At 71.4% G+C, this 57,671-nt stretch carries 46 protein-coding genes and 3 pseudogenes (1 of these 49 running past the window's edge); 28 read left to right on the top strand and 21 right to left on the bottom strand.

Annotated elements, in window-relative coordinates; all coding sequences use genetic code 11:
• A protein-coding gene (locus ACFWBB_RS09395) for a carbohydrate binding domain-containing protein (protein ID WP_385268811.1) crosses the window boundary here: on the top strand, positions 1–730 show its 3' end. Its footprint begins 962 nt before the window's first position; 730 of the gene's 1,692 nt are visible here — the last part of the coding sequence; its start codon lies off the left edge, out of view; its stop codon occupies positions 728–730.
• A 325-nt stretch (positions 731–1,055) separates the two neighbouring features.
• Here ACFWBB_RS09395 and ACFWBB_RS09390 read toward each other — a convergent pair whose 3' ends face one another.
• The 4 genes from ACFWBB_RS09390 to ACFWBB_RS09375 form a co-directional block, all read right to left on the bottom strand.
• The gene (locus ACFWBB_RS09390; protein ID WP_385268809.1) at positions 1,056–2,306 is read right to left on the bottom strand and encodes an alpha-L-fucosidase; all 1,251 of its coding nucleotides are present in this window, start codon (positions 2,304–2,306) and stop codon (positions 1,056–1,058) included.
• A 222-nt stretch (positions 2,307–2,528) separates the two neighbouring features.
• Positions 2,529–5,600 (bottom strand): alpha-mannosidase, encoded by a 3,072-nt coding sequence (locus tag ACFWBB_RS09385; RefSeq protein ID WP_385268807.1) that lies wholly within the window; start codon positions 5,598–5,600, stop codon positions 2,529–2,531.
• Positions 5,601–5,711: 111 nt separating this feature from the next.
• Positions 5,712–7,049 (bottom strand): 6-phospho-beta-glucosidase, encoded by a 1,338-nt coding sequence (locus tag ACFWBB_RS09380; RefSeq protein WP_385268805.1) that lies wholly within the window; start codon positions 7,047–7,049, stop codon positions 5,712–5,714.
• On the bottom strand, positions 7,046–7,810 hold the full coding sequence (locus ACFWBB_RS09375; protein ID WP_385268803.1) for a DeoR/GlpR family DNA-binding transcription regulator: 765 nt from the start codon (positions 7,808–7,810) through the stop codon (positions 7,046–7,048). The genes ACFWBB_RS09380 and ACFWBB_RS09375 overlap by 4 nt, the downstream gene beginning before the upstream one ends.
• Positions 7,811–7,967: 157 nt before the next feature.
• Here ACFWBB_RS09375 and ACFWBB_RS09370 point away from each other — a divergent pair, with 157 nt between their 5' ends.
• The 7 genes from ACFWBB_RS09370 (at position 7,968) to ACFWBB_RS09340 (ending at position 18,720) form a co-directional block, all read left to right on the top strand.
• Positions 7,968–8,987 carry a carbohydrate kinase family protein gene (locus tag ACFWBB_RS09370; RefSeq protein ID WP_385268801.1) on the top strand — a complete coding sequence of 340 codons (1,020 nt, stop codon included), beginning with the start codon at positions 7,968–7,970 and terminating at the stop codon, positions 8,985–8,987.
• Positions 8,988–9,080: 93 nt separating this feature from the next.
• A complete protein-coding gene (locus ACFWBB_RS09365) occupies positions 9,081–10,367 on the top strand; it encodes an ABC transporter substrate-binding protein (RefSeq protein WP_385268799.1) in 1,287 nt (428 codons plus the stop codon).
• Positions 10,367–11,329 (top strand): carbohydrate ABC transporter permease, encoded by a 963-nt coding sequence (locus ACFWBB_RS09360; protein WP_385268797.1) that lies wholly within the window; start codon positions 10,367–10,369, stop codon positions 11,327–11,329. Before ACFWBB_RS09365 ends, ACFWBB_RS09360 begins: the two co-directional genes overlap by 1 nt.
• Positions 11,330–11,343: 14 nt before the next feature.
• On the top strand, positions 11,344–12,207 hold the full coding sequence (locus tag ACFWBB_RS09355; RefSeq protein WP_385268795.1) for a carbohydrate ABC transporter permease: 864 nt from the start codon (positions 11,344–11,346) through the stop codon (positions 12,205–12,207).
• The gene (locus tag ACFWBB_RS09350; protein ID WP_385268793.1) at positions 12,204–15,131 is read left to right on the top strand and encodes a glycoside hydrolase family 2 TIM barrel-domain containing protein; all 2,928 of its coding nucleotides are present in this window, start codon (positions 12,204–12,206) and stop codon (positions 15,129–15,131) included. The genes ACFWBB_RS09355 and ACFWBB_RS09350 overlap by 4 nt, the downstream gene beginning before the upstream one ends.
• A gap of 39 nt (positions 15,132–15,170) precedes the next feature.
• A complete protein-coding gene (locus tag ACFWBB_RS09345) occupies positions 15,171–17,018 on the top strand; it encodes a LamG-like jellyroll fold domain-containing protein (protein WP_385268791.1) in 1,848 nt (615 codons plus the stop codon).
• A 19-nt stretch (positions 17,019–17,037) separates the two neighbouring features.
• Positions 17,038–18,720: a histidinol-phosphatase gene (locus ACFWBB_RS09340; protein WP_385268789.1), complete on the top strand. Its 1,683-nt coding sequence runs from the start codon at positions 17,038–17,040 to the stop codon at positions 18,718–18,720.
• Positions 18,721–18,816: 96 nt separating this feature from the next.
• On the opposite strand, the gene ACFWBB_RS09335 is transcribed toward ACFWBB_RS09340, so the two are convergent.
• The 4 genes from ACFWBB_RS09335 to ACFWBB_RS09320 are packed head-to-tail and all read right to left on the bottom strand — an operon-like array spanning position 18,817 to position 22,656.
• Positions 18,817–19,272: a MaoC family dehydratase gene (locus ACFWBB_RS09335; RefSeq protein ID WP_385268787.1), complete on the bottom strand. Its 456-nt coding sequence runs from the start codon at positions 19,270–19,272 to the stop codon at positions 18,817–18,819.
• 25 nt (positions 19,273–19,297) lie between these two features.
• Positions 19,298–20,803 (bottom strand): long-chain fatty acid--CoA ligase, encoded by a 1,506-nt coding sequence (locus tag ACFWBB_RS09330; protein ID WP_385268785.1) that lies wholly within the window; start codon positions 20,801–20,803, stop codon positions 19,298–19,300.
• Between the two features lie 12 nt (positions 20,804–20,815).
• Positions 20,816–21,691 carry an amidohydrolase family protein gene (locus tag ACFWBB_RS09325; protein ID WP_385268865.1) on the bottom strand — a complete coding sequence of 292 codons (876 nt, stop codon included), beginning with the start codon at positions 21,689–21,691 and terminating at the stop codon, positions 20,816–20,818.
• A 47-nt stretch (positions 21,692–21,738) separates the two neighbouring features.
• On the bottom strand, positions 21,739–22,656 hold the full coding sequence (locus ACFWBB_RS09320; RefSeq protein WP_385268783.1) for an SDR family NAD(P)-dependent oxidoreductase: 918 nt from the start codon (positions 22,654–22,656) through the stop codon (positions 21,739–21,741).
• A 282-nt stretch (positions 22,657–22,938) separates the two neighbouring features.
• On the opposite strand from ACFWBB_RS09320, the gene ACFWBB_RS09315 reads away from it, so the two are divergent.
• The 4 genes from ACFWBB_RS09315 (at position 22,939) to ACFWBB_RS09300 (ending at position 27,734) form a co-directional block, all read left to right on the top strand.
• Entirely contained in the window at positions 22,939–23,364 is a 426-nt protein-coding gene (locus ACFWBB_RS09315) for a MarR family winged helix-turn-helix transcriptional regulator (protein WP_385268863.1), read from the top strand.
• A gap of 39 nt (positions 23,365–23,403) precedes the next feature.
• Entirely contained in the window at positions 23,404–24,162 is a 759-nt protein-coding gene (locus ACFWBB_RS09310; RefSeq protein WP_385268861.1) for an IclR family transcriptional regulator, read from the top strand.
• A 752-nt stretch (positions 24,163–24,914) separates the two neighbouring features.
• Positions 24,915–26,171, top strand: coding sequence for an Ig-like domain-containing protein (locus ACFWBB_RS09305; RefSeq protein WP_385268781.1), 1,257 nt, complete (start codon positions 24,915–24,917; stop codon positions 26,169–26,171).
• Between the two features lie 171 nt (positions 26,172–26,342).
• The gene (locus ACFWBB_RS09300; protein ID WP_385268779.1) at positions 26,343–27,734 is read left to right on the top strand and encodes a glycoside hydrolase family 16 protein; all 1,392 of its coding nucleotides are present in this window, start codon (positions 26,343–26,345) and stop codon (positions 27,732–27,734) included.
• Between the two features lie 506 nt (positions 27,735–28,240).
• Here the strand turns inward: ACFWBB_RS09300 and ACFWBB_RS09295 are convergent.
• Positions 28,241–29,143 carry a helix-turn-helix domain-containing protein gene (locus ACFWBB_RS09295; RefSeq protein WP_385268777.1) on the bottom strand — a complete coding sequence of 301 codons (903 nt, stop codon included), beginning with the start codon at positions 29,141–29,143 and terminating at the stop codon, positions 28,241–28,243.
• A gap of 168 nt (positions 29,144–29,311) precedes the next feature.
• Here ACFWBB_RS09295 and tkt point away from each other — a divergent pair, with 168 nt between their 5' ends.
• From tkt to ACFWBB_RS09250, 9 genes and pseudogenes are all read left to right on the top strand, one after another.
• Positions 29,312–31,387, top strand: a complete 2,076-nt coding sequence (gene tkt, locus ACFWBB_RS09290) for a transketolase (RefSeq protein WP_385268775.1) — start codon at positions 29,312–29,314, stop codon at positions 31,385–31,387.
• Positions 31,388–31,406: 19 nt separating this feature from the next.
• Positions 31,407–32,552 carry a transaldolase gene (gene tal, locus ACFWBB_RS09285; RefSeq protein ID WP_385268773.1) on the top strand — a complete coding sequence of 382 codons (1,146 nt, stop codon included), beginning with the start codon at positions 31,407–31,409 and terminating at the stop codon, positions 32,550–32,552.
• Positions 32,549–34,093: a glucose-6-phosphate dehydrogenase gene (zwf, locus tag ACFWBB_RS09280; RefSeq protein ID WP_385268771.1), complete on the top strand. Its 1,545-nt coding sequence runs from the start codon at positions 32,549–32,551 to the stop codon at positions 34,091–34,093. Before tal ends, zwf begins: the two co-directional genes overlap by 4 nt.
• On the top strand, positions 34,090–35,025 hold the full coding sequence (opcA, locus tag ACFWBB_RS09275; protein WP_385268769.1) for a glucose-6-phosphate dehydrogenase assembly protein OpcA: 936 nt from the start codon (positions 34,090–34,092) through the stop codon (positions 35,023–35,025). Before zwf ends, opcA begins: the two co-directional genes overlap by 4 nt.
• Complete coding sequence (gene pgi / locus ACFWBB_RS09270; RefSeq protein WP_385268767.1) at positions 35,018–36,658, top strand: glucose-6-phosphate isomerase; 1,641 nt, start codon at positions 35,018–35,020, stop codon at positions 36,656–36,658. Before opcA ends, pgi begins: the two co-directional genes overlap by 8 nt.
• A gap of 18 nt (positions 36,659–36,676) precedes the next feature.
• Positions 36,677–37,558, top strand: a complete 882-nt coding sequence (gene gnd / locus ACFWBB_RS09265) for a phosphogluconate dehydrogenase (NAD(+)-dependent, decarboxylating) (RefSeq protein ID WP_385268859.1) — start codon at positions 36,677–36,679, stop codon at positions 37,556–37,558.
• 8 nt (positions 37,559–37,566) lie between these two features.
• The gene (locus ACFWBB_RS09260; RefSeq protein ID WP_385268765.1) at positions 37,567–38,160 is read left to right on the top strand and encodes a histidine phosphatase family protein; all 594 of its coding nucleotides are present in this window, start codon (positions 37,567–37,569) and stop codon (positions 38,158–38,160) included.
• Between the two features lie 42 nt (positions 38,161–38,202).
• A complete protein-coding gene (locus ACFWBB_RS09255) occupies positions 38,203–39,660 on the top strand; it encodes a membrane-associated oxidoreductase (RefSeq protein WP_385268763.1) in 1,458 nt (485 codons plus the stop codon).
• 67 nt (positions 39,661–39,727) lie between these two features.
• Positions 39,728–40,018 (top strand): annotated as a pseudogene (locus tag ACFWBB_RS09250) (MFS transporter); the annotation flags it as partial.
• A gap of 318 nt (positions 40,019–40,336) precedes the next feature.
• On the opposite strand, the gene ACFWBB_RS09245 reads toward ACFWBB_RS09250, so the two are convergent.
• Complete coding sequence (locus ACFWBB_RS09245; protein ID WP_385268761.1) at positions 40,337–40,786, bottom strand: TIGR03618 family F420-dependent PPOX class oxidoreductase; 450 nt, start codon at positions 40,784–40,786, stop codon at positions 40,337–40,339.
• 96 nt (positions 40,787–40,882) lie between these two features.
• Between ACFWBB_RS09245 and ACFWBB_RS09240 the strand changes: the two genes are divergently transcribed.
• The 3 genes from ACFWBB_RS09240 to ACFWBB_RS09230 are packed head-to-tail and all read left to right on the top strand — an operon-like array spanning position 40,883 to position 44,186.
• Complete coding sequence (locus ACFWBB_RS09240) at positions 40,883–41,473, top strand: TetR/AcrR family transcriptional regulator (RefSeq protein ID WP_385268759.1); 591 nt, start codon at positions 40,883–40,885, stop codon at positions 41,471–41,473.
• A 59-nt stretch (positions 41,474–41,532) separates the two neighbouring features.
• Positions 41,533–42,897, top strand: a complete 1,365-nt coding sequence (locus ACFWBB_RS09235; RefSeq protein WP_385268857.1) for an MFS transporter — start codon at positions 41,533–41,535, stop codon at positions 42,895–42,897.
• A 59-nt stretch (positions 42,898–42,956) separates the two neighbouring features.
• Complete coding sequence (locus ACFWBB_RS09230) at positions 42,957–44,186, top strand: serine hydrolase domain-containing protein (RefSeq protein ID WP_385268757.1); 1,230 nt, start codon at positions 42,957–42,959, stop codon at positions 44,184–44,186.
• 7 nt (positions 44,187–44,193) lie between these two features.
• Here the strand turns inward: ACFWBB_RS09230 and ACFWBB_RS09225 are convergent, their stop codons facing one another.
• The 4 genes from ACFWBB_RS09225 to ribA form a co-directional block, all read right to left on the bottom strand.
• Complete coding sequence (locus ACFWBB_RS09225) at positions 44,194–45,387, bottom strand: saccharopine dehydrogenase family protein (RefSeq protein ID WP_385268755.1); 1,194 nt, start codon at positions 45,385–45,387, stop codon at positions 44,194–44,196.
• A complete protein-coding gene (locus ACFWBB_RS09220) occupies positions 45,380–46,441 on the bottom strand; it encodes a saccharopine dehydrogenase (protein ID WP_385268753.1) in 1,062 nt (353 codons plus the stop codon). The genes ACFWBB_RS09225 and ACFWBB_RS09220 overlap by 8 nt, the downstream gene beginning before the upstream one ends.
• The gene (locus ACFWBB_RS09215) at positions 46,438–47,583 is read right to left on the bottom strand and encodes an NAD(P)/FAD-dependent oxidoreductase (RefSeq protein WP_385268751.1); all 1,146 of its coding nucleotides are present in this window, start codon (positions 47,581–47,583) and stop codon (positions 46,438–46,440) included. The genes ACFWBB_RS09220 and ACFWBB_RS09215 overlap by 4 nt, the downstream gene beginning before the upstream one ends.
• Before the next feature lie 112 nt (positions 47,584–47,695).
• Entirely contained in the window at positions 47,696–48,355 is a 660-nt protein-coding gene (gene ribA / locus ACFWBB_RS09210; RefSeq protein WP_385268749.1) for a GTP cyclohydrolase II, read from the bottom strand.
• Between the two features lie 38 nt (positions 48,356–48,393).
• On the opposite strand from ribA, the pseudogene ACFWBB_RS09205 reads away from it, so the two are divergent.
• Positions 48,394–49,053, top strand: a pseudogene (locus ACFWBB_RS09205) (creatininase family protein); the annotation flags it as partial.
• Here the strand turns inward: ACFWBB_RS09205 and ACFWBB_RS09200 are convergent.
• The 5 genes from ACFWBB_RS09200 to ACFWBB_RS09180 form a co-directional block, all read right to left on the bottom strand.
• Complete coding sequence (locus ACFWBB_RS09200) at positions 49,026–50,438, bottom strand: YbhN family protein (RefSeq protein WP_385268747.1); 1,413 nt, start codon at positions 50,436–50,438, stop codon at positions 49,026–49,028. The pseudogene ACFWBB_RS09205 and the gene ACFWBB_RS09200 overlap by 28 nt on opposite strands.
• The gene (locus ACFWBB_RS09195) at positions 50,438–51,616 is read right to left on the bottom strand and encodes a trans-aconitate methyltransferase (protein ID WP_385268745.1); all 1,179 of its coding nucleotides are present in this window, start codon (positions 51,614–51,616) and stop codon (positions 50,438–50,440) included. The genes ACFWBB_RS09200 and ACFWBB_RS09195 overlap by 1 nt, the downstream gene beginning before the upstream one ends.
• A complete protein-coding gene (locus ACFWBB_RS09190) occupies positions 51,613–52,818 on the bottom strand; it encodes a glycosyltransferase family 4 protein (RefSeq protein ID WP_385268743.1) in 1,206 nt (401 codons plus the stop codon). Before ACFWBB_RS09190 ends, ACFWBB_RS09195 begins: the two co-directional genes overlap by 4 nt.
• A complete protein-coding gene (locus ACFWBB_RS09185; RefSeq protein WP_385268741.1) occupies positions 52,815–53,213 on the bottom strand; it encodes a 6-pyruvoyl tetrahydropterin synthase family protein in 399 nt (132 codons plus the stop codon). The genes ACFWBB_RS09190 and ACFWBB_RS09185 overlap by 4 nt, the downstream gene beginning before the upstream one ends.
• Before the next feature lie 111 nt (positions 53,214–53,324).
• The gene (locus ACFWBB_RS09180) at positions 53,325–54,314 is read right to left on the bottom strand and encodes a zinc-binding alcohol dehydrogenase (RefSeq protein WP_385268739.1); all 990 of its coding nucleotides are present in this window, start codon (positions 54,312–54,314) and stop codon (positions 53,325–53,327) included.
• A 108-nt stretch (positions 54,315–54,422) separates the two neighbouring features.
• Here ACFWBB_RS09180 and ACFWBB_RS09175 point away from each other — a divergent pair, with 108 nt between their 5' ends.
• Positions 54,423–55,178, top strand: coding sequence for a CDP-alcohol phosphatidyltransferase family protein (locus tag ACFWBB_RS09175; protein ID WP_385268737.1), 756 nt, complete (start codon positions 54,423–54,425; stop codon positions 55,176–55,178).
• 115 nt (positions 55,179–55,293) lie between these two features.
• Here the strand turns inward: ACFWBB_RS09175 and ACFWBB_RS09170 are convergent, their stop codons facing one another.
• Complete coding sequence (locus ACFWBB_RS09170; RefSeq protein ID WP_385268735.1) at positions 55,294–55,422, bottom strand: hypothetical protein; 129 nt, start codon at positions 55,420–55,422, stop codon at positions 55,294–55,296.
• A 321-nt stretch (positions 55,423–55,743) separates the two neighbouring features.
• Positions 55,744–56,187: pseudogene (locus tag ACFWBB_RS09165) on the bottom strand (hypothetical protein); the annotation flags it as partial.
• On the opposite strand from ACFWBB_RS09165, the gene ACFWBB_RS09160 reads away from it, so the two are divergent.
• Positions 56,137–56,358, top strand: coding sequence for a hypothetical protein (locus ACFWBB_RS09160; protein WP_385268871.1), 222 nt, complete (start codon positions 56,137–56,139; stop codon positions 56,356–56,358). The pseudogene ACFWBB_RS09165 and the gene ACFWBB_RS09160 overlap by 51 nt on opposite strands.
• A gap of 92 nt (positions 56,359–56,450) precedes the next feature.
• Complete coding sequence (locus ACFWBB_RS09155; protein ID WP_385268733.1) at positions 56,451–57,404, top strand: ArsA-related P-loop ATPase; 954 nt, start codon at positions 56,451–56,453, stop codon at positions 57,402–57,404.
• The last annotated feature ends 267 nt before the right edge of the window (positions 57,405–57,671 follow it).

The raw sequence follows: 57,671 nt of genomic DNA, 5'->3' as shown, positions 1-57,671 counted from the left end.
GCTGACCGGCGGGGTCGACCAGAGCGTCATCAACCAGGTCCGCTCGGCGGGCGGTGACATCGTGCCCTCGTTCGGCGGCTGGCAGGGCAGCAAGCTCGGCGCCAACTGCTCCTCGGCGAGCGCGCTCTCGGCCGCGATCCAGAAGGTGATCGACGCCTACTCCCTCAAGGCGATCGACATGGACATCGAGAACACGGACGAGTTCGAGAACGAGGCCGTACAGGCACGGATCCTCACCGCTCTGAAGACCGTGAAGGCCAACAACCCCGGCCTGAAGACCATCGTGACCTTCGGGACGTCCACCACCGGGCCGACCTACTACGGCAACCGTCTGATCGAGCAGGCCAAGTCGCTCGGCGCGGACATCGACGTCTTCACCGTCATGCCGTTCGACTTCGGCGGCGGTTCGGACATGTACGGCAACACCGTGAACGCCACGGAGGGGCTGAGGAACAAGCTGAAGTCCACCTTCGGCTGGGACGACGCCACCGCCTACGCCCACATCGGCATCTCCGGTATGAACGGTCTGTCCGACCAGCAGGAGAACACCACCCCGGCGATCTGGACGTCGATCCGGGACTGGGCCAACTCCCACCACATCGCCCGGCTCGCCTACTGGGCCGTCAACCGCGACCGGCCGTGCCCGGGCGGCGGCGTGGTCAGCAACTGCTCCGGCATCAGCCAGAACACCTGGCAGTTCACCTCGATCACGGCCGGCTTCACCGGCTGAGCATCGCGGACGTCGACGGAAGTCCCCCGGGCCCCGGTCCGGGGGACTTTTTCGACGGAGGGTGTATCAGGAACCGGGGAGACCGCTCTAAAGAGTGACGGGCCCCACGGGGGAGCGACAGGGGAAGCACCGGGGCCCAGGGGGAAGCACAGGGATCAACGGGGGAAGACCGGGAATCGACGGGGGATTCCCGGCGCAATGGGGGATCGGGTCGGTCGGCCGCTGTCACGGGGAGCGGCCGGCCGGCCCGAAACGCTGTGCCCCGCCGGTCGCACGGCCGGCTCGGCGGCCCCCGGCTCACGCGATCTCGGCCGGTCAGGGCCCCTCAGAAGCGCCCCGAGCCCCGGTACACCTCCAGTTCGCCGTCCAGTTCCACCGCGAGGACCGTGGCGTGCGGATCGAGGTCGGACCCGGCAGGCGGGTCGATCCACAGCACGCCGACCGCCTCGTGCAGGCCGCCCACGACACGGTGGGCGAGTTCCGTGCCGGTGCCGAGCACCGTGACCCCGCGGACCGGCGTGACCAGGCCCCGGACACCGATCCCGGAACGCGGGACGTCGAACAGGGTGAGGTAGAGGGTGCGGCGGTCGGCGGAGAGGGTGCTGGGACCGTAGTGGTGCCCGGCCGGGAGTCCGCGCACCGTCCCGTAGACGGCCGCCTCGTGCTTGCGGATCCACTCCCCCAGGCCCTCCAGACGCTCGACCTGCGGCTGCGGGACGGTGCCGTCCTCCATCGGACCGACGTCGAGCAACAGGTTGCCACCGCCGCCGATGGTCTCGGTGAAGTAGCGGACCAGCTGGGTGAGCGACTTGTGGTTGTGGTCGTGGTGCCGGTAGCCCCACGAGTCGTTGATGGTGAGGCACAACTCCCAGGGGCCCTCCGGAGGTTCGATGGGGGCGCCCTGTTCGGGGGTGGCGTAGTCGCCCTCGCTGAGCATGCGGGCGTTGAAGACGACGTCCGGTGAGTGGGAGCGGATCAGCGCGGCGAGTTCCTTGATGCGCCACTGCTCCTCGCTGCGGTCCCACTCGCCGTCGAACCACATCAGGTCGGGCCGGTACCGGGAGGCCAACTCGGCGATCTGGCCGTCCCGGTAGGCGATGAACCGCTCCCAGGCGACCAGGTCCTCGTCCTTCGCCGAACACTCGGAGTAGCGGTTGTCCTCCATCTCCGGCGGGCGGCCAGGCTTGCGGGTGGTGGCGTAGTCCGGGTGGTTCCAGTCGGAGTGCGAGTAGTACAGACCGACCTTGAGGCCCTTCTCCCGGAGGGCGTCGGCGTAGCCGGTGAGGTAGTCGCGGCCCAGGTGGAGGCCCCCGTACGCCGTGTCCCACAGGGCGACGCCGTCGTGGTGGCGGCTGGTGAGGACGGCATACCTGGCGCCGGCGCGGGCGAACAGGTCGGCCCAGGCCCGCGGATCGTAGTGGGCGCCGGTGAAGCGGTCGAGCTGGGACATGTACCGGTCGTGGGGCACGACGTCGTCGTAGAACGACCAGGATTCCTGGACGCCGTCGACGGCGTAGATCCCCCAGTGGACGAAGATCCCCAACTTGGCGTCGGTGAACCAGGGTTGCATGGGCACGACTGAACTCCTCGGCGGGACAGGGAACTTCAGGGGTGGGGCGGACGGGCTTCGCCGGCGCGCCCGCCCCGAGGGGACCGGTGCCGACGGCGCCGGAACTGCCCGGCCGCCCGGGCCGACCCCCTGGCCCACCGGCGCGTCCCCGACGATCCACCGCCGGTCGCGGCACCTCGCGCGGGGCGGACGGGCTCCGGGAGCGCGCCCGCCCCGAGATGCCCGGAGCTAACGGCCTGTGACGGCGCGCTCCAGACGGAGCGTCAGGATCTGGAAGGGCCGCAGTACGACGGCGACCCCGCCGTCCTCGCCGACGACCACGGGCTCGAGCGGCCGTTCCAGCAGGTCGGTGACCTGTGCGCGCGCGAGCGGGAAGCCCGTGCGCAGGGTGCCGGTGGCCCGGCCACCGCGGGACTCGTAGAGCCGGACGACGACATCGCCGGACTCGTCGTCGGCGAGCTTCACCGCCTCGACGGTGATGCCCTCGCCGTGCACCGAGACGACGGGGCCGGGTGCGGTGTCCGCCGCGTCGGTGACGCGCAGCGGGAGGTTGAGGGAGTAGCCCTCGGCGACCGCGTCCTCGATGCTCGCGCCGGGGAGCAGCGCGTAGGTGAAGCGGTGCCGGCCCTGGTCTGCCTCGGGGTCCGGGACGCGCGGGGCGCGGACCAGGCTGAGGCGGACGGTGGTGGTCGTGCCGCCGTCCTCGCGGACCGTGCGGGAGACGTCGTGGCCGTAGGTGGAGTCGTTGATGACCGCGACGCCGTAGCCGGGCTCGCCGATGTGCACCCAGCGGTGGCCGGAGACCTCGAACCGGGCCGCCTCCCAGCTGGTGTTGGTGTGGGTGGGGCGCTGGATGTGACCGAACTGGATCTCGGCGGAGGAGTGCGGGGCCCGGATGTCCACCGGGAAGGCCGCCTTGAGGATCTTCTCCGCCTCGTGCCAGTCGATGTCGGTCTCGAAGTCGACGCGGGGGCTGCCGGCGCGCAGGGTGATGGTCTGGGTGATCGTCGAGCCCTTGCCGAAGGAGCGGGTGACCCGGATCGCGCCGACGAGCGGGTCCTCCTCGACGACCGTCACGGCGTCCGGGTCCAGCAGGTCGGTGTACCGGTTCTGGTAGTGCTTGTCGATGTCCCAGGCGTCCCAGTAGTTGGGAAGGTCGGTGTGCAGGCGCAGCAGGTTGCCCGGGTCGGCGAGGACCTCGCGGTTCGCCCGCAGATCGAACACGGAGGACAGGGTGCCGTCCTCCGCGACCTGTACACGGACCAGTCCGTTGTCGAGGACCCGGCCGGAGACCGTCACCGGGTTCGCTGGCTCCGCGCCGGTCAGCGGGGCGCTGCCGCTCGCGGGCACCTCGACGTAGGCCGGTGCGCCCTCGGGGGTGCGGACCACCTCGGCGCGGCCGTACGGGCTGGTGTTGAACACCCGGGGCGAGTCACCCCGTTGCCCGCCGCCCAGCGCGGCGACCGCCTCGGCCGTCAGCACCTCCAGCTCCTCGGCGACCCGCGCGTACTCCGCCTCCGCCTCGCGGTGCACCCAGGCGATCGAGGAGCCCGGCAGGATGTCGTGGAACTGGTGCAGCAGCACCGTCTTCCAGAGCCGGTCGAGCTTCGCGTACGGGTAGGCGTAGCCCGGCGCGTGCAGTGCGGCCGTGGTCGCCCACAACTCGGCCTCGCGCAGCTTGTGTTCACTGCGCCGGTTGCCCTGCTTGGTGCGCGCCTGGGTGGTGTAGGTGGCCCGGTGCAGCTCCAGGTAGAGCTCGCCGACCCAGACGGGCGCGTCCGGGTATTCCGCGCGGGCCTTGGCGAAGAAGGTGTCGGGGTGTTCGATGACGACCTTCGGCGAGCCTTCCAGGTCGGCCAGCCGGCGCGCCCGTTCCATGATCTCGCGGGTGGGGCCGCCACCGCCGTCGCCCCAGCCGAAGGGGGCCAGGGAACGTGAACCGCCGCCCTTCTCCGAGTAGTTGCGCACGGCGCGGTCCATCTCCTCGCCGCTGAACCGCGCGTTGTAGGTGTCGACGGGCGGGAAGTGCGTGAAGATGCGGGTGCCGTCGATGCCCTCCCACCAGAAGGTGTGGTGGGGGAACTTGTTCGTCTGGTTCCAGGAGATCTTCTGGGTGAGGAACCACTCGTTGCCGGCGAGCTTGGCGAGCTGCGGGTAGGCGGCGTTGTAGCCGAAGGAGTCCGGCAGCCAGACACCCTTGGTCTCGATGCCGAAGTGCTCGATGAAGAACCGCTTGCCGTGCACCAGTTGGCGGGCGATCGCCTCGCCGCCGGGCAGGTTGCCGTCGGACTCGACCCACATGCCGCCGACCGGCGCCCACTGTCCGTTCTTCACCGACTCCTGGATGCGCGCCCACACCTGCGGGTAGTTGTCGCGCACCCACTCGTACTGCTGGGCCTGCGAGCAGGCGAAGATGAAGTCGTCGTACTCCTCGGCGAGCGAGGTGACGTTGGAGAAGGTGCGGGAGGTCTTGCGCTTCGTCTCGCGGATCGGCCACAGCCAGGCGGAGTCGATGTGCGCGTGACCGACGCCGGAGATGGTGTGGGCGCTGGCGTGGGCGGGGCTGGCCAGCACGGGCGCGAGGACCGCACGGACGGCCGCGGCGCTGCCGGAGACGTCGTCGAGGTCCAGGGCGTCCATGGCGCGGTCGAGGGCGTGCATGATCTCGTGGCGGCGCGGCTCGTGCTCGCCGAGGTGGACCATGAGTTCGCGCAGCACCTGGAGGTCGAGGTCGAGGTGCCAGACCTCCTCGTCGAGGACGGCGATGTCGGCCCGGCGGAATGTGTACAGGGGGCGGTCGCCCGCCGTCAGTACGTCGCCCAGCAGGGTCGGGCCCGCGAAGTCGTTCGCCAGGATGTCCGGGTTGGAGGCCGCCTCGACCAGGTAGTCGATGCTCTCCCCGCCGGTCGCCGGGTTACCGATCGGCACGTACTGGTTGAGCGGGTTGACCGCCTTCAGCGGCGTCCCGTCGGTGAGGTGGACGAGGGCCTCGGCCTGGTTGCCGGGCCAGTCGCCCACGAAGCCGAGGTCGATGACGGCCTCGACGCGCTTGCCGGCCCACTCGGCGGGCACCTGTCCGCGCATCCGGAACCAGGTTGTGCCCCAGGGCGGGCCCCACGGGGTGTCCATCGCGAAGGGCTCGTAGGCGGCGGCCGCGGCCTCCGTGAAGGGGACGGGCTCCCCCGGCGCCTGCCAGGACTCGACGTCGAAGGGTACGGCGGCGGCGTAGATCGCGGGCTTGATGCGCTGGTTGTGGGCGCGCTCGACGCGCTCCTCGATGCGGCGGCGTTCGTCATGCATGAGCTGTCTCCAGAGAGGGACCACGAGGGCGGGGGCGGCCGGGGCCGGTGGCTGGGCGCACCGGAGGGAACGGCGGGAAAACAGGTGGAGAAAGCGCTTTCCCTCCGGTGCTCACTTAAGGTACGCCAGCCCGGGATGGACGTCGGTGTAGCCCTCGACCAGCTTGCGGGCCACGTTCACCGAGTCGACCAGCGGATGCAGCGCGAACGCCTTCACGGCCGTGGTGCGGGAGCCGGACTCGGCGGCGGCCAGCACCTCGCGCTCCACGCCCTTCACCGCGCAGACCAGTCCGGTGGCGTGCTCGGGCAGCGGGGCCACGGACACCGGATGCGCGCCGTTGGCGTCGACCAGGCAGGGCACCTCGATGACGGCGTCGGCGTCCAGCACCGAGAGGGTGCCCTGGTTGCGGACGTTGAGGATCAGGGTCGTGCGCTCGTCCCCGGCGATGGCCCTCATCAGGGCGAGGGCCACCTTCTCGTAGCCGCCGGAGAGGTCGTCGGCGTCGCGTTCGCCGGCGCCGGCCGTCTCCCGGTTCTCGGCCATGTAGGTGGCCTCGCGTTCGGCGCGGGTGCGGTCCCAGGCGGTCAGGGCCGCGGCGTCGGGGCGCTTCATCTCCTCGTAGAAGCGGGCCTGCTGGTCGGCCAGGAAGGCGCCGCGGGTCTTCTCGACCTGCTGGTAGGCCCGTACGGCTTCCCGGTTGAAGTAGTAGTAGTGCAGATACTCGTTGGGGATCGCGCCGAGGGACTGGAGCCAGTCGACGCCGAACAGCTTGCCCTCCTCGAAGGAGCCGAGCAGGCCGGGGTCGGCGAGCAGCCTCGGAAGTTCGTCACGGCCGGCGACCCGCAGACCGCGCACCCAGCCGAGGTGGTTGAGACCGACGTAGTCGATCCACGCCTCCTTCGGGTCCGCGCCGAGCACGCGGGCGATACGGCGGCCGAGCCCGACCGGCGAGTCGCAGATGCCGATCACCCGGTCGCCGAGGTGGCGGGACATGGCCTCGGTGACCAGTCCCGCCGGGTTGGTGAAGTTGATGACCCAGGCGTCGGGGGCCAGGCGGGCCACCCGCCGGGCGATGTCGACGGCGACGGGGACCGTCCGCAGACCGTAGGCGATGCCTCCGGCGCCGACCGTCTCCTGGCCGAGGACACCCTCGGCCAGGGCCACCCGCTCGTCGTTCGCGCGGCCTTCGAGGCCGCCGACGCGGATCGCGGAGAAGATGAAGTCGGCGCCGCGCAGGGCCTCGTCGAGGTCGGTGGTGGCGGTCACCCGGGGGGCGTCGGGGACGACGGCCGCCTGCTCGTTCAGTACACGGGCGACCGCGTACAGCCGGCTGTCGTCAAGATCGTGCAGAACGACTTCCGTGACCCGGCCCTCGGCGCGGTCCGTCAGGAGCGCCCCGTACACGAGCGGCACCCGGAACCCGCCGCCGCCCAGAATCGTCAGTTTCACTCTCGCACCTTTCCTGCCACGACCACCTCGACGCCCGCCTCCTCGAAGGAGGACCGGGTCGCCGGATCGACCGGCGTGTCCGTCACCACCACGTCCAGGTCCTCGGGACCGCAGACCTTCGCCATGCCCGTACCCGGGAACTTCGCCGAGTCGGCGAGCAGGACGACCTTGTCACCGGCCTTGATCATGGCCCGTTTCACCGGCACCTCGACGACCGTCGTGTCCATCACCTGCCCGCCCGGACGCACTCCACTGGTGCCGAGGAAGACCCAGTCTGCGTGCAGCTGGCGCAGGTTGTCCTCGGTGAGGAAGCCGACCAGGGAGCGGTACTCGCGGCGCACCATGCCGCCGAGCAGCACCAGCTCGATGCCCTCGTCGTCGGCGAGCTCCTCGTAGACCACGAGGTTGCTGGTGATGACCGTCAGCCGCCGGCCGTGCAGCTGCCGGGCCAGGCGGTAGGCGGTGGTGCCGATGTCGAGGAGGACCGACTGACCGTCGGCGACCATGGCCGCGGCGTGCGCGGCTATGGCGTCCTTCTCCCCCACGCGCACCTCGGCGACCTCGGCGAAGGGCTGGTCGCCCTCCTCCGCGACGGCGCCGCCGTGTACCCGGGTGAGCAGGCCGTCCTCCTCGAGTTTCACCAGGTCACGCCTGATCGTGGCAGGGCTCACACCCAGCTGCTCGGAGAGATCGGTCACGGCCGCGGGGCCACCGGAGCGCAGGGCCCGCAGGATGAGTTGATGTCGTCGTTCTGCCAGCACGGCGTGAACACTACTCGTCATCTTCAATCAAATCTATGCCCACTTCTGCTGAGGTATTGACCAATGTCGCCGAGGGGCGCACGATTCCGGTCACCGAATTGAAGAGATTTGACGAGCTCTCCCGCATGGGACGGGCTCCCCGACGAGGAGGATGTGCGTGGACGACGACCGGCCCGAGGTGCTGCTCACCGGGCTGCTCTTCTACGACCTCGTCCTCACGGGGCTCGGCGGGCCGCCGACGCCGGGCGAGGAGATCTGGACGGCCGGCATGGGCTGCGGCCCCGGCGGCATCGCCAACCTCGCGGTGGCCGCGTCCCGCTTCGGCCTCAGGACCTCGCTCGCCACGGTCTTCGGCGACGATTTCTACGGCGCCCACTGCCACGAGATCCTGGCCGGCCAGGAGGGCGTCGACCTCGGTCCGTCCCGCGTGGCGGCCGGCTGGCACACGCCGGTGACCGTCGCCCTCGCGCACGGGGACGACCGCGCCCTCGTCACCCACGGCCAGGAGCCGCCGTACTCGCAGGACGTGCTGATGGGCGACCCGCCCGAGGCGCTCACGGCGCTCGTGCACCTCGAGGCCGAGCCGCGCGCCTGGCTCGCCAAGGCGGCCGCGAACGGCACGCAGATCTACGCCGACGTCGGCTGGGACCCCACCCGGCAGTGGTCCCCCGACCTGCTCGACCAGCTCGCCCTGTGCCACGCCTTCCTGCCCAACGAGACCGAGGCGATGGCGTACACCCGCACCGACAGCGCGGTCGCCGCGCTCGGCGCGCTCGCCGAGCTGGTGCCGGTGGCCGTGGTCACGCGGGGCGCCGACGGCGCGGTCGCGGTCGACCAGGCGACCGGCGAGTACGCGGAGGTGCCCGCCCTTGACATCGATGTCCTGGACGCGACGGGCGCCGGTGACGTGTTCGGCGCGAGCTTCGTCGCCGCCTCGCTCGGCGGCTGGCCGCTCGTGGAGCGGCTGCGGTTCGCCGTCCTCGCCGCCGGGCTCTCGGTGCGCCACCACGGCGGGGCACTGGCGGCCCCCGGCTGGTACGGCGTCGACCGCTGGTGGCGCGCGCTGCGCGACCCCGACCTCAAGAGGGCGTACGGCTTCCTCGCCGACCGCGTCCCGGCGGACGTGGGGCCGCCCGTGCGCCACGCCCCGGTCACCCCGCCCGCCCCCCGGCCCTGACCGCGTCCGGGCCACGAAGACAACCTCACGCATGCCCCTCGAATTGCACCCCGTCCGCGAAGACGCGAACAGATCCGAAAGGCGGTGGGAGCTGTGCGGCTCTCACGTAGAGGCCTGCTCCGTGCGGGCCTGGCCGGTTCGGCCGCCACGGCGCTCGGCGGCCTGGCGTCCGGCTGTGCCGTTCCGACCGGTTCCACCGGCCGGAACATGGTCCTGTGGTACTGGGACGGAGGCCTGGGCGACACGGTCGTCAAGAACGCCAGGGCCCGCTACGACAGCTCGGTCGACCTGCAGGCCATCAAGATCGGTGGCTACTACCGGTCGAAGCTGATCACCACGATGGCGGGCCGCGCCCACGTCCCCGACATCGCGGGCCTGAAGGGCGAGGACATGGCGTCCTATCTGCCCAACGCCGACCAGTTCGTGGACCTGCGCACGCTCGGCGCGGAGAAGTACAGGTCCGGGTACCTGCCCTGGAAGTGGGAGCAGGGCATGGCGGACGACGGCACGATGGTCGGCTTCCCGATCGACTGCGGGCCGGTGGCGCACTTCTACCAGTACGCCGTCTTCCGGAAGGCGGGCCTGCCCTACGAGCCCGCCGACGTGTCGAAGGAGCTCGACACCTGGGAGAAGTTCTTCGCGGCGGGCGAGCGGCTCCGGCAGCGGATTCCGGGGACCTCCCTGCTCACCGACGTCAACAGCGTCTTCGAGAACGTGGTCCAGCAGGGCAGCGCGCGGTACGTCGACAAGGACCGCCACTTCATCGGCGACCAGGAGCATGTGCGCAACGCCTGGGCGCTCGCCGTGGAGGCCAAGCAGCGCAAGATCGTGTCGAACCTGGTCAACGGCACCCCGGACCAGCTGTCGGCCGTCGAGGACGGCAAGCTGCCGAGTCAGCTGGGCGCCTCCTGGGCCACCAGCGACCTGAAGAACGGCGTTCCGAAGACCAAGGGCCGCTGGCGGGTGGCCGACATGCCCGTACGGCCCTCCAACAACGGCGGTTCCTTCCTGTCGGTCACCAAGGCGTGCCGGGAACCCGAGCGGGCGTTCCAGATCATCAGCTGGATGCTCGACGCGGGGAACCAGGCGCAGGGGTTCGTGGACGCGGGCCTCTTCCCCTCGACCCCCGCCTCGTACGACCTGAAGCAGGTGCGCGAGCCGGACGAGTTCTTCGGCGGTCAGGTCACGATGGACGTCTTCGGTCCGGCCGCGCAGAAGATCGTGGTCGCCTACAACAGCCCGTTCGACGTCGCGCTCGGGCAGCCCGTCAAGGACGAGATCAAGAACGTCGGCGTCCTCGGCAAGGACCCGAAGCAGGCCTGGAGTGACGCCATGAGCAAATGCCGGCGCATCGCGAAGCACCTGGGGGTGAGCTACTGATGGCCACCCTCCCCACGCTGGAGAAGCCCCCGGCGGTCGTGGCGGACGTCCCCGTCACCCGCCCCCGCCAGGGCTTCAGGAAGTACTGGCACCTCTACGCCGCGATCTCCCCCTTCTACCTGCTCTTCTTCTGCTTCGGCCTGATCCCCGTCGGCTTCTCGCTCTACCTCTCCTTCCACCGCTGGGACGGCCTCGGCTCGATGGAGTGGGCGGGGCTGTCCCAGTACCAATACCTGCTGAGCGATTCGGAGTTCTGGAGCTCGATCGGGACCACGATCGTCATCTGGGCGCTGGCCACCTTCCCCATGATCTTCCTGGCGATGGTGACGGCCGTGATGCTGAACTCGGCGGTCCGTTTCAAGAACCTCTACCGCGTCGCCTACTTCCTGCCGAACGTCACCTCCGTCGTGGCGATCGCGATCATCTTCGGCTCGGTCTTCTCCACCAACTTCGGCCTGGTGAACGCCTTCCTCCAGGCGATCGGTCTCGACCAGATCGCCTGGCTGAACACCCCGTGGGGCATCAAGATCGCCATCGCGACGCTGATGACCTGGCAGTGGACCGGTTACAACGCGATCATCTTCCTCGCCGGACTCCAGACCGTCCCGGGCGAGCTGTACGAGGCGGCGCGCATGGACGGTGCGGGGCCGGTGCAGACCTTCTTCCGGATCACCCTGCCGATGATGCGGCCGGTGCTGCTGTTCGTGCTCGTCGTGTCGACGGTCACCGGTCTGCAGAGCTTCTCCGAGCCCCAGGTACTGCTCCAGAACACCTCGAACGACTCGACGTTCTCGGGCGGTCCGGGCCACGCCGGCCGGACGATGGTCCTCTACTTCTTCCAGCAGACCTTCGACAACAACGACTTCGGCTACGGCGCCGCCGTGGCGTGGGGCATCTTCCTCGTCGTCGTCCTCTTCTCGATCATCAACTGGCGGCTGGTGCAGCGCCGGGGCGAAGACTAGGAGGCCCGCACACCATGGCATCCATCCAAGGAACCCGGCGTACCCAGAGGATCGACGGGACGGCCCGCAGGGGGATCGCGCTGCACGCCGGCCTCGTCGTCGGCGTCCTGCTCTCGGCCTTCCCGTTCTACTGGGCCGTGATCATGTCGACGCACACGTCGTCGGAGATCTTCTCCTACCCGCCCAAGCTGCTGCCGGGCACGCACTTCCTGGAGAACCTCCGCAGCCTCTTCGACAACATCGACTTCTTCGGGTCGATGGTCAACTCGCTGCTGGTGGCGGGATCGGTGACCTTCCTGGTCCTGTTCTTCGACTCGCTGGCCGCCTTCGTCTTCGCCAAGTTCGAGTTCCCGGGCAAGCGGCTGCTGTTCGTGCTGCTCATGTTCATCTTCATGGTCCCGGCGCAGCTCCAGGCCATCCCCCAGTTCGTCATCATGGCGAAGCTCGGCTGGATCGGCTCGATGACGGCGCTGATCGTGCCGGCGGCCGCCAACGCGTTCGGCATCTTCTGGATGCGCCAGTACATGAAGGGCGCGATCCACGACGAACTCCTCGACGCCTCCCGCATCGACGGCGCGAACTTCCCGCGCCAGTACTGGCACGTGGCCCTCCCGGTGGTCCGGCCCGGCCTGGCCTTCCTCGGCATCTTCACCTTCATGGGCCAGTGGAACGACTACGCCTGGCCCCTGATCGCTCTCACCAACCCGGACAACGTGACCCTCCAGGTCGCGTTGTCCCAGCTCAACGGCACTCACGGAACCACGGACTACGGAATGGTCATGACCGGCGCACTGCTCGCCCTCGTCCCCCTGCTCGTCGTGTTCGCGATCGGCGCCCGCCAGATGATCGGCGACCTCGCGAAGGGAGCGATCAAGTGACGGATCCGCTGCTGACGCTCCGCCCCTGGGAGGCACCCGAGGTGACCTCGTGGGGACGGCTGCCCATGAACGCCGTCGACCGGCGCTCCGGAGCACACTCCCTGGACGGCGACTGGCGGTTTCAGCTGCTGTCCGCTCCGGACGCGCCGGTCGGCGGTCCCTGGTCGACGGCGGCCGTGCCCGGCGTATGGACCATGCAGACCATCCAGGGCGCTGCCGACCTTCCGCAGTACCTGAACATCCGTATGCCGTACGCGCAGTTCCCGCCCCTGTCGCCCGCCGGCAATCCGACGGGTGTGTACGAGCGGGAGGTCGAAATCCCCGCCGAGTGGGCCGGGCGCCGCATCGTGCTCCAGGTCGGGGCCGCCGAGAGCGTGCTGCTGGTGCATGTGGACGGACGGCCTGTCGGCATCTCCAAGGACTCGCATCTGGCGGCCGAGTTCGACCTGTCGGGCGTCGTACGCCCGGGCGGCCGGTCCGTGCTGCGGCTGACGGTCGTCAAGTGGTCGGACTCCTCGCACATCGAGGACCAGGACCAGTGGTGGCACGGCGGGATCACCCGCTCGGTGCTGCTGTACGCCACCGACCCGCTTCGCCTGGCCGACGTGACCGTCCGGGCGGCGCGCGACGGTGGGCTGCGGGTCGACTGCCTGGTGCGGGACGCGGGCGGGGCGCTGCCCGAGGGGTGGTACGTCAGCGGGGAGCTGGACGGGCTGCCGCTGACGCGGGACGCCGAGTTCGACCTGGCCAACGCCGAGGAGGAGCGCGTCTCCGACTTCCTCGGCGAGGCACGCCTGCGCGCGCGGGTGCCCGGGGTGCGGACCTGGACGGCCGAGACGCCCGAGCTGTACGGCCTGACGGTCCGGCTGCACCGCGCCGACGGCACCGTCGCCGACACCTCCCGCCACCGGGTCGGATTCCGCGATGTGGAGATCGTCGGCCGGGATCTGCTGGTCAACGGCGAGCGGGTCTTCATCCGGGGGGTGAACCGGCACGACTTCCACCCGCTGACGGGGCGGACGGTGTCGTCCGAGGACATGCGCGCGGACCTGGTACTGCTGAAGCGTTTCGGCTTCAACGCGATCCGCACCGCGCACTATCCGAACGACCCGGGGCTGTACGACCTCGCCGACGAACTCGGTTTCTACGTCGTCGACGAGGCGGACATCGAGTCGCACGACCACGCCCACGAGATCGCCGACGACCCGCGCTACCTGAGCGCCTTCGTCGACCGGGTCTCGCGGATGGTGCTGCGGGACAAGAACCACCCGTCGGTGATCATCTGGTCGCTGGGCAACGAGTCCGACTACGGCGCCAACCACGACGCGGCCGCGGGCTGGGTGCGCCGGCACGACCCGACCCGGCCGGTGCAGTACGAGGGGGCCGCCAAGCGCGGCTGGGCCGATCCTGGAGTGGCCTCCGACATCGCCTGCCCGATGTACGCGCCCCTGGAGGACTGCGTGGCGCACGCGCTGTCCGGGGCGCAGACCAAGCCGCTCATCCAGTGCGAGTACTCGCACGCGATGGGCAACAGCAACGGCACGCTGGCGGACCACTGGGCCGCCATCGAGGCCACCCCGGGTCTTCAGGGCGGGTTCATCTGGGAGTTCTGGGACCACGGCATCCTTCAGCGTGTGAACGACGGAAGACCGGTCGGGCGTGGGGGCGCCGGACTCTATGACAACGGTGTCGCCGCGCCCGGATACCGCTGGGCCTACGGCGGCGACTTCGGCGAGAAGGACCACGACGGCGCGTTCATCGCGGACGGCGTCGTCTTCCCGGACCGCACCCCGAAGCCGGTGATGTACGAGCACCGCGAACTCGCCGCCCCGGTACGGCTCCAGGGCGTCGGCTCCGAGGGAGTCATCCTCTCCAACCACCAGCACTTCCGCGGCCTGGAGTGGCTCACGGCCGAGTGGGAGCTGTCGCTCGCGCACGGCGGGACGCTCACCGCCCCTGCCGAGCTGCCCGAGCTGCGCCCGGGCGGGACGGCCGTGCTGCCGCTGCCGTTCGTGCTGCCGGAGGACGGCGGCGAGGCGTGGCTGACGCTGCGGGTCACGACGGCACAGGATCTGCCGTGGGCCCCGCGGGGCACCGAGGTGTGCGCGCCGCAGGTGCGGTTGCGGGCGCCGGTGCCGGTCGAGGTCGCCGCGGGTTCCGGCCGTGTCGAGATCGACGCCGACGGACTCCTCGTCCACCCCCTGCTGAGCGCCGCGCCCGCGCTGTCGCTGTGGCGGGCACCCACCGACAACGACGAGCTGGGCGGTATGGCGCTGCGCTGGCGGACCTGGGGCCTGGACGCCCTCGTGCGCAAGCTGGTGTCGGTACACCAGGAGGGCGACGGGGTGAGCGTGCTCGCCGAGTACGCGGGCACCACCGGCGTCGTCCGCCACCGGCAGGTCTTCACACCGGTCGAGGGCGGCCTCCGGATCGACGAACAGGCCGAACTTCCGCCGGAGTTCGACGACGTGGCACGCGTCGGCTCGGTCTTCGAGACGGTGCCGGGACTGGACCGGCTGGAGTGGTTCGGACAGGGCCCCTGGGAGTCGTACCCCGACCGCTGCGCAGGCGCCCCGGTGGGCCATCACCGCGCCGGGGTCGACGAGTTGTTCACCCCGTATCTGCGTCCGCAGGAGAGCGGCGGCCGGCACGGTGTGCGGAGCTTCACGCTCTCGGCACCGGACGCCACGGGCCTCGCCGTCGCGCTGGACGAGCCGCGCCAGGTCTCCGTCACGCGCTACCGCGCCGAGGACCTGACCGCCGTCACCCACCACGACCAACTCGTCCCGCGCGCCGGCTGCGTGGTGCATCTCGACGCGGCACACCGCGGCCTCGGCACCGCGTCGTGCGGCCCCGACACCTTTCCCTCCTATCTCGTCGCACCGGGCGTCCATCGCTGGAGCTGGACCCTGCGCGTCCTCTGAACCCCCTTTCCCAGCAACGGACTTCCCTACGGAGCACACGTGTGTACTTCGCATGCCCACGAACAGGGCGAGGCCGCGCAGGCCGGTGCCGGAAGACGCGGTTTCCTCCGGGCCACCGCGCTGCTCGGTGCGGCCGCCACGGCCGGCCTCGCAACTCCGGCCACCGCCGGGGCGGCCTCCGCCGAGCGGCGCCCGGACCCCGACAGCCGCCGGTTCACGCTCGCCGTCATGCCCGACACGCAGTACCTCTTCGACGGCCCGAACATCGACAAGGCACCGGTCGAGGCGTCCCTGCGCTTTCTGCTCGATCGAGGCGATGAAGGCGGTGCCGAGAACCTCGTGTTCCTGTCCCACCTCGGCGACCTCACCCAGAACGGGGCGAGGGAGGAAGTCAGCGCGATCAGCGCGGCGTTCGGGCTGCTCGACCGGCGCGGGATCGGTTACAGCGTGCTGGCCGGCAACCACGACGTGAAGTCGTCGACGACCGACCAGCGCGGCGCGACCCCGTACCTGGACGCCTTCGGTCCCCAGCGCTTCCGGGGAAAGCCCACGTTCGGCGGGGCCTCCCCCGACGGCTACAACACCTTCCATCTGTTCCGGGCGGGCGGCCGGGAGTGGATGGTGCTGGCGCTGGACTGGCGGCTGTCGGACAAGGGGTACATCTGGGCCGCCGGTGTCCTCGCCCGGCACCCGAGGACACCGGTCGTCCTGACCACGCACGAACTGGTCGCCGAGGACGACTCCCTGTCGTCATACGGGCAGCAGCTGTGGGACCGGCTGATCGAGGACCACGACCAGATCTTCCTCACCCTCAACGGCCACTACTGGCCCGCCGGCCGGGCAACGCGGAAAAACGCGGCCGGACATGACGTCCACCTGCACCTGACGAACTATCAGAACCGGTACTTCGGCGGCGCCGCGATGATCCGCCTCTACCGATTCGACCTCGACCGGAACGTCATCGACGTGGAGACGGTCTCCCCGTGGATCCTCGGCCGGGCCGCCAGGGGACTCAACGAGCTGGAGCGGCAGGAGATCGAACTGAGCGGCGACGCGGACCGGTTCACGGTCGGCATCGACTTCGCCGAGCGCTTCGCGGGCTTCGACCCGGTGCCCGCGCGCGCCGCCCGGCCCGTGGCGAAGGTGCTGGTGCGCGACACCGTCGCCTACTGGCGCTTCGACGGCCACGCCGACGGTACGGCGGTCGGCGGCACCGTCCGTGACCTGTCCGGGCGCGGCAACGACCTCAGCCTCGTCACGGTGGGCGGCGGCGCACTCACCTGGTCGGCCGACCACCACCCCGACCAACCCGGTCACGGCAGCCTGGAGTTCCAGGGATACAAGTCCCCGCTGAAGGGCGCCTACCTGCGTACGGTCGACGGCGCTCCGCTCAACTCGGCGACCTTCGAGGACGGTTACACCATCGAGGCGTTCTACCGCCTCCCCGCCGACTGGGATCCCTCGCACCACGCCTGGTCGGGCCTGGTCAGCCGGACCGGCACGGGCGGCGCCGCGGGCAGGTCCGGCGACGACCCGGACGAACCGCTCGCCACCCTCTCCCTCTCCAACGACCGGGAACCGCAGTGGGCGATGCGTCCGCTGAACCAGCAGGGCATCGCCACCAACTGGGGACAGGAGACCCCGCTGGAGACCTGGTGGCACGTCGCGGTCGTCAACGACGGCCGGCACACCACGCTGTATGTCGAGGGCTGTCCGGTGGTGCGCAACCCGAAGGCGGCGGCCGTCGGCGTCACCTCCGTCGGGCTGCCGTGGCTGCTCGGCGGTTACGAGTACGGCGGACAGATCGACCAGATCCTGCACGGCCGTCTCGGCGACGTCCGGATCGTCGCGCGGGCGCTGCCCGTCGCCTCCTTCATGAACCACTGAACCCCTCACGAGGATCACCGTGACCGAGCAGCAGCTGCCCGCCTGGGCCGATCCGTCCGTCTCACCCGCCGACCTCGACGCCCAGGGCGTGTCCAGGCGCGGACTCCTGCGCCGGGCCGGCCTGTTCGGCGCCGCGTTCGCCCTCGGCGGCGCGGCCACCCCGGCCGTCGCCGCCCCCGCCGTCGCCGCCACCGGCCGGGGCTACGGGGGCGAGGACCCACGCCTCGCCTACCTGGTGGGCGACCACCACGTCCACTCCGTCTACAGCCATGACGCGAAGTACACCTTCTCCCAGCAGGCCCGGGCCGCCGCCCGGTACGGCCTCGACTGGATGGTGTTCAACGAGCACTCCAACTTCGGGCACGCCCGGTACGGCGCCGCGCTGGAGCACAAGGAGATCCTCGGAGCCCGCGCCGCGAACCCGCGCCAGCTGATCTTCCAGGGCCTGGAGTGGTACATCCCGGCCGCGGAACACTGCACCGTGTTCGCCGCGCCCGGTCCGCACGAGGTCGACCTGCTGACGAGGTTCGAGCTCGCCTACGACGGCAAGCTGCTCGGCTACACCGAGGGAGCCGCCGGTGCGGCCGACACCGCCCGCAACGAGGCGCACGCCGTCGAGGCGATCAAGTGGCTGGCCGAGCAGCGCCGCACCGGCTACGTCGACGACGTCCTCGTCCTCGCCAACCATCCGCTGCGGCTCGGCATCGACTCCCCGCACGAGATGCGGGGCTGGCGCGACGCGGCCCCCGAGATCATGATCGGCATGGAGGGCGCGCCCGGCGCCCAGGGGGCGGCGCTCCCCGGCCGGCGCGGCGCCACGTCCATCCGCGGCGAGTACGAGAACAAGCCGTCGGCCCAGTCCTGGGCGGGCTACCCGGCGGACGCCTACCTCACGTACGGCGGCTTCGACTGGGCCACCGCGACGGTGGGCGGCCTGTGGGACTCGATGCTGGCCGAGGGCCGGCTGTTCTCGATCACCACCAACTCCGACAACCACCGGACCGTCTTCGACACCTGGAGGAACGGCGACTGGCCCGCCGGACAGAACTTCGACAACACCGGCCGGCTGCCCGACCCGGTGAACACCGACACCCCGCAGCCGGGCAGCGACTTCTGGCCCGGCCAGTTCAGCCGCACCCACGTCGGCGTGACCCGCTACGGCTACCGCGCGGTGATGACAGGTCTGCGCGAGGGACGGGTCTGGCTGGACCACGGGCATCTGCTCGACGGCCTGGAGGTCCGGCTGCGACGGGAGCACGGCAACGGACGGGGCGTCACGCTCGGCGGCCGGCTGCGGGTGCGCAAGGGCGAGAAGCTCACCCTGGACATCACCGTCACCAGCGCCTCCCGGCCCAACCCCCAGGGAATCCTGCCCGAGTTGGCGCATGTGGACGTGATCCGGGGCGCGGTGCGCGGTGCCGTCCCCGACCGCGACGCCTGGCGGGCCCCCGACACGAAGGTCGTCCACACGAAGGACGTGAGCGGCCGCAAGGGGACCTACACGCTGCGCGTCCCGGTCACCGTGGGCGACGAGTCCTGCTACCTCCGCCTGCGCGGCAGCGACGGCAACCGCAACGGCACGGGCTATCTGGGCGCCTCCGTGGACCCCCACGGCCCGATCCCCCACGAGCCGGGCAACGGCGACCCGTGGGCCGACACCTGGTTCTACGCCAACCCGATCTTCGTGGACGTCGTGAGCTGAGGCTCCCCCGAAAGGGGCGTGGGGAACTGCGCGACCGGCCACAACCGGTCCGCAGCTCCCCAGGACGTCAGCCCCTACAGCGCTACGAAGAGCACCTCACGCATAGAAACGCGACAGACTCTGCAGCACTGCCGCAGGCTTCGCGCCCCCCTCGATCTCGATGGCCCCGTCGACGGTGATCTGCACCCCGCCCGGCACCTCCTCGACCTCGGTCAGCTTCCCGGTCAGACGGATCCGCGAGCCGACCTTGACCGGCGAGGGGAACCGCACCTTGTTCAGCCCGTAGTTGACCTTCGTCGTGACGCCCTGGACGTCCAGTAGTTCGGTGAACAGCGGGATGAAGAGGGAGAGGGTGAGGTACCCGTGGGCGATGGGAGCGCCGAAGGGGCCTTCCTTCGCCCGCTCGGGGTCGACGTGGATCCACTGGTGGTCCCCGGTCGCGTCGGCGAACGTGTCGATGCGCTCCTGGGTCACCTCGATCCACTCGCTGGTGCCCAGATCGCTCCCGGCCAGCTTCTTCAGCTCGTCGAGACCGTTGACGGTGATGCTCATATGCCGTTCCTCACGGGAGAGTTGTTCAGGAGTCGGTGCCGAACCGGGAGCGCACCCGGGACTTCAGGAGCTTTCCGGAGGCGGTGCGCGGGAGTTCGTCCGCCACCACCAGCGACTTGGGGATCTTGTACTTGGCGAGCCGCCCGGCCAGCGAGGCCAGCACCTCGTCGGGGTCGAGCGAAACGCCCTCACGGGGCACGACGACCGCGCGCGGCACCTCGCCCCACTTGTCGTCGGACACGCCGATGACCGCGCACTCCACGATGTCGGGGTGGGCGAGGAGCAGGTCCTCGATCTCGGCGGGGTAGATGTTCTCCCCACCCGAGATGATCATGTCCTTGATGCGGTCGACGATGTGCACGTATCCGTCCTCGTCGACCCGGGCCGCGTCCCCGCTGCGGAACCAGCCGTCGGCGAAGGAGGCTGCCGTCTCCTCGGGCAGCCCCCAGTAGCCGGGCATGACGTGCGGCCCGCGGACGACGACCTCGCCGGTCTCGCCGACCTCGACGGGTGTGAGGTCGGGGCGCAGGACGCGTACGTCGCTGAAGAAGTGCGGGACGCCGGCCGAGCCCGCCTTGCTGACGGAGTGCTCGGCGTCCAGGAACAGCGTGCCGGGGGACGCCTCGGTCATGCCGTAGCCCTGGAGGAAGGTGAGTCCGCGTTCCTGGTAGGCGGCGATCAGCGGCGTCGACACCGGGGAGCCGCCGCAGGTCAGGATCCGCAGGCTGGACAGGTCCGCGTCCGCCCAGCGCGGATGCCGGGCCACCTGCTCGAACATCGTCGGCACCCCGAACATGAAGGTGATCCGGTGCTGTTCGATCAGGCCCAAGGTGGCCTCCGGGTCGAAGGCCTCGACCAGGACGCAGCAGCCGCCCTTGAGGAGCACCGGCAGGGTGAGCATGTTCAGGCCGGCCGTGTGGAACAACGGCGCGGAGACCAGGGCGCGTTCGTCGGCGGTCAGATCGGTGTCGACGAGGACGTTGACCGCGTTCCAGGTGAGGTTGCCGTGCGTGAGCATGGCGCCCTTGGGACGGCCGGTCGTGCCCGAGGTGTACATGATGATGCAGGTGTCGTCGGGGGTGACCGGTGTGTCGATCGGCTCGTCGGAGGCCCCGGCGAGCGCCTCCTCGTACTCGGCGCCGACCTCGACGTACGTGCGGACGTCCGTGTTCCCGGGCAGCCCGGCGACCAGGCCCGCGTGCGAGGGGCCGTAGACGAGCGCCTTGGCGCCGGAGTCGGCGAGCTGGTAGGCGATCTCGGGGCCGGCGAGGCGGGTGTTGAGGGGGACGAACACCGCGCCGAGGGTTCCGGCCGCGAACAGGGTCTCCAGGTAGGAGGGGTGGTTCGGGCCGAGGTAGGCGATGCGGTCGCCGCGTCGCACGCCCCGGGCGCGCAGGGCGTGCGCCAGGCGCGTGGTGCGTGTGTGCAGGGTGCGGTAGTCCGTCGACTGTTCACCGTGGACCAGGGCGGTGCGGTGCGGGGTCTTGCGGGCCCGGCGAGCGGGCCAGGACCCCAGTCCCTCGTTGCGCATCTTCCACGCCCCTTACGGTGTGGTCAGCCCGAGCAGACGGGCGGCGTTCTCCTTGAGGATCTTCGGCTTCACCTCGTCCTTGATCGTCAGCTTGTCGAAGTCGGCGAGCCAGCGGTCGGGGGTGAGGACGGGGAAGTCGGAGCCGAAGAGGACCTTGTCCTTCAGCAGTGTGTTCGCGTACTGCACGAGCTGCGGCGGGAAGTACTTCGGCGACCAGCCGGACAGGTCGATGTGCACGCCCGGCTTGTGCGTGGCGACGGCGAGAGCCTCGTCCTGCCAGGGGAAGGACGGATGCGCCAGGATGATCTTGAGGTGCGGGAAGTCGGCGGCCACGTCGTCCACGTGCAGCGGATTGGAGTACTTGAGCCTGATTCCGCCGCCGCCCGGGACTCCGGCGCCGATGCCCGTCTGACCGGTGTGGAACAGGGCGATGGTCCCGGTCTCCTCGATCACCTCGTAGAGGTCGTAGGCCACCGAGCGGTCGTTGGGGAAGAAGCCCTGGATGCTGGGGTGGAACTTGAAGCCCCTCACCCCGTACTCCTCGACCAGGCGCCGGGCCTGCTTCACGCCCGCCTTCCCCCGGAAGGGGTCGATGGAGGCGAACGGGATGAGGACGTCGGCGTTGGCGGCGGCGGCCTCGGCCACCTCCTCGTTCGGGACCGGCGCGGTGCCGGTCGCGGACTCGGCGTCCACCGTGAAGATCACGGCGGCCATCTTCCGCTCACGGTAGTAGCGGGCCGTCTCCTCCAGGGTGGGCTTCCGCTTGCCCTCGACCTTGAAGTAGGCGGAGGAGGCGTCGTGCAGGTCGTCGTCCAGCGAGGAGTGGCCCTTGGAGGACACCTCTGCGTGGGTGTGGACGTCGATCGCGACCAGTTCGTCGACGTTCATCGAGGGGGTCGTGGAGGGAGTGGCGGAGGGGGTCGTGGAGGGGCTCATCACGCCTCCGGGAACTTGGGGGCCGGGATGCCGACCGTCTGGAGCTCGGCACCGACCGAGGTGGGGAAGACGTCGGCCAGGGCCTCGGGCGTCCAGCCACCGTCGGCGTAGGCCGCGCGGATCTCCTGCGGATGCGACCAGAGTGCCACCTTGTCGCCGCCGATGCCGATGGCCTGGCCGGTGATGCCCCGGGCGGCCTCGGAGGCCAGGAAGGGCACCAGGGCCGCGCAGTCCTCGGGGGTGCCGAAGCCCTCGCCCTTGCGCAGGAAGTCCGGGAAGGGCTCGCCGTTCTTCAGCGCCTCGACGTACGGCGCGAAGGCGGGGATGGTCTCGGTCATCGCGGTCGCGGCGACCGGGACGATCGCGTTCACGGTGATGCCCGCGCGGCCCAGCTCCATCGACCAGGTGCGGGCGAAGGCGGCGATGCCGGCCTTGGCGGCCGCGTAGTTCGTCTGACCGAAGTTGCCCCGCTGGCCGGCCGGTGAGCCGACGAGGATCAGCGTGCCGCCCTCGCCCTGCTCGCGCATCCTCACGGCGGCGGCGCGGGCGCAGGTGAAGGTGCCCTTGAGGTGCGTGGCGATCACCGCGTCGAAGTCGTCGTCGGTCATCTTCCACAGCACCCTGTCGCGCAGGATGCCCGCGTTGGTGACCAGGATGTCGAGCCGGCCGAACTCCTCCACGGCACGGCTCACCAGCCGGTCGGCGGCCTCCGTCGTGCCGACCGGGACCACCTCGGCGACCGCCCTGCCGCCGGCCTCGACGAGGGACTTCACGGCCTGTTCGGCCACGGTCTCGTCGACGTCGTTGACGACCACGGACGCGCCGCGGGCGGCCAGGGCATGGGCGTAGGCGAGGCCGAGGCCCCGGCCGCTGCCGGTGACGACGGCGACCTTGCCGGTGAGATCGATGCTGGGCACGACGGTGTCCCTTCACATGGGGTGCTGAGTTCGGAGGTGCGGAGGTGCGGAGGTGCGGAGGTGCGGAGGTGCGGAGGTGCGGAGGTGCGACTACGAGATCGAAGCTAAGAGCAATAATTGTCGACGTCAATAGTTGTTGTCACCCGACAGGTACGTCATGCTGGAATCTGCTGCAATCTGTACGACGCACCACCCCGGAAGGGGACCGAACCCAGGGAGCCCGCCATCGCCCGCCAGGACAACGCAGTGAACGCCGCCCCGATCGACGTGGACGAGCCGTGGATGCGCGCGCTGCACGCGGACACGGGATATCTGCTGTACCGCCTGGGGCTGCGCTCGGGTCAGCTGTTCAACACGTTCCTCCAGGAGTCGGGGGTGCGGCTGCGGCACTACGCGGTGCTGCGCTTCCTCGCCACCTCCGAAGGCGCCCTCCAGCGCGAGCTGAGCGCACGGCTCGGCTACGACCCCAGCGCGATCGTCGGCCTCGTCGACGATCTGGAGAAGCTGGGCTTCGCCGAGCGCCGCCCGTCCCCGGACGACCGCCGCAGCCGGATCGTCGTTCTCACCGAGGACGGCCGCGCGTTCCTGCGCGGCACCGACGAGGCGGGCCTGCGGGTGACGAACGAGCTGCTGGACCCCCTCGACCCGGCCGAACGGGACGCGCTGCACACGCTGCTGCGGCGGATCGCCGAGGACGGACTCGGCTGATGCCGTGAGGAGGACCCGATGGACCAGGGCGCCCTCGGCATGACCGCCCGCTCCGCGCCAGGCCGGCTGCTGGCCGTGCTCGCCGCGTTCGACCACACGCACCCCGCACTGTCCCTGACCGACATCAGCCGCCGCGCCGGGCTGACGCTCACCACCGCGCACCGGCTGGTGAGCGCCCTGACCGACTGGGGCGCCCTCGAGCGGGACCCGTCCGGCGTGTACCACGTGGGGCTGCGGCTGTGGGAGGTCGCGGCGCTGGCCCCGCGCGGTCTGGCGCTGCGGCAGGTCGCGCTGCCGTACCTGGAGGACCTGTACGAAGCCACGCACGAGAACGTGCAGTTGGCGGTGCGGGACGGTTCCGAGGTCGTCTACACCGAGTGGCTGTCGGGACGTTCGGCGGTCGGCGTGCACATCCGGGTCGGCGCTCGCTGGCCGCTGCACGTCACCGGCGTGGGGCTCGCGCTGCTGGCGCACGGCGACACCGTGCTGCAAGAGGCCTACTGTGCTCGACCGTTGGTTTCCTACACCGCCCACACCATCACCGATCCGGTGCGGTTGCGCCGGGTCCTGGCCGAAGTCCGGCGAGCGGGCGTGGCGGTGAGCAGCCGTCAGGTCACCGACGACGCCCTGTCGGTTGCCGCTCCGGTGCGTGGTCCCGGCGGTGCGGTGGTGGCCGCCGTGTCGGTCGTCGTCCCGCACGCCGACGCGCAGGTCCCGGTGCTGGCACCGGCGGTACGTCTCGCGGCCCGCGGAATCTCCCGGGCTCTGGGCTGGCAGCCGGCGAGCCGCCCCGGCTGAGCAACGCCGCCCGGCACCGACCCTGGAGGCCCCACAGCCGGGGGCCGACCCGGGCAGGCCCCACAACCGGAGCGTCACCGAGCCCACGACCCGTGGGGCCGACCCAGGTGAGCGCCGCAGCCGGAGGCCGGCCGGGGCACACCCCCGGCCCGAGGGCCGACCCGAGTGAGTCGCGCAGCCCGGGCCGACCGGCGTGTGCCGAAGCCGACCAGGGTGAGCACCGTAGCCCGCCTGGCCGGCCAGGGTGAGCACCACAAGCCACGGGACTGGCCCCGGTGAGCCTCGCGGCCCCGGACCGGTCAGGGGGGTGAGCCCCCAGCTCGGCGAGATGCTCGACGACCGTGTGCCGCGTCCGCACGCAGCCCCGGGACCGATCAGGGTGAGCCCCCGCGTCGCGGGCCGGGGCGGGCAGGCGGTCGGGGTCGTGGGCGCGGGGCCGCAAGGGCGGTAGGTGTCGTGGGCCGGTGGCGGCCGGCACAGCGCGCGAACGGGGCGCAACACGGTGCAGTGAGCCACCCGCCGGGTGGCGGCCGGCGCAGCACGCAAGCGGGACGCCGCACAACGAAGACAGCCACCCCACCCGATGACGGCCGACGCAGCCCGCGAACGGGTCCCCGCACAACGAAGACAGCCACCCCACCGCAGGTCGTCCTCACTGGAATCTCAGGTTGCGACCCGGAAATTCAAAGGATCGCCCCATCTGGGAGGCGCAGGATGCACGCGCAAAGGTGGACAACTCAGGAAGGCGTGCCGTGGGCGTGTCGCACATATCGAACCGGTCCGAGAAGCGGTCGGAGGGATGGTCCCGGCGCGGGATCCTGGGCGTGCTGGGCGCCGTCCCGGCCGTCGCGCTGACCGGGTGCAGTTCCGGGTCGGCGGACGCCTCGGAGAACACGGCGGCGACCGGGGCGCCGGGTTCCGCGTCCACGAAGGCCTCGCCCGCCGCCGAACAGCCGGTGATCTCGGTCACCCCCGCCGACGGCACCAAGAAGGCCGCCTTCACCAGTCCCGTCGAGGTCACCGTGACAAACGGCACTCTCACCTCCGTGAGGGTGACGGGCAACGACGGTTCGACGCTGGCCGGCTCCCTCGACCGGGCCGGGACCAGGTGGACGTCCACGGCCAACCCCTACTCCGGCACCAAGTACACGGTCACCGCCCAGGCAGCGGGCGCCGACGCACAGACGGCCACCTTCACCACCAGGTCCCCGGGTGAGACCTTCGTCGGCTACTTCACGCCCGAGGCGGACTCCACCTCCGGCGTGGGCATGCCGGTCTCGATCAACTTCTCGCACGCCGTGTCGGACCGGGCCGCCGTGCAGAAGGCGATCACGGTGACCGCCGAGCCGGCCGTGGAGATCGTCGGACACTGGTTCAGCGACACCCGTCTGGACTTCCGGCCGCAGACGTACTGGGCGGCCGGGACGACGATCACCCTCGGTCTGCGGTTGAAGGACGTCGAGGGAACGGATGGTGTCTACGGCGTGCAGTCGAAGGAGGTCACCTTCCACATCGGCCGCGAACAGATCAGCACCGTGGATCTGAAGAGCAAGGAGATGGTGGTCGAGCGGGGTGGGGCGACCCTGGCCACCTACCCGGTCTCCGGCGGCGACTCCGACCACACCACCTGGTCCGGGATCATGGTGATCAGCGAGCGGTTCAAGCAGACCCGGATGGAGTCCTCCACGGTCGGCCTCGGCGACGAGTACGACATCTCCGACGTGCCGCACGCCCAGCGTCTGACCACCTCCGGCACCTTCATCCACGGCAACTACTGGGCCTCGACCTCGGTGTTCGGCAGTCGGAACACCAGCCACGGCTGCGTCGGCCTGCACGACGCCAAGAGCGCGAACGACAGCTCCGTCGCGGGCTACGAGTTCTACGCGAGCTCGATGCTCGGCGACGTGGTGATCGTGAAGAACTCGGACGAGAGGACCGTCGACGCGGCCAACGGCCTCAACGGCTGGAACCTGTCCTGGGCGGACTGGCGGGCGGGCAGCGCGCTTTAGCACGTTTGCGTGGTTCAAGCCCTGAACTTCCTTGAAGAGGAAGGACTTTCCTTGCTTTAAGTCTTGACGGCCTCCGGGACGGAGAGCACATTGGGCCCACTTTGAGAGCGCTCTCAAAGGCTTTCGAAGCCACCCGCGCCCATCACTCCGTACCCGAGAGGCATCCCTCCCATGAGCGCAACCTCCGGCATACCCAGACGGCGACGCGCGCTCGTCGCCGTGCTCAGCACACTCGGCCTGGCGGCCGCCGCCGCGGCAGCCGTCACGCTGCCCGCGAACGCCTCCGCGCCCACGCCCCCGACCGGCTGGTCGCAGGTCTTCCTCGACGACTTCACCGGCGCCGCCGGCACCGGGGTGAACAGCACCGACTGGCAGTACAGCACCGGGACTTCGTACCCGGGCGGACCTGCCAACTGGGGCACCGGCGAGGTCGAGACGATGACCAACAGCACCAGCAACGTCTCACTCGACGGCAACGGCAACCTGCGCATCACCCCGCTGCGCGACTCCGCGGGCAACTGGACCTCGGGCCGCATCGAGACCAAGCGGACCGACTTCCAGCCCCCGTCCGGCGGCAAGCTGCGGGTGGAGGCACGGATCCAGATGCCGAACGTGACCGGCACCGCCGCCGAGGGCTACTGGCCCGCGTTCTGGGCGCTCGGCGCGCCCTACCGCGGCAACTACCAGAACTGGCCGGGCGTCGGCGAGCTGGACGTCATGGAGAACGTCCAGGGCCTGAACAAGGTGTGGGCCACGATGCACTGCGGCACCAACCCGGGCGGCCCGTGCAACGAGACCACCGGCATCGGCAACTCCGTCGCGTGTCCGAACACGACCTGCCAGTCCGGCTTCCACACCTACGCGATGGAGTGGGACCGCTCGGTGAGCCCCGAGGCGATCCGCTTCTACGTCGACGGCGTCAACTACCACACCGTCACCGCGAACCAGGTCGACGCGACGACCTGGACCAACGCCACGAACCACGGCTACTTCGTCATCCTGAACGTCGCGATGGGCGGCGCCTTCCCGGACGCCCTCGGCGGCGGTCTGGACGGCGCCACCGAGCCGGGCCACCCGATGGTGGTGGACTACGTGCAGGTGCTCCAGGCCGCGGGCGGTGGGAGCGGTACCACGCCTCCGCCGTCCGGCAGCCGTGACGCCTACGGCACGATCCAGGCCGAGTCCTACGACAGCCAGTCCGGCACCGCAACCGAGACGACGACCGACACGGGCGGCGGCCAGGACATCGGCTCCCTCGCGAACGGCGACTGGGCGCTGTACAAGGGCGTCACCTTCGGTTCCACGGCGGCGACCCAGTTCGGCGCGCGGGTCGCCAGCGGTGCGGCGGGCGGGGTCAGCGGACTGGTCGAGGTACGCCTCGACAGCCGTACCGCCACGCCCGTCGGCAGCTTCGCGGTGGCCAGCACCGGCGGCTGGCAGAGCTGGCGGACGATCCCGGCGAACATCAGCTCCGTCACCGGCACCCACGACGTCTACCTGACCTTCACCAGCGGCCAGCCGGCGGACTTCGTGAACGTCAACTGGCTCACCTTCGGCCACTGATCGACGGCCGCGCACGCTGGGCGGTTGACCTTCACGTACACGTCAGCCCCTGGCGTCGCCGCCATGACGCACTCCGCCACGGGCACGGAGGTCCGTCTCCGCGCCCGGCCCGACGGACCTCCGGCCCCCAGCGACCTGCTCCCCCTGCTCCCCCTGCTCCCCCTGCTCGTCGAACGCCTCACCCTGCGTGGCTTCACCACGAGCAGGCCGCGTAGCGGCGCCGTCCGTGACACGGCGCCGCCGCGGTCAGCGGTTGGTCTGCTCCGGTGGCGCGAGGCCGCCCGTGAGGTGCGTGCGCGCCGCCCTGCGGAAAGCGGACACCAGGCGGCCGCGGTCGTCGGCGCGGGCCGCCAGGACGACCTGGCGCCGACCTGGACGAAGGCCACTACTTCACCCAGGGCGCTCAGGGCGCCGAAAACGCCCGGGACACCCGGGACGCCGTCCAAACCTGACACCCGCACCACCCGGGCCCGACACCCCCGTGGCCCAAGCGCACCCCGGTCGCCTCAGCGCATTTCCGCGCGGAAGGCCACCGGGGTGTTTCCCGTGTGCAGTTGGAAGAACTTGGAGAAGTTCGCCGGGTCGGGGAAGCCGACCGCCGCCCCGACCCGGCCGATCGGCAGGTCCGTGTGGGCCAGGAGCCGTTTCGCCTCCAGGACGACCCGCTTGTCGATGAAGCCCTTGGGTGTCTCGCCGGTGGCCGCGCGGACCGCGCGCACGAGCGTGCGGCGGGAGTAACCGAGGGCGTCGGCGTAGGCGCTGACGCTGTGGTTGGTGGCGAAGTCCCGCTCCACGGCGTCCCGGAAGAGCGTGAACGTGGTGTCGGCCTGGCGGCGCGCCGCCTCCGCGCTGCTCGCCGCGAGGTGCGCAAGGCGCAGCAGGAACACGCTCAGGGAGTGGCGCAGCACCGCCGTGTGCAGGCTCAGGGGCAGGGTGCCGTCGGCGCCGCCGTCGTCGTACTCGCCGCGCAGATGGGTCAGAGCCGCGCGCAGGCCCGCGAGCTGCGGCCCGTCCGGACGCAGCAGCGGGGTCAGGTCGTAGCGGTACAGGCCGGTGGCCTCGACGGTGGCGCGCGGCAGAAAGCCGGGCTGCATGGTCAGGACCGTTCCGCGGTACTCGCTCGACTTCGAGAAGCGGTGGACCTGGCCCGGGCGGATCCACAGCACGTCGCCGGCCGCCGCCTCGTGCTCGGCGAAGTCGATCATGTGGCGGACGGGGCCGTCGTCGAAGAGCATCACCACGTGGAAGTCGATGCGGTGGACGCGGTCCAGCGGGGCATCAGTGTGCCAGGTGCGGTCGGCGCCCATGGGGCCCACCTGCATGCCGACGCCGCCGACGCTGTGTTCGACGGGGAAAGGAAAGGTCCTGATGCCCTCACCGGCGCCGTCTTGGGTACTTGTGTCCACCATGTCCTTCTCGTACCGCCCAGTTGCCGCCCCGTGGCGCTCATGTGTCGCCCGCGGGTGTCCCACTTTCACCACAGGCTGACACAGGGAGACCTTCCCCCGTAAAAGTCAGACTTTTAGGTTTGAACACACCAGAGCAGCTGACCCGCTCCCATCGAGGATTTCTTGAAGATGAGCACGCAGACACCGAACAACTTCGAGTGGACCGAAATTGACCGGCGTGCCGTCGACACCGCCCGCCTGCTCGCGGCGGATGCCGTGCAGCAGGTGGGCAACGGCCACCCCGGAACCGCCATGAGCCTGGCGCCGGTCGCGTACACGATCTTTCAGAAGGTGATGCGACACGATCCGGCGGACCCCGAGTGGACGGGTCGCGACCGCTTCGTCCTGTCCCCCGGGCACACCTCGCTGACCCTCTACACCCAGCTCTTCCTCTCCGGCTACGAGTTGGAGCTGGAGGACTTGAAGAGCTTCCGTACGCACGGCTCGAAGACGCCCGGCCATCCCGAGTACGGGCACACGGCCGGCGTCGAGACCACCACCGGACCGCTCGGCCAGGGCCTGGCGAACGCCGTCGGCATGGCGATGGCCGCCCGCTACGAGCGCGGTCTGTTCGACCCTGAGGCCCCGGTCGACGGGTCGCCGTTCGACCACACCGTCTGGGCGATCGTCTCCGACGGCGACCTGGAGGAGGGCGTCTCCGCCGAGGCCTCCTCCCTGGCCGGCCACCAGAGGCTCGGCAACCTCGTCCTCGTCTACGACGACAACCACATCTCCATCGAGGGCGACACCGCCACCGCGTTCTCCGAGGACGTGCTGAAGCGGTACGAGGCCTACGGCTGGCACACGCAGCGCGTCGAGCCGACCGGGGACGGCGACGTCGACGTCCCCGCCCTGTACACGGCCCTGAAGGCGGCCCAGGCCGAGACCGGGCGCCCCTCGATCATCTCCCTGCGCACGATCATCGCCTGGCCCGCGCCCAACGCCCGCAACACCGAGGCCTCCCACGGCTCGGCCCTCGGCGCGGCCGAGGTCGCCGCCACCAAGCGCCTCCTCGGTTTCGACCCGGAGCGGACCTTCGAGGTCGGCGACGAGGTCCTCGCCCACACCCGTGGCGCCCTCGACCGGGGCGCGGAGGCCCACGCGGCCTGGGACAAGCAGCTGGACAAGTGGCGCGGCGCCCACCCCGAGCGCGCCCGGCTCTTCGACCGGGTCCTGGCCGGCCAGCTGCCCGACGGCTGGGAGGACTCCCTGCCGGTGTTCGAGCCCGGCAAGCCGGTCGCCACGCGCGCCGCCTCGGGCAAGGTGCTCCAGTCGCTCGGCGCGGTCCTGCCCGAGCTGTGGGGCGGCTCCGCCGACCTGGCCGGCTCGAACAACACCACCATCGACAAGGCCTCCTCCTTCCTCCCCGAGGGCAACCCGCTGCCCGGGGCCGGTCCTTACGGCCGTACGGTCCACTTCGGTATCCGCGAGTTCTCGATGGCCGCCGAGATGAACGGCATCGCGCTGCACGGCAACACCCGTATCTACGGCGGCACGTTCCTGGTGTTCTCCGACTACATGCGCAACGCCGTCCGGATGTCGGCGCTGATGCAGCTGCCGGTGACGTACGTGTGGACCCACGACTCCGTCGGTCTCGGCGAGGACGGCCCCACCCACCAGCCGGTGGAGCACCTGGCCTCGCTGCGTGCCATCCCCGGACTGAACGTCGTCCGCCCGGCCGACGCCAACGAGACGGCGATCGCCTGGGCCGAGATCCTGAGGCGGCACGCCACCCGGCCCGCCCCGCACGGTCTGGCCCTCACCCGGCAGGGCGTCCCGACGTACGCGCCGAACCCGGACGCGGCGAAGGGCGGTTACGTCCTGGCGGAGTCCTCGACCGGGGCCCCGGACGTCGTCCTGATCGCCACCGGCTCCGAGGTGCGGCTCGCCGTCGCCGCGCGCGAGGCGCTCGAGGCCGAGGGGATCGGCGCCCGGGTGGTGTCGATGCCGTCCGTGGAGTGGTTCGAGGAGCAGCCGCGCGAGTACCGCGACCGCGTCCTTCCGCCGTCGGTGCGGGCCCGGGTCGCGGTCGAGGCGGGCATCGGCCTCACCTGGTACCGGTTCGTGGGGGACGCCGGACGCATCGTCTCCCTCGAGCACTTCGGCGCCTCCGCCGACGCCGGGACCCTGTTCGCCGAGTACGGCTTCACCGCCGAGAACGTCGCCGCCGCGGCCAGGGAATCCCTTGCCGCAGCGCGTGGTTGATCCGACCGCCAGAAAGAAGATGATCGAAGTGACCGAAGCAACCGCTACCGCGGGAGCGCTGGACCGCCTGTCCGAGGAGGGCGTCTCCATCTGGCTGGACGACCTGTCGCGCGAGCGGATCGCCTCCGGCAACCTCGCCGAACTCGTCCGGACGAAGAACGTCGTCGGCGTCACCACCAATCCGTCCATCTTCCAGGCCGCGATCGGCTCCGGCGAGGGCTACGAGGAGCAGCTCGCCGATCTGGCGGTGCGGGGCGTCACGGTCGACGAGGCCGTGCGGATGCTGACGACGGCCGACGTACGGGCCGCGGCCGACATCCTGGATTCGGTATACGCGGCGACCGGCGGTCGCGACGGCCGGGTCTCCATCGAGGTCGATCCCCGGCTGGCCCACGACACCGCCGCCACGATCGCCGAGGCCAAGCAGCTCGCCTGGCTGGTCGACCGTCCCAATGTCATGATCAAGATCCCGGCGACGAAGGCCGGCCTCCCGGCGATCACCGAGGTCATCGGCCTCGGCATCAGCGTCAACGTCACGCTGATCTTCTCGCTGGAGCGCTACCGCGAGGTGGTCGACGCCTATCTGGCCGGTCTGGAGAAGGCCGCCGCCAAGGGCCTGGACCTCTCCGCCATCGACTCGGTGGCCTCCTTCTTCGTCTCCCGCGTCGACGCCGAGATCGACAAGCGGCTGACCCTCCTCGGCACCGACACGGCCCGCGCCCTGAAGGGCCGGGCGGCGCTCGCCAACGCGCGGCTGGCCTACCAGGCGTACGAGGAGATCTTCTCGGGCGACCGCTGGACCGCGCTCGGCGGGGCCCGGGCGAACCGGCAGCGTCCGCTGTGGGCATCCACCGGTGTGAAGGATCCTGCATACAAGGACACGCTGTACGTGGACGAACTGGTGGCTCCGGGCACGGTCAACACCATGCCCGAGGCCACGCTGAACGCCACCGCCGACCACGGTGACATCACCGGCGACACGGTCACCGGCGGCTACGCCCGGGCCCGTGCCGACCTCGCCGCCGTGGAGTCGCTCGGCATCTCCTACGACGAGGTGGTCACCCGTTTGGAGGAGGAGGGCGTCGCCAAGTTCGCGGTGGCGTGGCAGGACCTTCTGGACGCGGTCACGAAGTCGCTGATGAGCAAGGGAGTTGACGCGGAATGAGCACCAGCAGTCTCGGCGCGGCCTGGGAGAACCCCCTGCGGGACCCCCGCGACCGGCGCCTGCCCCGCATCGCGGGCCCCTCCGGCCTCGTCATCTTCGGCGTGACCGGCGACCTGTCCCGCAAGAAGCTGATGCCGGCGGTCTACGACCTCGCCAACCGCGGTCTGCTCCCGCCGGGCTTCTCACTCGTCGGCTTCGCCCGCCGCGACTGGGAGGACCAGGACTTCGCGCAGGTCGTCCACGACGCCGTGCGCGAGCACTCCCGGACCCCGTTCCGCGAGGAGGTCTGGCAGCAGCTCGCCGAGGGCATGCGGTTCGTGCCGGGCGACTTCGACGACGACGCGGCGTTCAAGCAGCTCAAGAACGCCGTCGAGGAGCTGGACTCCTCCCGCGGCACGGGCGGCAACTTCGCCTTCTACCTCTCCGTACCGCCGAAGTTCTTCCCCAAGGTGGTCGAGCAGCTCAAGAAGCACGGGCTGGCGAGGGGACCGGAGGGGTCCTGGCGGCGAGGGGTCATCGAGAAGCCGTTCGGGCACGACCTGGACAGCGCGCGGGAACTGAACGCGGTCCTGCACGACGTGTTCGAGCCCGACCAGGTCTTCCGCATCGACCACTACCTCGGCAAGGAGACCGTCCAGAACATCCTGGCGCTCCGCTTCGCCAACACCATGTTCGAGCCGATCTGGAACCGGTCCTTCGTGGACCACGTGCAGATCACCATGGCCGAGGACATCGGCATCGGCGGCCGGGCCGGATACTACGACGGCATCGGCGCCGCCCGTGACGTCATCCAGAACCACCTGCTCCAGCTCATGGCCCTCACCGCCATGGAGGAGCCCGCCGCCTTCGACGCCGACGCCCTGCTCACCGAGAAGCTCAAGGTGCTCAGGGCCGTGAAGGTGCCCGAGGAGCTGGGGAAGCACACCGTGCGGGGCCAGTACACGAGCGCCTGGCAGGGCGGCGAGAAGGTGCTCGGCTACCTGGACGAGGACGGCATCGACCCTGCCTCCACGACGGACACGTACGCCGCCGTGAAGCTGAACGTCGACAACCGCCGCTGGGCGGGCGTCCCGTTCTACCTGCGCACCGGCAAGCGCCTCGGCCGGCGGGTCACCGAGATCGCGGTGGTCTTCCAGCGCGCTCCGCACTCCCCCTTCGACTCCACGGCAACCGAGGAGCTCGGCGCGAACGCGATCGTCATCCGCGTCCAGCCGGACGAGGGCATCACGGTCCGCTTCGGCTCCAAGGTCCCCGGCACCTCCATGGAGATCCGGGACGTCACGATGGACTTCGCCTACGGCGAGTCCTTCACGGAGTCCTCGCCCGAGGCGTACGAGCGGCTCATCCTGGATGTGCTGCTCGGGGACGCCAACCTGTTCCCGCGCCACCAGGAAGTGGAAGAGTCCTGGAAGATCCTCGACCTGATCGAGGAGTACTGGGCACGGCACGGCAGGCCCGCGCAGTACGCCTCGGGCACCTGGGGACCCGAGGAAGCCGACGAAATGCTCGCACGAGACGGACGGAGCTGGCGCAGGCCATGAAGATCGACCTGACCGACACCACGGCAAGCAAGATCAACAAAGCGTTGGTGCGGGGTCGCCGCGCCATCGGCACACCGGCCGTGGGCATGGTCCTGACGATGGTCATCGTCACGGACGAGGAGAACGCCTACGACTCGCTCAAGGCGGCCGAGGAGGCCTCGCACGAGCACCCCTCGCGCACCCTGGTCGTCATCAAGCGGCACGCCCGCAGCCCGCGCGACCGCACCAACTCCCGCCTCGACGCCGAGGTGCGGGTGGGTGCCGACGCGGGCACCGGCGAGACGGTCGTCCTGCGGACGTACGGCGAGGTGTCCGACCACGCCGACTCCGTCGTCCTGCCGCTGCTGCTGCCGGACGCCCCGGTCGTCGTGTGGTGGCCGGTGAACGCGCCGGAGAACCCCGCCAAGGACCCGCTGGGCGCCCTCGCGCAGCGCAGGATCACCGACATGTACGCCGTCGAGCGGCCGCTGACGGCCCTGGCATCGCGGGTGAAGTCGTACGCGCCCGGCGACACCGACCTCGCCTGGACCCGGCTCACCCCGTGGCGCTCGATGCTCGCGGCGGCCCTGGACCAGGCCCAGGTGCCGATCACCACGGCGGCCGTCGAGAGCGAGGCCGACAACCCCAGCGCCGAGCTGCTCGCGCGCTGGCTGGAGGCGCGGCTGAACGTCACGGTCGACCGGGTCGTCACGGCGGGACCGGTCGTCACGGCCGTCCGCCTCGGCACCGCGAACGGCGAGATCCTCATCGACCGCCCCGAGGGCCCGCTCGCCACGCTCACGCTGCCCGGCCAGCCCTCGCGCACTCTCGCGCTGAAGGTCCGTGCCACCTCCGAACTCATCGCCGAGGAGCTCAGGCGCCTCGACGCGGACGAGATGTACGCCGTCGCCCTGCGGGGCGAGGGCACCAAGGAGATCCCCTCCCATGTCTGACACCCCCCGGCTCGACCAGCGGCCCGAGTGGACCGCCCTGAAGGACCACCGCGCCCGGTGGACGGCACACCTGCGGGAGCTGTTCGCGGCGGACCCGGGGCGCGCGGAGCGGTACGTGGTGCGCGTGGGCGACCTGCGCATCGACTACTCCAAGAACCTGGTCACCGACGAGACCCTCGCCCTGCTGCGCGAACTCGCCGCCGCCACCGACGTGTTCGGGCTGCGCGACGCCATGTTCCGCGGCGAGAGGATCAACGTCACCGAGGACCGCGCGGTCCTGCACACCGCGCTGCGGGCCCCCGCGGACGCGGTCGTGCAGGTCGACGGCGAGAACGTCGTCCCCGAGGTCCACGCGGTCCTCGGCAGGATGAGCGGCTTCGCCGAGCGGGTGCGCTCCGGTGAGTGGACCGGCCACACGGGCCGCCGTATCCGCAATGTCGTCAACATCGGCATCGGCGGGTCCGACCTGGGGCCGGCGATGGCGTACGAGGCGCTTCGGGCCTACACGGACCGCTCGCTGACCTTGCGGTTCGTCTCCAACGTCGACGGCGCCGATCTCCATGAAGCGGTCCACGACCTGGATCCCGCCGAGACGCTGTTCATCGTCGCCTCGAAGACCTTCACCACGATCGAGACGATCACCAACGCCACCTCGGCCCGCACCTGGCTCCTGAAGGGGCTGGACGGCGACTCGAAGGCGGTCGCCAAGCACTTCGTCGCGCTGTCCACGAACGCCGAGAAGGTGGCCGACTTCGGCATCGACACGGCCAACATGTTCGAGTTCTGGGACTGGGTCGGTGGCCGCTACTCCTTCGACTCGGCGATCGGCCTTTCGCTGATGATCGCCATCGGCCCGGAGCGGTTCCGGGAGCTGCTCGACGGGTTCAGGACCGTCGACGACCACTTCCGCACCGCGCCCGCCGAGTCCAACGCCCCGCTTCTGCTTGGCCTGTTGGGCATCTGGTACGGCAACTTCTTCGACGCGCAGTCGCACGCCGTACTGCCCTACAGCCACTACCTCTCGAAGTTCACCGCCTACCTCCAGCAGCTCGACATGGAGTCCAACGGCAAGTCGGTGGACCGCGCCGGCCGGCCCGTGCAGTGGCAGACCGGACCGGTGGTGTGGGGCACTCCGGGCACCAACGGGCAGCATGCCTACTACCAGTTGATCCACCAGGGCACGAAGCTGATCCCGGCCGACCTGATCGGCTTCGCCCGTCCGCTCGACGGGCTGAGCGGTGAACTCAAGGCGCAGCACGACCTGTTGATGGCCAACCTGTTCGCGCAGGGGCAGGCCCTCGCCTTCGGCAAGACCGCCGAGGAGGTCCGGTCGGAGGGCGTGCCCGAGGAGCAGGTGGCGCCCCGCACCTTCCAGGGCAACCGCCCCACCACCACGGTCCTCGCCCCCGAGCTGACCCCCTCGGTGCTGGGCCAGCTCATCGCCCTCTACGAGCACAAGGTGTTCGTGCAGGGCGCGGTCTGGGACATCGACTCCTTCGACCAGTGGGGCGTGGAGCTCGGCAAGGTGCTCGCCAAGCGTGTCGAACCCGCCCTCACCGAGGGTGCCGAGGTCCCCGGCCTCGACCCCTCCACCGCCGCTCTCGTCGCCGCCTACCGCGAACTCAGGAAGTAGAGAACCGACATGACATCGATGCAGCTGGGCCTGATCGGCCTCGGCAAGATGGGCGGCAACATGCGCGAGCGCATCCGCCGCGCCGGCCACACCGTCATCGGCTACGACCGCAACCCCGAGGTCTCCGACGTCAGCAGCCTCGCCGAACTCGTCGAGAAGCTCGAAGCGCCGCGCACCGTCTGGGTGATGGTCCCGGCCGGCGCAGCCACCCAGTCCGTCGTCGACGAACTCGGCGACCTGCTCCAGTCCGGCGACACGGTCGTCGACGGCGGCAACTCCCGCTGGACGGACGACGAGAAGCACGCCGAGGAGCTCGGCGCCAAGGGCATCGGCTTCGTCGACGCCGGTGTGTCCGGCGGTGTCTGGGGCCTCCAGAACGGCTACGCCCTGATGGTCGGCGGCGAGGCCGAGCACGTCGCCAAGGTGCAGCCGATCTTCGACGCGCTCAAGCCGGAGGGCCCGTACGGCTACGTCCACGCGGGCAAGGTCGGCGCCGGGCACTTCTCGAAGATGGTCCACAACGGCATCGAGTACGCCATGATGCAGGCGTACGCCGAGGGCTGGGAGCTCCTCGAGAAGGTGGACTCCGTGGAGAACGTGCGCGAGGTCTTCCGGTCCTGGCAGGAGGGGACCGTCATCCGGTCCTGGCTGCTCGACCTGGCCGTCAACGCCCTCGACGAGGACGTGCACCTCGACAAGCTGCGCGGCTACGCGGAGGACTCCGGCGAGGGCCGCTGGACGGTCGAGGCCGCCATCGACAACGCGGTGCCGCTGCCCGCCATCACGGCGTCCCTCTTCGCGCGGTTCGCGTCCCGTCAGGACGACTCGCCGCAGATGAAGATGATCTCGGCGCTGCGCAACCAGTTCGGCGGCCACGCCGTCGAGTCGGCGAAGAAGTAGGCCCGGCCGTGGGGGATCTGCTGCTGGTCCGCCACGGGGAGACGGAGTGGAGCGCGTCGGGACAGCACACCAGCTGGACCGACCTGCCCCTCACCGGACACGGTGAGGAACAGGCCAAGTCCCTCGCTCCGCTCCTCTCCGGCCGGCCCTTCTGCCTCGCCCTGACCAGCCCGCTGCACCGCGCGGTCCGCACCGCCGAACTGGCGGGCGTCACCGGGGCCGCGCCCGAACCCGACCTGCACGAGTGGGACTACGGCGGCTACGAGGGCGTCACCACCGTCGATATCCACCGCACCCGTCCCACCTGGGACCTGTGGACCGACGGTGTGCCGCCCGGTGCGGACGGTCGTCCCGGCGAGTCGCCCGAGGAGGTCGGCCGGCGTGCCGACCGGGTGCTGTCCCGGGTGGACGCGGCGCTCCAGGACCACGGCGGTGACGTCATTCTGGTCGCACACGGTCACTTCCTGCGTGTCCTGACGGCGCGTCGGCTCGGACTGCCGCCCGCCGAGGGGCGGTTGTTCCAGCTGGCGACGGGCACCGTCAGCCGTCTGTCGACCGAGCACGGGCGACCCGTGATAGCTGAATGGAACATACGGGCATAGCCGGTTGACACCGCTCGACGAGGCCCGCCAGAGTCGCGGCTGATGGAGATCAACGATCTGACACCGGCCGAACAACGACTCTGGCGGGCCTTCGCCACGGGGACGACCGTCGACTTCCGTGAACCCTCCGACGAGGCCGCGTCGCCCGACTGGGGTCCCGAACGGACCCTACGGGCGGTCGTGTTGCGAGCGTTGCTCCTCAACGGCCCCAGGCACCCCGGGGAGGTCGCGGCCCTCAAGCTCATGGGGGCAAGGATCACCGGGGAGTTGGACCTGCGGTACGCGGCGGTCGACAGCGTCGTCCGACTCAACCACTGCCACTTCGACACCGTTCCCCGGCTGGCCGGCGCCCACCTCAACTATCTGAACCTGCGTGACTGCGTGCTGCCCGGTCTGGCGGCGGCGCGCAGCCGGATCGACGGCAGTCTGCGACTCACGCGGTGCCGGATCGGCGGCCCGGTGCAGCTCGGCGGGGCGCAGATCTCCGGAGCGCTGTTCCTGGAGGGGGCGGAACTCGGCGGCGCGGATCCCGCGTCGGCCGTGCTCGCGCTCAACCAGGTCACCATCGACGACGACCTGTGCGCGCGAGGCCTGCGCGCCCACGGGGTGATCCGGCTCGACGGCGCCACCGTGGCCGGCTCGATCGACCTGGAGGACGCCGAACTGAGCAACCCCGGCGGCTTCGTCCTGGAGGCGGAGGCCCTCGACGTGGGCGCCAACCTGCTGGGCCGGCGGATGCGCGCCCGGGGCCGGATCGATCTGCGGGGCTCCCGCATCCCCGGCCGGGTGGATCTGCTGGGCACCACCCTGTCGAACCCGGGCGGCACCGCGCTGCGTGCCAGCAGCTGCGTCATAGGGGAGATCTGGTTGCGTGAGGGCACCCCGATCGAGGGCAGGCTCAATCTGCGGCGGGCCGCGGTGGGCCAGCTCCAGCTGGAGCCGGAGATGCTGCCCGACCAGGTGCGGCTGCTCGACCTCACCTACACCTTCCTCACCCCGCACGAGCCCGCCGAGCGACGGCTGCCGATGCTGGAGCGCGACGACGGCGCGTTCGACCCGCACGCCTACGAGCAGCTGACGGCCGCCTACCGCCGCATCGGCGACGACCGGGCGGCCCGGGTCGTGCAGCTGGCCAAGCAGCGTCGGCACCGCTCCACCCTGGCCTGGCACGGCCGTGTGTGGGGCCACCTCCAGGACGCGGCCGTCGGCTACGGGTTCCGTCCGCTGCGCGCGGCCGTCTGGCTGCTGTCCCTGCTGGCCATCGGCTCGATCGCGTACGCGGGGCACCATCCGCCCCCGCTCAAGACGGGCGAGGCGCCCCCCTTCGACCCGGTCTTCTACACCCTCGACCTGCTGCTGCCCGTGATCTCCTTCGGGCAGGAGAGCGCGTTCGCGCCGACCGGCTGGTACCAGACGCTGTCGTACGTCCTCATCGTGACCGGCTGGATCCTGGCCACGACGGTCGCCGCCGGCGTGACCCGTACGGTCAGTCGGCAGTAGGTCAGCGCAGGGCGCGCCGGGCGGCCAGGCGCACCGGCGCGTTGGCGGCCCCGTAGCCCTGGTAGCCGTGTGGCCCTCTTTCCACGGCGAGATGTTCTCCACCCGGGTCCGGCTGTCCGGCATGGCGATCGGAACCCAGATCGGCTTCGCGGTGGCCGGCTTCGCGGTCACCTTCGCCGCGCAGATCGCGGGCCCGGACGGCGACGGCTGGTCGTCGGTGGCACTCTTCACCGCGGCGCTCTGCGTCCCGCCCGTGATCGCCGCCCTGACGGCCCGCGAGACGGCGAAGATCCCCACGGAGTCGCTGGGCGAGCGTGGCGCGCAAAAGGCGGCCCAGCCGGAAACGGTCACTGTCTGAGCCGCCCCCCCCGTACTACAGGGTGAAGCCACCCGGAATCACGTGACCCCCGAGCCCCCGGACGCCTTCGTCGCTCCGAGGGTTCGGGAGTTCGGGGCTCGGGGGCTCGGGGGTTCGGGCCTGTCCGGCCCGTCCGGTCCGCCGGTCCGGGCGGTCGGTCCACCGGTCCGGGCGGTCGGTCGGTCCACCGGTCCGGGCGGTCGGTCGGTCCACCGGTCCGGGCTGTCGGTCCACCGGTCCGGATCGCCGAGGTCGCGCGGCGGCCACAACCACGGCAACCGCAGCACCCGCAGCACCCGCAGCACCCGCAGTGACGGGCTAGCCGTCGTTGGTTCCCCGGGGGATGCCGTACGCCCGCTCCACCCGCAGGCGCAGCACCAGTCGGCGGTCGCGGACCATCGCCGCGCGGAAGTCGTCCCAGTCGGGATGCTCACCCTGGACGTCGCGGTAGAGCCGCACGAGTTCCTCGACGGTGCTGTCGTAGGGGTCCTCAGCGACCGGCGCGAGGTCGGCGGTGGCCTCGGCGACCGTGTACGCGCGGTGGTCGGAGGCGGTGACGTGATACGACGCCCGGGGGTCGCGGCGCAGGTTGCGCGTCTTGGCGCGGTCGTCCGTGACGGAGATCCGGATGACGCCCTCGTCCGGGTAGTAGTGGTGGGCCACGTTCGACAGCTGGGGGCGCCCGTCGCGCTTGAGGGTGACCAGCACCCCGCCGCGTCCCTCGGAGAGCAGTGCGAGCAGCGCGTTCCGCGTCCTGTCCTGAGTCATACCGGACACAACCGGCGGCGTCCCCGGGCGCATTCCCCCACCCGGTCAGCCTCGTGTGAGTAGACACTGTCTACCGGCTGCTGGTAGACAGTGTCTATGAGTGATTCAGAGAAGCCGGACCCCGATCTGCGCACCCGTCTCGTCGACGTCGGCGTGGACCTGCTCGCACGGGAGGGCGCCGGAGCGCTCACACTGCGGGAGATCGCCCGCCGGGCCGGCGTCTCGCACGGCGCGCCCCGCCGCTACTTCCCCACGCACCTGGAGCTCCTGTCGGCCATCGCCCACCGCGGTTTCGTCCGGCTGGGTGCCCGGGTGACGACGACCCTCGGCGACCACACTGCCGACCCTCGCACTCAGCTGGGCGAACTGGCGCGCTCCTACCTGGAGTTCGCGGCGGACGACCCGGGAATGTACGACCTGATGTTCCGTCACGATCTGCTGGAGAGCGGTCATCTGGGACTGCGGGATACCAGCCTCCCTCTGTTCGGTGTCCTGGTGGACCTGGTCGGCCGGGCCCGGCCCGGATGTGACGCCCGGACGGTCGCGGGCGCGCTGTGGGCGAACCTGCACGGCATCGCCCAGCTCTGGCGCTGGGGAAGCCTCCGACTCGCCACGGAATCCGATGACTTCACGCCGCTCCTGCGCACGGCCCTGGACGCGCATCTCGGTCCGGAGACCGGCCGGTGAGACCTTCCTCCCGCTCCCTGCCCCTGCCTCTGACGCTGGCGAGCAGCGTGGCCGGTGCCATGGTGGTCGCCCTGGACGGCACCGTGCTCACCGTCACCCAGCCCACCCTGCGACGTGACCTGCACGCCACCTTCACCCAGGTCCAGTGGACCAGCACCGGGTATCTCGTCGCGGTGGCGGGCCTGTTGGTGTTCGCCGGGCGGCTCGGAGACCGCTACGGACACCGGCGCACCTTCGCCCTGGGCATGCTTGGCTTCGGCGTCGCGTCGGCGGGCATCGCGCTTGCACCGGACATCGGCTGGGTGATCGCGCTGAGGATCGCGCAAGGGGTGTTCGGCGCGCTGTTGCAGCCGGCCACACTGGGGATGCTGCGGGCCGCGTACCCGCCCGAGCGGCTGCGGACGCCGATCGCCGTGCGTACCGCGTGCATCGGGGTGGCCGCGGCGGCCGGGCCGGTGCTGGGCGGGGCGCTGACCACGCAGTTCGGCTGGCGGGCCGTGTTCCTCCTCAACATCGTGCCCGCGCTGCTGTTCGGCGTCCTCGCCCTCAGAACCCGGGAGCGTCCGCGTCCGCCCACCGGCGTCCCGCTCGACCTGCCCGGCGCCCTCCTGCTCGCCGTGGCCCTGGCCTGCCTGGTGCACTCGCTCGTCACCCTGCCCGGCGTGGCGTGGTCGGCGCCGGTCGCCCTCCTCGCCGGTGCCGCGTTCGTACGGCACGAACGCCGCACCCGATCCCCGCTGGTGCCGCCCGGCATCGTCGGCTCGCCGGCGGTGGGCGCGGCCCTCGGCGTACTCGTCACCGCGTCGGCCGCCCTCCACGGTGGACTGCTGGCCTGCGTCTACGTCCTCCAGGACGACCTGGGGCTGACCCCGCTGCGCAGCGCGCTGCTCAGTCTCCCGCTGGCCGTGCTGCTGGTGGCCGCCGCGCCCGCCTCCGCCGTCCTGCTGCGCCGGTCCGGCGCCCGCGTCACGGTCGCGGGAGCGATGACCGTCCTCGCCGCCGGGCTCCTCGCGCTCTCCGGGGCCTCGGGGCCGGTCGCGCTGTGCGCCGGGTTCGCGCTGGTGGGCGCCGGTTTCGGCACCGTGATGGTCGCGGCGACCCATGTCGTCGTACGGCAGGCTCCCGCGGAGTCGGCCGGGGTGGCGGGCGGGTTGCAGCAGACGGCCATGAATGTCGGGCCGCTGCTGGGCGTGGCCTCGGCGACGGTGCTCATGGGCCTCGGCGCGGCACGCTCGCCGCTCGTCCTGCTGGCGTTCGCGGTGGCTGCGGCGCTGCCGGTCTGCCGGGCGCTGCCGGGCCGGTCGCGTCCCGCCCCGCCCGCCCTCCCCACCGGCAGCGCGGCTGCCGGAAGCGACGCAACGCACACCGATCACGGCGTCGAAAGGGGTCCGCACACGCGTCCCCTACGCGACCATGAGGTCTGAGGTCGTCCGGGCGGGGTAAACCCGGACCGCACCTTGAACGATCGCACCGGAGGATAACGATGGCACTGCTGCGGCAAGAGGTCGACCCGAGCGAGGTCGGGCTGGACGCGAAGGCGCTGGACCGTCTCGACCAGCACGTCGCCCACTTCGTCGACGAGGGGCGCCTTCCCGGGTTCCTCCTGGCCGTCTCGCGCGGCGGCCGGGTCGCCCACCTCACCGCGCACGGGCGCCGCGACATCGCCGCCGGACTGCCCGTCGAGGCCGACACCCTCTACCGGATGTACTCGATGACCAAACCGGTCACCTCGGTCGCCGCGCTGATACTGGTGGAGGAGGGCCGGCTGGGCCTCGACGACCCCGTCGCCGACCACCTGCCGGCCTTCGCCGACCAGCGGGTGTACACGGGCGGCTCGGGTGCCGGCCTGACCACCCGCCCGGTCGGGCAGCCCCTGCTGGTGAGACACCTGATGACGCACACCGCGGGGCTGACCTTCGCCTTCTACCACTGCCACCCCGTCGACGCCCTGTACCGCGAGGCAGGTCTGGAGTCGGCGGTGCTGCCGGGCTCCGACCTGGCCGGGACGGTGGAGGCGTACGCGCGGCTGCCGCTCCAGTTCGAGCCGGGCACGCAGTGGAACTACTCGGTGGCCACGAACGTCCTGGGCCGGATCATCGAGGTCGTCTCCGGCCGGCCACTGGACGAGTTCCTCGCCGAGCGGATCTTCCGTCCGCTCGGCATGCCGGACGCCGGCTTCCAGGTCACGGACGAACAGGCCGGGCGGCTGGCGGAGCTGTACGGCGACGCCGACAGCGGGGGCATCGAGCGGATCCCGGGCCTGCCGCTGTTCGGCCGTCCCCGGTTCCTGTCGGGCAGCGGCGGCATGGTGGCGACCGCATACGACATGCACCGCTTCAGCGAGTTGCTGCGCCGCCGGGGCGAGCTCGACGGTGTCCGTCTGCTCGCGCCCGAGACCGTCGGCCTGATGACCCGCAACCACCTCCCCGGCGGCGCCGACCTGCGCTCCTTCGGCAGCCGCCCCGCCCACGACGAACCCGGCAACGACGGCGTGGGCTTCGGTCTCGGGGTCTCCGTGGTCACCGACCCGAGCCGCACCCAGGCGCCCTGCGGCCTGGGCACCTACGGCTGGAGCGGTGTCGCCACGACGACGTTCTGGGTCGACCCGAGCCACGATCTGACCGTCCAGTTCCTGACCCAGTTGAGGCCGAGGAAGTCGCTGAAGCTCTACCCCGAGCTCAAGCGGCTCGTCCACGAGGCGATCACCGACTGACGATCCGTCAACCCTTGGTCCGCAATCTGAACTCGAGTCCCTCGTCCGCGAGTTCACGCAGCCACTCCTCGGAGCGCGCCGCCGTCCCGGCCGCCCGGCTCAGCCCGGGCGACAGGGAGCCGTCCAGGATGTGCCGGACGCCCAGGGCGAGCGGCCGGGAGACACAGCGCGCCATCGCACTCTCCTTCTCGTCGCCCACCAGGTCCAGGAGGTAACTCCCGCACCACGAGGCGCCGTTGGCGACGACGTTCTCATCCGTGATGCCGCTGTCACCGTTGGGCACGTACACCTCCAGCGACACGGCGAGGACCACGCGGTCGCGGTCGGTGTCCGTGGTGGGGTGGGCGGCCGCCAACTCCCGTGCCAGCTCGGCGATCCCGGCGTCGTCGGCCGCCGTGAGCTGTTCGAAGACCGTGTCCCAGGCCCGCAGCCAGCCCTCCAGACGCAGGGTGCCGCGCACGAAGGTCAGCGGATTCCAGGCGGGCGGCAGCCCGTACTGCCCGATGAACGGGACGCTGTCGCGGTTGGGATAGACCTCGAAGGTCTCGCCGTCGAGGAGGTGCTCGCGCGTGGCCTCCCAGGGCCGGTCGGCCACGATCTCGGTGCCGTCCTCGACGTAACGGGCGGGCGAGCGAAGGGCGTTGAGGACGCCGAGGGGTGCCCAGCTGAAGCGGTACCTGAAGTCGTCGGGAACCGCCGGGACGCCTCCGCAGTACGAGGTGAGGCGGTACGAGGCCGCCGTGTCGTCGCCGATCGCCTTCAGGGCGCGGGCGACGAGGCTGTGCGCGAAGAGGTGGTCGACACCCGGGTCGAGGCCGGCCTCGGTGAGCACGACGATCCCTGCGCCGGTGGCCGCGGGCACCTGCTCCAGTACCGCGTCGGAGACATAGCTGGAACACGCGAAGTGGGCCCGCCGAGCCACGCAGGCCGCCAGCAGTGCCGCGTGCTCGGGCGCGGGCAGCATCGACACCACGACGTCCCCGGGGGCCAGTGCGTCCGTGAGCGCGTCGAGGGTGTACGCGCACGGCTCGGCACGTCCGGTCAGGCCCAGCCGGTCGAGGGCCCCGGCCGCCCGCTCCGCCGTGCGGTGCCACAGCCGTACGCCGTCGGTGTGTTCGCACAGCGCGGCCAGGCCGCTGCCCGTGGAGAGACCGGCGCCCACCCAGTGGACGGTGCCGTTCGGTGGAACCAGGTCAGCCACGGCCGGACTCCCCTTTCGTGAGCCCGAGTTCACGGGAGGCGAGGTGGAAGCGGTCCAGGCAGCGGCCCCACGGTCCGCCGACGCCGAAGTCCAGCAGCTGGGGAGTGAGGTCCGCCGAGAAGTCGACGCTGGACTCGCGCGGCAGCAGGGACGGCAGGTTGTCGATGGCGATCAGGTCGAGCGGGGGTTCCTTGCGCAGCCGGCGCACCGGGTCCGTCCACTCGGTGGTGCGGTCGTACACCGGAAGGACGTTGAGCGGCGAGCCGACGTCGCAGGTGACGTCGGAGAGGGTGCGCAGCCGGCGGGCCGGGTCGTCGAGGTCCTCCTCGCGGACGAACGGCGGCACCGGGGTGGTGGCGAGCACGCAGTTGACCAGCACGTCGTGCGCCAGCAGGGCGGCGCGGTCCAGGTCGAGGGTCTCGGCCAGGTCCCAGCGGGCGGGGTCCACGCCGGCCGTGGCGAACGCGGCCCGGGCGCCCCGGCCGCTGCGGCCCAGGGCGCCGACGACCAGGGCGGTGAACTCCGCGTCACCGGGGGCCGGACGCAGCGTCTCGTCCAGCTCGTCCCGGCCGGTGGGCAGCAGGGGGGCGGTCAGCCTGCCCCGGTGCTGGAGCACGGCCAGGGCCGCGCCGAGGTAGCCCGCCCAGAAGCCGAAGGCGGCGAGGCGGCGGCCGGCGTCGTCGACCAGGTACTCCAGGTCGAGGAGCACTCCTCCCCCGGCGGCGAACCGGCGCAACAGCGCAGGGGCGCCCGGCTGTTGTTTGTAGGCGTGACCGAAGAGAATGTGCCGGTTCGTCAACCGGGCCGGTTCGTCCGGGAGTTCCTTCAGGCCGAGGATGACAGCGTCCCGGGGCGCGGACAGCCAGGCGCCAGGGGGGACGATCCGGGCGCCGACCGCCTCGTACTCGCGCGTCGGGAAGACGCGCTGCGGGGAGTCCTCGACGGTCAGTTCCGCGCCGGCCTCGACGAGGCGGCGGGCGTCGTCGGGGACGACCGGGGTGCGCCGTTCGGTGCTGCGGGCCTCGTGTCGCAACCACAGGTGCAGTTCGGTCATACGCGGTTGACCTCCGGACGCGGGGCGTCGGCCGCGAAGCGGTCGGCGCTCAGGGGGGTGACGTCCACGAAGGGTACGCGGCCGAGGTAGAGGTCGCGGACGACCTCGCCGACGGCCGGCCCCTGGAGGAAACCATGGCCGGAGAAGCCGGTCGCATACAGAAAACGGGATACCGAAGGCGCCTCGCCGATCAGCGCGTTGTGGTCCGGGGTGACCTCGTACAGTCCCGCCCAGCCGCCCGTGCGGCGCAGGTCGAGGAGGGCGGGGGCGCGGCGCTCCATGGCGGCGGTGAGGCGGGGGATCCACCGCTCGTGGGTGTCGGTGGCGAAGCCCGGCCGTTCGTCGGGGTCGGACATGCCGACCAGCAGACCGGGTCCCTCGGTGTGGAAGTAGAGGCTGCTGGTGAAGTCGATGGTCATGGGGAGGCCCGGCGGCAGACCGGGGACCGGTTCGGTGACCGCGATCTGGCGGCGCAGCGGCTGCACCGGCAGCTCCACGCCGGCCATCGCGCCGACGCCCCTGGACCAGGCGCCGGCCGCGCAGATCACCGTGTCGGTGGTGACCCGGCCGAGGGTGGTCCGCACGGCGGTGATGGTGTCGCCCCGGCGTTCGATGCCCGTGACCGCGGTGTGCCGCAGGATGCGCGCCCCGCAGCGGCGGGCGGCGGCCGCGTACCCGTGGACGACGGCCTCCGGGGTGCAGTGGCCGTCGTCGGGCGAGAACGCGGCCGCGAGTAACCCGTCGGTGCGGATCAGCGGGGAGAGGCGCCGGGCCTCGGCCGGGTCGATCATCCGGCTGGGCACACCGAGCGCGTTCTGGAGCCGCACGCCCGCCTGGAAGGAGGCGACCTCCTCGGGCGTGGACAGGAGGAAGAGGTAACCGACGCGGTGCAGCCCGATGTCGTGTCCGATCTCCTCCCCGAACCGTCCGAACGCCTCCAGGCTGCGCGCCCCGAGCTGGATGTTCAGCTCGTCGGAGAACTGGGCGCGCACCCCGCCGGCGGCTTTCGAGGTCGAGCCCGCGGCGAGTTCGTCGCGCTCGACCAGCAGGACGTCGGGTACGCCGACGGCGGCGAGGTGGTAGGCGATGCTCGTGCCCATCACCCCGCCGCCGATGACGACGACCGAGGCATGTGTGTTCACCCGGGCGGCTCCTTCTCGCGGCGGCGGCCCCGGCTGGTATGCCGGGACCGGAGCTGTCGTACGCCATGGCCGCCACGATCCCTACCCGTCGCGACGGCGGTCCGAAGCGGCTTCAGGACCAGTGCGCCACCGCGTCCAGGTGGGGCAGCCGGTGGTCCAGGCGCTCCCGCTTGGTGCGCAGGTAGGTGATGTTGTTCTCGCACGGCTCGATCAGCAGCGGCACCTCTTCGGCGACCCTGATGCCGTTGTCCACGAGCGCCTCGCGCTTGCGCGGGTTGTTCGACATCAGGCGGACGGAGTCCACGCCCAGGTCGCGCAGGATGTCGGCGGCCACCTTGTAGTCGCGGGCGTCGACCGGGAAGCCGAGCGCCACGTTCGCCTCGACGGTGTCCAGGCCCTCCGCCTGCAACGCCATCGCCCGCAGCTTGCCCAGCAGCCCGATGCCCCGGCCCTCGTGGCCGCGCAGATAGACGACTATGCCGCTGCCCTCGGTGACGACCGCCCGCAGCGCGGACGCCAGCTGGTCGCCGCACTCGCAGTGCTGGGAGCCGAACGCGTCGCCGGTCAGGCACTCCGAGTGCAGCCGGGTCAGCACGTTCTCGGCGCCGATGTCCCCGTAGACCAGGGCGACTTGCTCGTCACCGCGGTCGTGGTCCATGTAACCGATCGCCTGGAATTTCCCGTACACGGTGGGCAGGGGGGCATTCACCACGCGTTCCACACCGGTGCGCTGGGGGGTCTTCGTGCCGAGTACGCCAATTTTTTCTGTCATGATCTGGTTCCTAAGCAGAGACGAAGGGCCGGGAAGAAATGAGTGGTTCGGAAATACGGTCGGCGGCGTACGGACTGGTGCCGACGGACACTACCGAAGACGTACGCACCCGGGGCGCCGGTGTCTCGGCACAGGTGGCGGTCCTGCCCGTCGGAAGCTTCGAACAGCACGGTCCGTACCTGCCGTTGGCCACGGACACACTGGTCGCCTGTGCCATCGCCCGGGAGATCGCCGGGGCGTACCCGGTGCACCTCCTCCCGCCGGTGACCATCGCCTGCTCGCACGAGCACGCGGCCTGGCCGGGAACCGTCAGCATCTCCTCCGTGACCCTTCACGCGGTGGTACGGGACATCGCGGCGTCGCTGCGCCGCTCGGGCGTCGAGGCCCTGGTGCTGGTCAACGGACACGGCGGGAACTACGTCCTGGGCAACGTCGTCCAGGAGTCCTCCGCCGCAGGTGAACGGATGGCGCTCTTCCCGGCCGCGGAGGACTGGGAGGCGGCGCTGACGCGGTCCGGGGTGTCGACCTCGCTGCTCACCGACATGCACGCCGGGGAGATCGAGACCTCGATCCTGCTGCACGCCCACCCCGAACTCGTCCGGCCCGGTTATGAGTCGGCCGATTTCGTCGCGGACGACCGCCGTCATCTGCTCACACTGGGAATGTCCGCCTATACCGATTCGGGCGTCATCGGCCGTCCTTCCCTGGGGTCGGCGGAAAAGGGGAAGGAACTCCTGGCGAGCCTGACGGATTCCTTCGGCGCGTATTTCTCATTGCTGACTTCGGGGGCTCCGCCGGCTTCGGGAACCGAAACACGCGAGGCCGGAACACGCGAGGCCGGAACACGTGACGCCGTAACGGATGACGCCGTAACGGGTGACTCCGAAGCCGGTGACTCCGCGGCGGGCGACGTGGAGTCTTCGTAACGCCGCTCGTCGAGCCCGGGGCCGGCTCCGTCGGCGGCCCCGGTCCGCAGCCCCGCGGACCAGCGGACGACCAGCACGACCGCCCCCGGCAGCGCCGCCACGAAGCTGAGCACGCCGTACACGACGGCGACCGCGAGACCGGTGCTCGCGCCGAGCCCGGCGGCGCCGAACGCCCAGGCGGTGACGCCCTCGCGGGGGCCCCAGCCGCCGACGTTCAGCGGCAGGCCCATGGCGAGCAGGGCGAGGACGGCGATCGGCAGCAGCGCGAGGACGGAGGCGCCGGAACCGGCGACCCGCGCGGCCACCAGGAACATCCCCAGGTGCCCGGCCAGCACGACGGCCGACGACACGGCGACGCCGGGCCCGTTGCGCCGCGACAGCAGTCCTTCGCGCGCCTCGGCCAGTCCCGCCCGCAGCCGCTTGCCACGACGCGGTGCCGAGGAGTTCATCCGGACGGCGAGGAAGACGGCGAGCGCGCCCACGCCGGCCAGCAGGACCAGCGGGGCGATCTGCCGTGCGTCCTGCATGACCGGGGAGGGCAGGGTCAGCAGGACCGTTACGCCTGCCACGGCCAGCACGAGCTGTCCCGCGGTGCGCTCCAGGACCACGGCCCGCACACCGCGTCCGACGTCGCCGGCGCTCTGCCCGTGCCGTACCGCGCGGTGCACGTCGCCGAGGATGCCGCCGGGCAGGGCCGCGTTGAGGAACAGGGCCCGGTAGTAGTCGGCGACGGCCGGGCCGAGCGGCAGCCGGATGCGCAGTCCGCGGGCCACCAGCGCCCACCGCCAGGCGCTGAACACCGTGGTGACGGCGCCGATCCCGAGCCCCACCAGCAGCGTCGGGCCGTCGATCCGGCGCAGTCCGTCCAGGAAGACGCCGGTGCCGAGGCGCCACAGGAGGACGCCGAGGATGACGACTCCGGCGACCGTTCCGACGTGCGTGCGGACGGCGCGGTTGGTGAGCAGGGCCCGCAGCCGGGAGGTCTTCGCCGCGCGCGGCTCGGTCACGATGACACCGATGCGGGCCCCGGACACGGCGGCGCCGGTGCGGGCCACCGACGGGCTGCGAGGGGGCCGTCGGGCGAGCGCCCCGGCTCCCTCGGCCCACACCACGGGCGGCGCGGCCGTCACCCTCGGGCCCACCGTCTCGGCGCTCATCAGACCCCGCCCGTCGGCCGGGCAAGCGCCAGCAGGTCGCTGTGGTGGACGGTGACGTGCAGGTCGCCCGCCGCGCAGGCCGCCAGCCGGGCGGCCAGGTAGGTCTCGGCGCGCTCGGCCAGTGCGGGGCGCTCCTCCACGGCCGCGCCGACCCAGCCGCGCAGCCACTGGGCGGTCAGGCCCACGTTCTCGGGGCCGAGCCGCCACGGGCTCGGATGCACCTTGACGGTCGCGCCGTGGGCGGCGAACGCCTCGCAGGCGACGGTCACCGCGTCGGGGCCGAGGAGGCCGTCACGCCGCTGGTGGTCGTTGAAGGCGGCGGCGATCTCGTCGTCCAGCGGGTCCGTGGTGCTGAACTCGACACGTCCGGCGACCGAGAGCGTGAGCAGCGCCGGGCAGCCCGCGCCGGCACAGGCCGCGGCGAGCGTCTCGATCTCCTCGCGGGTGAGGACGTCGAGCAGCGCGGAGGCGGTGACCAGCGAGGCGCCGAGCAGGGCGTCCGGGGTCAGACGGGCGACGTCGCCGCGCCGTGTCTCGACGGTGACCCTGCTGCCGTCGGCGCCCGCCCTGGGGGAGGCGACGGCCGCGAAGTGCAGGAGGTAGGGGTCACGGTCGTGCAGGATCCAGTGCTGGGCGCCGTCCAGCCGGGGGGCCAGCCAGCGGCCCATCGAGCCGGTGCCGCAGCCCAGGTCGTGGATGGCGAGACCGCCGCGTCCGGGCAGGTTGGCGAGCCGGATCCGCAGCGGGTCCAGCAGGTCCATCGACCGGGCGGCGGCGTCGGCGGGCTCGCGCAGCTCCAGCCACTCGGGGGCGTAACGGGGCTGGTCCTCCGGCCCGACGTCGCGCAGCCGCACGGTGGGCCGCTCGCCGGACCGTGCCACCGGCCCGGCGCCGGCGATGACGTCCGCCGCACCGCCATCGGCCCCGGCGACCGGGTCGTGCGCACCGGAACCGGCACCGGCACCGGCAGTCGCCGCCTGCGCCACAGCCTCCGCACCCGCGCCGACGCCACGTGTCACCGAGCCGGAACCCGCTGTCGCGGACGCCGCCCGCGCCGCGGAGCCGTCGCCGGGAACCAGGGACTCCGCCATGGAACCAGTCTCCTTCCGGCCCGGCTGTGCCGGTATGCCGCCCACGCGTCGTGCCACGTCGGCCGGGGTCGCCGTCGTCTTCCTCATGCCGCCCTCCGGGGTTCGCTGGAAAGCCGGCCGAGGACGCCGGCCAGGCTCTGGGCGGTCGTCGCCCAGCCGTTCAGGGCCGCCCGGCGGCCCCGCGCGGCCGCCTTGAGCCGACGTCGTACATCGGCCTCGCCGAACCAGCCGCGCAGTTCGACCGCGAGAGCGGCCGGGTCCTCCGGGGGGACGAGGATGCCGGGGACACCGCCGTCGGGGGCGCGGCCGACCGCCTCGGGCAGCCCGCCGACGTCCGTCGCGAGGACGGGGATGCCACGGGCGAGCGCCTCGGTGACGGCCATGCCGTACGTCTCCGCGTAGGAGGTGAGGACCATCAGGTCGGCGGAGGCATAGGCGGCGTCGAGCTCGGCGCCCGCCTTCGGGCCCGCCAGCTCCAGCCGGTCCTGAAGGCCGTACTTCGCGATGAGGCCGCGCAGATGGGCGACGTACTCCGGGTCCTGCCCGAGACCGCCCACGCACACGCAGCTCCACGGCAGATCCCTCGCCGCGGCCAGCGCCTCCACCAGCCGGTGCTGGCCCTTGCGCGGGGTCACGGCGGCCACGCACAGCAGGCGTGAGACACCGTCGGTGCCGGAGGCGAGGGGGGCGATGTCGGCGCCGGGGGCGGCGACATGCACCCGCTCGGGGGCGAGGCCGTGGTGGGAGACGAGGCGGCGGACCGCCCAGTCGCTGGTGGCGACGACGGCGGGGACGGCCCGCAGCACGGCCCGCTCCTTGGCGTCGAGCTCGGCCGCCACCTCGGGCGCGAGGCCCCGCTCGTCACCGAGCGGCAGGTGGACGAGGACGACGAGCCGCAGCCGCTCCGCCTCGGGGGCGATGATCTCCGGTACCCCGCAGGCCACCAGCCCGTCGAGGAGGACCATCGTGCCGTCGGGAAACTCCCGCAGCGTCCGCGCCAGTTCCGCGCGGGCGGCCGCCTCCGGGCGGGGCCAGGAACCGGGCACCTGGTGCTTGTGCACCTGCCAGCCGAAGCCGGGCAGATCCAGGCAGAGGCGCCGGTCGTAGGCGTTGCCGCCGCTCGGGTTCGCCGCGTCGTCGACGCCGCCCGGCATCACGAACTGCACGGAGCGCAGGGACATGGGAATGATCCCGCCGATCTTGGGAAGCGCGGCCTGCGCGGGCACGTACGCGAGCGGGGCCTTCTTGCCGGTCTGCACGGCGGCCTTCTCGAGGGTCGCGTCGGTCACAGGGCACGCTCGTAACTCGCCCAGGCGATGTGCGACTCGTGCAGGCTGACCGCGATGGCGGCGATCCCACGGGCGCCCTCACCGAGCGCGCCCTTGTGGATACGCTCCGCGAGCCGGTCCGCGATGACCTTGGCCAGGAACTCGGTCGAGGTGTTGACCCCGGCGAAATCGGGCTCGTTGTCGAGGTTGCGGTAGTTCAGCTCGCTGACCACTGCACCGAGTTCCTGCGTGGCGAGACCGATGTCGACGACGATGTTGTCGTCGTCCAGCTGCTCGCGGCGGAACGTGGCGTCCACCAGGAACGTGGCTCCGTGCAGGCGCTGCGCGGGTCCGAAGACCTCGCCGCGGAAGCTGTGGGCGATCATGATGTGATCGCGGACGGTGACACTGAACAACGGACGACCCTCCAGGTGCGGCGCCTCTGGTCCCCCGGCCGTTGGCCGCCGGGGGATGCCGTGTAGTACGGCTCTTCGCTTCCCCCTGTTCAGCCCGATCTCACTCTTTTCTCAGGTCAGGCGCTCTTGTTCATACCTGACACGGTGACACAGGGCCGGAATCTCGCCAGTCGCGAGCTTCGGCATCACCTGCGGCAGCTCCTCGAAAGCGCTGTCTCCGGTGACGAGGGCGTCGAGCGCCGGGTCGGCCAGCAGCTCCAGGGCGAGCGCGAGCCGGTCGGCGTACGTCCGGCTGGAGCGGCGGGCCGGGGAGACGGTGCCGACCTGGCTGCTGCGGACGACCAGCCGCCGGGAGTGGAAGTCCTCGCCGAGCGGAAGGGAGACCTTCCGGTCGCCGTACCAGCTCAGTTCCAGGACGGTGCCCTCGGCGGCCAGCAGCTCCAGCGAACGCGTCAGGCCCTGTTCGGTGGCGCTTGCGTGCACCACGAGGTCGAGGCCGTCGCGGGCGTCCGCCGGAAGGGCGAAGTCGACGCCGAGTGCCTCGGCGACCTTCGCCCGCGCCGGGTCTGCGTCCACCAGCTGCACGCGGACGCCGGGGAAGCGGGCCAGCAGCGCGGCCACCGAGCAGCCGACCATGCCGCCGCCGACCACCGCGATCCGGTCGCCGACCAGCGGAGCCGCGTCCCACAGCGCGTTGACGGCCGTCTCGAGGGTCCCGGCCAGCACGGCCCTCGGCGCGGGCACCGAGTCCGGTACGACCGTCACCGCCGTCGCCGGGACGACGTACCGCGTCTGGTGTGGATAGAGGCAGAAGACCGTACGCCCGACCAGCGCCGCCGGGCCCCGCTCCACCACCCCGACATTGAGATAGCCGTACTTCACGGGCGCCGGGAAGTCGCCCTCCTGGAACGGTGCCCGCATCGCCGCGTGCTGGCTCTCGGGCACCCCGCCGCGGAAGACGAGGGTCTCCGTGCCACGGCTGACGCCGGACCACAGCGAGCGCACCAGCACCTCGCCCTCGGCCGGGTCGGGGACGACGACGTCGCGGATCTCCCCCGCACCCGGAGCGCTGACCCAGAACGCACGAGCGGTGACTGACATCGGCATTCTCCTGAACGATCGGCAACCGGCCCACGTACCGAGGTGTGCACAGTCCGCGCACAGTACGCGGCACTGATCATCTTTGTCATCTGGCCGGAGGAATGTGCGGTGGCCCTGAACAACACTTACGACGCAAGGCTGGTCCAGCAGGAGACCGCTGTGGGAGCGGGCGTTCAGATCCTGTTGCTGGCTCTGCTCGGCTCGGCGATCGGCCTGGGGCCGGCGGGCTGGGTGACCGGTCTCGTCTTCGCCATCGCCACCTGGGCGGTACTCTCCCGGGCGCTGCACCGCTCCGCTCTGCGCTCGTTCGGCCCGGCCAACCGGGTCACGCTCGGCCGGGCGACCCTGGTCGGCGGGGTGACCGCGCTGGTCGCCGACTCCTTCGAGAGCACGCCTCCGGTGACGCTCCTGGTGGGTCTGACGGCGGTGGCCCTGATCCTCGACGGCGTCGACGGCAAGGTCGCCCGGCGCACCAACACCTCGACGGCGCTGGGCGCGCGGTTCGACATGGAGGTCGACGCGTTCCTGATCCTGGTGCTCAGCGTGTACGTCTCGATGGCGCTGGGCCCGTGGGCCCTGCTCATCGGCGGGATGCGCTACGTGTTCGTCGCGGCGGCCCGCGTCGCCCCCTGGCTCAACGCGCCCCTGCCGCCGAGCACCGCCCGCAAGACGGTCGCCGCGCTCCAGGGCGTCCTGCTGCTGCTGGCGGGCGCGGACCTGCTGCCGTACGCGGCCAACTTCGCCGTCGTACTGCTGGCGCTGGGCTCGCTGGTGTGGTCCTTCGGCCGGGACGTCCTGTGGCTGTGGCGGACCTCGCGCATCGAGGCGCACGCTCCGGCGCCGAAGGTGCTGGAGCTGGTGTAGCTCCTGGAGCCGATGTGGCTCCTCTCTCCCACCCCCACGGGTTTCCCTCATAGGCCCGCCGCAGGGTCCGACCCGCTGACGACCTCCGCCGATCCGACCGGCACGAAGGTGCTCGCTACGGCCGTGCCGAGCGCGTCCGTACGACGGCGCGGACGGCCGGTGCGATCCCGGGCAGCGAGGGTTCCCGGGCGCCGGGCGGCCGTCCGGCGGCGAAGACGGCCTGGAACGCCGTGCCGTCCCCCACGGCGGCGGCATGTCACCCGTGCCGGGTCCGTGCCCGGCCGCGGCCGGCAACACACACACCGCGGCGAACACCGCGGCGCGTAGACCCGGGACGACCGGGGGACGCACTCAGGGTGCGGGATCCTCGCCCCGTGCAACCGGCACGTCGGCCACCGCTCCCGCGCACCCGTTCGACCACACTCTCGGGCTCCCGCGCCCACCGGCCTCCCGCGTTCACCGTCGCCGGGGCAGAAACGCGACGGCGGCGGCCGGTACCGCGGCCAGCAGGAGCCAGGAGGCGGCCGGTGGAGCCCGGCAGGTGGCCGCCCGCCGAGCAGCACGATCACCCCGGAGACCGAGGACAGCGCCCCGGTGTGTGGGGCTTGATGTGGGGCGTGGTGCGGGGCCGCTTGTGAGGCTGGGCGTGGGGCCGCGTGTGAGGCTGGGCGTGGGGCCGGGCGCGAGGCCGTCCTCCCGCCCCAGCCAACTCCGTTTTGCAGATCGACTGTTCACCGACTTGCGGGTCTGTCGTGCGGCGTCGCTGCGCCCGTGGCCGTGGCCGTACCCGTGGCCGTCGTAGACCACCGGCCGCGGTCACCGCCAGGGCGCCGAGGAGGGCGAGGACCGTGGCGGGGGCGAGGACGGCCCAGGGTGCGCGTTCGGCGTAGGGCTGGTTCTCGGCGAGGAGCAGGCCCCACTCGGGGGACGGCGGCTGCGCGCCGAGACCGAGGAAGCCGTGGACGACGGCGTCGGTGCCGAGGACCGCGGCCTCGGCGGCCATGACGGCGTCCTGCCGTCCTTCGGTGTCGGCCACCGCCTGCGCCTCGGCGACGGCCCGGTCGACCGCCTTGTCGCACAGCAGGGCGAGGTTGTAGCCGCCGGCGCAGGTGAAGTCACTGGCGAGGAGGGAGACGGGGTCGACGGTGTCGAGCAGGCTGTTGCGCGCGCCGAAGATTGATCACCCAGCCCTCGCTCCCGGATTTGACAGAGATCACGACACGCCCCTAAATCTAGTCACATGACTTTCATTTTCAACAAGGGGGTGCGGTGATGCGCGTCGCATTCGCGGGGAAGGGCGGCAGCGGCAAGACGACCCTGTCGGCCCTGTTCGCCCGGCAGTTGGCGCGATCCGGCGCACCGGTGCTGGCCGTGGACGGTGACATCAACCAGCACCTCTCCGAGGCCCTGGACCCCGCAGCGGGCGCACCGCGGTTCACAGCTCCGCCCCTGGCCGCGCATCTGGGCGACATCAAGGACCTGCTGCGCGGCACCAACCCGCGGATCGCCTCCCGCGAGGCCATGGTCAAGACGACCCCACCGGGGCGCGGCTCCCGGCTGCTGCGCCTGCTGGGCGACGACGACCTGCACACGCGCCACGTCCAGCGGGTGGGTGGCGTGCCGTTGATGGTGACGGGCGAGTTCGACGACAGCGACCTGGGGGTGGCCTGCTACCACTCCAAGCTGGGCGCGGTGGAGCTCTATCTGAGCCACCTGGTGGACGGCCCCGGCGAGTACCTGGTGATGGACATGACTGCCGGAGCCGACGCCTTCGCCTCCGGCCTGTTCACCCGCTTCGACATGACGTTCCTGGTGGCCGAACCCACCCGCAAGGGCGTCTCCGTCTACCGCCAGTACCGCGATCACGCCCGTGAGTTCGGCATCCCGCTCGCCGTGGTCGGCAACAAGGTCACCGGCGAGGACGACCTGCTCTTCCTCAAGGAGGAGGTGGGCGACGACCTCCTCACCCACCTCGCCCTCTCCCCCTGGGTCCGCTCGGCCGAACGGGGCCGCCCACAGGGCGAGTTGGAGGAACCCAACCGCCACGCCCTCAACGTCCTGCGCGAGACGGTCGACGCCCGCGAGAAGAACTGGCCGGTGCTGCACCGCCACGCCGTGGAGTTCCACCTCCGCAACGCCCGCTCCTGGGCCGACAAGGCCACGGGCCGGGACCTGGCGACGCAGGTGGACCCGGAGTTCGTCCCGGGCCCGACATCACTGACCTGAACGCCCCCGCGCCGCCTGGGCGGGCCTGCCCCTCCCACCCTCCACCCTCGCTCCCCCACTCTCCACAAGAACAGGGCACCCATGTCTCTCGACGTCTGACGGGACTGCTGTTCGACGCATTCGCACCTGGGCCGCCGCCGGAACCGTCACCGACCTCGCGTCGGCGACGGTTCCGGCGGCGGTCGGGACCCGGGCCCCCCGGGCCCCCCCCCCCCCCCCCGGCCCGGGGGCGTGGGCCGGGGGGCCGGGCGGGGTGGGTTAAACAAA

The organism is Streptomyces sp. NPDC060000 (assembly GCF_042737375.1).
GTDB lineage: Bacteria > Actinomycetota > Actinomycetes > Streptomycetales > Streptomycetaceae > Streptomyces.
The sequence above is the reverse complement of the archived record's forward strand: the minus strand, read 5'-3'. Positions and strand labels throughout refer to the sequence as shown.

Bases quoted from the DNA above. Each gene is read 5' to 3' on its own strand.
- ACFWBB_RS09245 (WP_385268761.1), bottom strand. From the start codon at position 40,786: ATGACTCAGGACAGGACGCGGAACGCGCTGCTCGCACTGCTCTCCGAG.
- ACFWBB_RS09330 (WP_385268785.1), bottom strand. From the start codon at position 20,803: ATGCGCAACGAGGGACTGGGGTCCTGGCCCGCTCGCCGGGCCCGCAAG.
- ACFWBB_RS09325 (WP_385268865.1), bottom strand. From the start codon at position 21,691: ATGAACGTCGACGAACTGGTCGCGATCGACGTCCACACCCACGCAGAG.
- ACFWBB_RS09220 (WP_385268753.1), bottom strand. From the start codon at position 46,441: ATGACCGAACTGCACCTGTGGTTGCGACACGAGGCCCGCAGCACCGAA.
- zwf (WP_385268771.1), top strand. From the start codon at position 32,549: ATGAGCACCAGCAGTCTCGGCGCGGCCTGGGAGAACCCCCTGCGGGAC.
- ACFWBB_RS09230 (WP_385268757.1), top strand. From the start codon at position 42,957: ATGGCACTGCTGCGGCAAGAGGTCGACCCGAGCGAGGTCGGGCTGGAC.
- tkt (WP_385268775.1), top strand. From the start codon at position 29,312: ATGAGCACGCAGACACCGAACAACTTCGAGTGGACCGAAATTGACCGG.
- ACFWBB_RS09180 (WP_385268739.1), bottom strand. From the start codon at position 54,314: ATGTCAGTCACCGCTCGTGCGTTCTGGGTCAGCGCTCCGGGTGCGGGG.
- opcA (WP_385268769.1), top strand. From the start codon at position 34,090: ATGAAGATCGACCTGACCGACACCACGGCAAGCAAGATCAACAAAGCG.
- ACFWBB_RS09360 (WP_385268797.1), top strand. From the start codon at position 10,367: ATGGCCACCCTCCCCACGCTGGAGAAGCCCCCGGCGGTCGTGGCGGAC.
- ribA (WP_385268749.1), bottom strand. From the start codon at position 48,355: ATGACAGAAAAAATTGGCGTACTCGGCACGAAGACCCCCCAGCGCACC.
- ACFWBB_RS09235 (WP_385268857.1), top strand. From the start codon at position 41,533: ATGGTGGTCGCCCTGGACGGCACCGTGCTCACCGTCACCCAGCCCACC.
- ACFWBB_RS09335 (WP_385268787.1), bottom strand. From the start codon at position 19,272: ATGAGCATCACCGTCAACGGTCTCGACGAGCTGAAGAAGCTGGCCGGG.
- gnd (WP_385268859.1), top strand. From the start codon at position 36,677: ATGCAGCTGGGCCTGATCGGCCTCGGCAAGATGGGCGGCAACATGCGC.
- ACFWBB_RS09385 (WP_385268807.1), bottom strand. From the start codon at position 5,600: ATGCATGACGAACGCCGCCGCATCGAGGAGCGCGTCGAGCGCGCCCAC.
- ACFWBB_RS09195 (WP_385268745.1), bottom strand. From the start codon at position 51,616: ATGAGGAAGACGACGGCGACCCCGGCCGACGTGGCACGACGCGTGGGC.
- ACFWBB_RS09155 (WP_385268733.1), top strand. From the start codon at position 56,451: ATGCGCGTCGCATTCGCGGGGAAGGGCGGCAGCGGCAAGACGACCCTG.
- tal (WP_385268773.1), top strand. From the start codon at position 31,407: ATGATCGAAGTGACCGAAGCAACCGCTACCGCGGGAGCGCTGGACCGC.
- ACFWBB_RS09300 (WP_385268779.1), top strand. From the start codon at position 26,343: ATGAGCGCAACCTCCGGCATACCCAGACGGCGACGCGCGCTCGTCGCC.
- ACFWBB_RS09200 (WP_385268747.1), bottom strand. From the start codon at position 50,438: ATGAGCGCCGAGACGGTGGGCCCGAGGGTGACGGCCGCGCCGCCCGTG.
- ACFWBB_RS09315 (WP_385268863.1), top strand. From the start codon at position 22,939: ATGCGCGCGCTGCACGCGGACACGGGATATCTGCTGTACCGCCTGGGG.
- ACFWBB_RS09310 (WP_385268861.1), top strand. From the start codon at position 23,404: ATGACCGCCCGCTCCGCGCCAGGCCGGCTGCTGGCCGTGCTCGCCGCG.
- ACFWBB_RS09255 (WP_385268763.1), top strand. From the start codon at position 38,203: ATGGAGATCAACGATCTGACACCGGCCGAACAACGACTCTGGCGGGCC.
- ACFWBB_RS09240 (WP_385268759.1), top strand. From the start codon at position 40,883: ATGAGTGATTCAGAGAAGCCGGACCCCGATCTGCGCACCCGTCTCGTC.
- ACFWBB_RS09355 (WP_385268795.1), top strand. From the start codon at position 11,344: ATGGCATCCATCCAAGGAACCCGGCGTACCCAGAGGATCGACGGGACG.
- pgi (WP_385268767.1), top strand. From the start codon at position 35,018: ATGTCTGACACCCCCCGGCTCGACCAGCGGCCCGAGTGGACCGCCCTG.
- ACFWBB_RS09295 (WP_385268777.1), bottom strand. From the start codon at position 29,143: ATGGTGGACACAAGTACCCAAGACGGCGCCGGTGAGGGCATCAGGACC.